The sequence below is a fragment of the Pseudomonas lutea genome (genome assembly GCF_000759445.1).
Taxonomy (GTDB): Bacteria; Pseudomonadota; Gammaproteobacteria; order Pseudomonadales; family Pseudomonadaceae; genus Aquipseudomonas; species Aquipseudomonas lutea.
Genome location: NZ_JRMB01000002.1, coordinates 1,718,932 through 1,776,190, shown reverse-complemented (window position 1 = coordinate 1,776,190; position 57,259 = coordinate 1,718,932). Strand labels below are relative to the sequence as shown.

General features: G+C 59.2%; 50 protein-coding genes and 1 pseudogene (2 of these 51 running past the window's edge). 28 read left to right on the top strand and 23 right to left on the bottom strand.

Annotation, left to right across the window (positions count from 1 at the left end; all coding sequences use genetic code 11):
- Positions 1 to 140: the 5' end (the start) of a DUF3301 domain-containing protein gene (locus LT42_RS20090; RefSeq protein WP_037016855.1), read on the bottom strand. Its footprint begins 253 nt before the window's first position; 140 of the gene's 393 nt are visible here — the first part of the coding sequence; it begins with the start codon at positions 138 to 140; its stop codon lies beyond the left edge, outside the window.
- Between the two features lie 134 nt (positions 141 to 274).
- On the opposite strand from LT42_RS20090, the gene pdxY reads away from it, so the two are divergent.
- Positions 275 to 1,141: a pyridoxal kinase PdxY gene (gene pdxY / locus LT42_RS20085; RefSeq protein WP_037016853.1), complete on the top strand. Its 867-nt coding sequence runs from the start codon at positions 275 to 277 to the stop codon at positions 1,139 to 1,141.
- 19 nt (positions 1,142 to 1,160) lie between these two features.
- Here the strand turns inward: pdxY and LT42_RS20080 are convergent, their stop codons facing one another.
- Positions 1,161 to 1,646: an acyl-CoA thioesterase gene (locus LT42_RS20080; RefSeq protein WP_037016851.1), complete on the bottom strand. Its 486-nt coding sequence runs from the start codon at positions 1,644 to 1,646 to the stop codon at positions 1,161 to 1,163.
- Positions 1,647 to 1,950: 304 nt separating this feature from the next.
- On the opposite strand from LT42_RS20080, the gene LT42_RS20075 reads away from it, so the two are divergent.
- Entirely contained in the window at positions 1,951 to 3,705 is a 1,755-nt protein-coding gene (locus LT42_RS20075) for a cation:proton antiporter (RefSeq protein ID WP_037016849.1), read from the top strand.
- A gap of 44 nt (positions 3,706 to 3,749) precedes the next feature.
- Here LT42_RS20075 and LT42_RS20070 read toward each other — a convergent pair whose 3' ends face one another.
- The 3 genes from LT42_RS20070 to uvrD form a co-directional block, all read right to left on the bottom strand.
- On the bottom strand, positions 3,750 to 4,157 hold the full coding sequence (locus LT42_RS20070; protein WP_037016846.1) for an SMI1/KNR4 family protein: 408 nt from the start codon (positions 4,155 to 4,157) through the stop codon (positions 3,750 to 3,752).
- Positions 4,158 to 4,284: 127 nt separating this feature from the next.
- Entirely contained in the window at positions 4,285 to 5,139 is an 855-nt protein-coding gene (locus LT42_RS20065; RefSeq protein WP_037016843.1) for a Tim44 domain-containing protein, read from the bottom strand.
- Positions 5,140 to 5,412: 273 nt separating this feature from the next.
- Positions 5,413 to 7,596, bottom strand: coding sequence for a DNA helicase II (uvrD, locus tag LT42_RS20060; protein WP_037016841.1), 2,184 nt, complete (start codon positions 7,594 to 7,596; stop codon positions 5,413 to 5,415).
- A 169-nt stretch (positions 7,597 to 7,765) separates the two neighbouring features.
- On the opposite strand from uvrD, the gene LT42_RS20055 reads away from it, so the two are divergent.
- The 3 genes from LT42_RS20055 to LT42_RS25425 all read left to right on the top strand — a co-directional run bounded on the left by LT42_RS20055 (position 7,766) and on the right by LT42_RS25425 (position 11,157).
- A complete protein-coding gene (locus LT42_RS20055) occupies positions 7,766 to 9,832 on the top strand; it encodes a putative bifunctional diguanylate cyclase/phosphodiesterase (RefSeq protein ID WP_052075338.1) in 2,067 nt (688 codons plus the stop codon).
- Positions 9,833 to 9,949: 117 nt separating this feature from the next.
- On the top strand, positions 9,950 to 10,816 hold the full coding sequence (hexR, locus tag LT42_RS20050; RefSeq protein WP_037016839.1) for a transcriptional regulator HexR: 867 nt from the start codon (positions 9,950 to 9,952) through the stop codon (positions 10,814 to 10,816).
- A 110-nt stretch (positions 10,817 to 10,926) separates the two neighbouring features.
- On the top strand, positions 10,927 to 11,157 hold the full coding sequence (locus LT42_RS25425) for a PA3496 family putative envelope integrity protein (protein ID WP_081955424.1): 231 nt from the start codon (positions 10,927 to 10,929) through the stop codon (positions 11,155 to 11,157).
- Here the strand turns inward: LT42_RS25425 and LT42_RS20040 are convergent.
- A complete protein-coding gene (locus tag LT42_RS20040) occupies positions 11,111 to 12,061 on the bottom strand; it encodes a LysR family transcriptional regulator (RefSeq protein WP_037016834.1) in 951 nt (316 codons plus the stop codon). The genes LT42_RS25425 and LT42_RS20040 overlap by 47 nt on opposite strands.
- Before the next feature lie 195 nt (positions 12,062 to 12,256).
- On the opposite strand from LT42_RS20040, the gene LT42_RS20035 reads away from it, so the two are divergent.
- Together LT42_RS20035 and oadA are read left to right on the top strand one after the other, a co-directional pair.
- On the top strand, positions 12,257 to 13,672 hold the full coding sequence (locus LT42_RS20035; protein WP_037016831.1) for an acetyl-CoA carboxylase biotin carboxylase subunit: 1,416 nt from the start codon (positions 12,257 to 12,259) through the stop codon (positions 13,670 to 13,672).
- 102 nt (positions 13,673 to 13,774) lie between these two features.
- Positions 13,775 to 15,583 (top strand): sodium-extruding oxaloacetate decarboxylase subunit alpha, encoded by a 1,809-nt coding sequence (gene oadA / locus LT42_RS20030; RefSeq protein ID WP_037016828.1) that lies wholly within the window; start codon positions 13,775 to 13,777, stop codon positions 15,581 to 15,583.
- Between the two features lie 120 nt (positions 15,584 to 15,703).
- Here oadA and LT42_RS20025 read toward each other — a convergent pair whose 3' ends face one another.
- From LT42_RS20025 to LT42_RS20010, 4 genes are all read right to left on the bottom strand, one after another.
- Positions 15,704 to 16,291 carry a hypothetical protein gene (locus LT42_RS20025; RefSeq protein WP_037016825.1) on the bottom strand — a complete coding sequence of 196 codons (588 nt, stop codon included), beginning with the start codon at positions 16,289 to 16,291 and terminating at the stop codon, positions 15,704 to 15,706.
- Between the two features lie 105 nt (positions 16,292 to 16,396).
- Positions 16,397 to 17,080 (bottom strand): GNAT family N-acetyltransferase, encoded by a 684-nt coding sequence (locus LT42_RS20020; RefSeq protein WP_037016822.1) that lies wholly within the window; start codon positions 17,078 to 17,080, stop codon positions 16,397 to 16,399.
- A 17-nt stretch (positions 17,081 to 17,097) separates the two neighbouring features.
- On the bottom strand, positions 17,098 to 17,544 hold the full coding sequence (locus tag LT42_RS20015) for a GNAT family N-acetyltransferase (RefSeq protein WP_037016819.1): 447 nt from the start codon (positions 17,542 to 17,544) through the stop codon (positions 17,098 to 17,100).
- Positions 17,537 to 18,178 (bottom strand): FMN-binding negative transcriptional regulator, encoded by a 642-nt coding sequence (locus tag LT42_RS20010; protein ID WP_037016816.1) that lies wholly within the window; start codon positions 18,176 to 18,178, stop codon positions 17,537 to 17,539. Before LT42_RS20010 ends, LT42_RS20015 begins: the two co-directional genes overlap by 8 nt.
- 88 nt (positions 18,179 to 18,266) lie before the next feature.
- On the opposite strand from LT42_RS20010, the gene pdxR reads away from it, so the two are divergent.
- Together pdxR and LT42_RS20000 are read left to right on the top strand one after the other, a co-directional pair.
- The gene (gene pdxR, locus LT42_RS20005; RefSeq protein WP_037016814.1) at positions 18,267 to 19,814 is read left to right on the top strand and encodes a MocR-like pyridoxine biosynthesis transcription factor PdxR; all 1,548 of its coding nucleotides are present in this window, start codon (positions 18,267 to 18,269) and stop codon (positions 19,812 to 19,814) included.
- Between the two features lie 92 nt (positions 19,815 to 19,906).
- Complete coding sequence (locus LT42_RS20000) at positions 19,907 to 21,118, top strand: YeeE/YedE family protein (RefSeq protein ID WP_037016812.1); 1,212 nt, start codon at positions 19,907 to 19,909, stop codon at positions 21,116 to 21,118.
- Between the two features lie 108 nt (positions 21,119 to 21,226).
- Here the strand turns inward: LT42_RS20000 and tkt are convergent, their stop codons facing one another.
- Entirely contained in the window at positions 21,227 to 23,338 is a 2,112-nt protein-coding gene (gene tkt, locus LT42_RS19995) for a transketolase (RefSeq protein ID WP_081955423.1), read from the bottom strand.
- Between the two features lie 235 nt (positions 23,339 to 23,573).
- Here tkt and LT42_RS19990 point away from each other — a divergent pair, with 235 nt between their 5' ends.
- Positions 23,574 to 24,473, top strand: coding sequence for a bestrophin family protein (locus LT42_RS19990; RefSeq protein WP_037016809.1), 900 nt, complete (start codon positions 23,574 to 23,576; stop codon positions 24,471 to 24,473).
- An 87-nt stretch (positions 24,474 to 24,560) separates the two neighbouring features.
- Here LT42_RS19990 and LT42_RS19985 read toward each other — a convergent pair whose 3' ends face one another.
- From LT42_RS19985 to LT42_RS19975, 3 genes are all read right to left on the bottom strand, one after another.
- Positions 24,561 to 25,565 (bottom strand): asparaginase, encoded by a 1,005-nt coding sequence (locus LT42_RS19985; RefSeq protein ID WP_037016807.1) that lies wholly within the window; start codon positions 25,563 to 25,565, stop codon positions 24,561 to 24,563.
- A 31-nt stretch (positions 25,566 to 25,596) separates the two neighbouring features.
- A complete protein-coding gene (locus LT42_RS19980) occupies positions 25,597 to 27,051 on the bottom strand; it encodes an alanine/glycine:cation symporter family protein (protein WP_037016805.1) in 1,455 nt (484 codons plus the stop codon).
- Between the two features lie 198 nt (positions 27,052 to 27,249).
- Positions 27,250 to 28,674: an aspartate ammonia-lyase gene (locus tag LT42_RS19975; protein WP_037016802.1), complete on the bottom strand. Its 1,425-nt coding sequence runs from the start codon at positions 28,672 to 28,674 to the stop codon at positions 27,250 to 27,252.
- A 210-nt stretch (positions 28,675 to 28,884) separates the two neighbouring features.
- On the opposite strand from LT42_RS19975, the gene LT42_RS19970 reads away from it, so the two are divergent.
- The 5 genes from LT42_RS19970 to LT42_RS19950 all read left to right on the top strand — a co-directional run bounded on the left by LT42_RS19970 (position 28,885) and on the right by LT42_RS19950 (position 32,614).
- Positions 28,885 to 29,796 (top strand): LysR substrate-binding domain-containing protein, encoded by a 912-nt coding sequence (locus LT42_RS19970; protein ID WP_037016799.1) that lies wholly within the window; start codon positions 28,885 to 28,887, stop codon positions 29,794 to 29,796.
- A 211-nt stretch (positions 29,797 to 30,007) separates the two neighbouring features.
- Positions 30,008 to 30,499, top strand: a complete 492-nt coding sequence (gene purE / locus LT42_RS19965) for a 5-(carboxyamino)imidazole ribonucleotide mutase (protein WP_037016796.1) — start codon at positions 30,008 to 30,010, stop codon at positions 30,497 to 30,499.
- Between the two features lie 7 nt (positions 30,500 to 30,506).
- A complete protein-coding gene (locus tag LT42_RS19960; RefSeq protein WP_037016793.1) occupies positions 30,507 to 31,589 on the top strand; it encodes a 5-(carboxyamino)imidazole ribonucleotide synthase in 1,083 nt (360 codons plus the stop codon).
- Positions 31,590 to 31,752: 163 nt separating this feature from the next.
- On the top strand, positions 31,753 to 31,998 hold the full coding sequence (locus LT42_RS19955) for a GlsB/YeaQ/YmgE family stress response membrane protein (RefSeq protein ID WP_037016790.1): 246 nt from the start codon (positions 31,753 to 31,755) through the stop codon (positions 31,996 to 31,998).
- A gap of 79 nt (positions 31,999 to 32,077) precedes the next feature.
- Positions 32,078 to 32,614, top strand: a complete 537-nt coding sequence (locus tag LT42_RS19950; RefSeq protein ID WP_037016787.1) for a DUF3299 domain-containing protein — start codon at positions 32,078 to 32,080, stop codon at positions 32,612 to 32,614.
- 130 nt (positions 32,615 to 32,744) lie between these two features.
- Here the strand turns inward: LT42_RS19950 and LT42_RS19945 are convergent, their stop codons facing one another.
- Positions 32,745 to 33,656, bottom strand: a complete 912-nt coding sequence (locus tag LT42_RS19945; RefSeq protein ID WP_037016784.1) for a D-hexose-6-phosphate mutarotase — start codon at positions 33,654 to 33,656, stop codon at positions 32,745 to 32,747.
- 110 nt (positions 33,657 to 33,766) lie between these two features.
- On the bottom strand, positions 33,767 to 34,168 hold the full coding sequence (locus LT42_RS19940; protein WP_037016781.1) for an acyl-CoA thioesterase: 402 nt from the start codon (positions 34,166 to 34,168) through the stop codon (positions 33,767 to 33,769).
- Positions 34,169 to 34,686: 518 nt separating this feature from the next.
- Here LT42_RS19940 and LT42_RS19935 point away from each other — a divergent pair.
- The 8 genes from LT42_RS19935 (at position 34,687) to LT42_RS19900 (ending at position 45,315) form a co-directional block, all read left to right on the top strand.
- The gene (locus LT42_RS19935; protein WP_037016778.1) at positions 34,687 to 35,985 is read left to right on the top strand and encodes an MFS transporter; all 1,299 of its coding nucleotides are present in this window, start codon (positions 34,687 to 34,689) and stop codon (positions 35,983 to 35,985) included.
- 148 nt (positions 35,986 to 36,133) lie between these two features.
- The gene (locus LT42_RS19930; protein WP_037016775.1) at positions 36,134 to 37,114 is read left to right on the top strand and encodes a phosphate ABC transporter substrate-binding protein PstS family protein; all 981 of its coding nucleotides are present in this window, start codon (positions 36,134 to 36,136) and stop codon (positions 37,112 to 37,114) included.
- A gap of 184 nt (positions 37,115 to 37,298) precedes the next feature.
- Entirely contained in the window at positions 37,299 to 39,584 is a 2,286-nt protein-coding gene (locus tag LT42_RS19925; RefSeq protein ID WP_037016772.1) for an ABC transporter permease subunit, read from the top strand.
- 15 nt (positions 39,585 to 39,599) lie between these two features.
- Positions 39,600 to 41,270 carry a phosphate ABC transporter permease PstA gene (gene pstA, locus LT42_RS19920; protein ID WP_037016769.1) on the top strand — a complete coding sequence of 557 codons (1,671 nt, stop codon included), beginning with the start codon at positions 39,600 to 39,602 and terminating at the stop codon, positions 41,268 to 41,270.
- Between the two features lie 104 nt (positions 41,271 to 41,374).
- Positions 41,375 to 42,208 carry a phosphate ABC transporter ATP-binding protein PstB gene (pstB, locus tag LT42_RS19915; protein ID WP_037016767.1) on the top strand — a complete coding sequence of 278 codons (834 nt, stop codon included), beginning with the start codon at positions 41,375 to 41,377 and terminating at the stop codon, positions 42,206 to 42,208.
- Positions 42,209 to 42,259: 51 nt separating this feature from the next.
- Positions 42,260 to 43,018: a phosphate signaling complex protein PhoU gene (phoU, locus tag LT42_RS19910; RefSeq protein ID WP_037016764.1), complete on the top strand. Its 759-nt coding sequence runs from the start codon at positions 42,260 to 42,262 to the stop codon at positions 43,016 to 43,018.
- Positions 43,019 to 43,187: 169 nt separating this feature from the next.
- A complete protein-coding gene (locus LT42_RS19905) occupies positions 43,188 to 44,093 on the top strand; it encodes a response regulator (RefSeq protein WP_037016761.1) in 906 nt (301 codons plus the stop codon).
- Positions 44,094 to 44,406: 313 nt separating this feature from the next.
- A complete protein-coding gene (locus LT42_RS19900) occupies positions 44,407 to 45,315 on the top strand; it encodes a peptidoglycan DD-metalloendopeptidase family protein (RefSeq protein ID WP_037016759.1) in 909 nt (302 codons plus the stop codon).
- A 745-nt stretch (positions 45,316 to 46,060) separates the two neighbouring features.
- Here the strand turns inward: LT42_RS19900 and LT42_RS19895 are convergent.
- The 3 genes from LT42_RS19895 to phoB form a co-directional block, all read right to left on the bottom strand.
- Positions 46,061 to 47,401, bottom strand: a complete 1,341-nt coding sequence (locus LT42_RS19895; protein ID WP_037016756.1) for a hemolysin family protein — start codon at positions 47,399 to 47,401, stop codon at positions 46,061 to 46,063.
- Positions 47,402 to 47,499: 98 nt separating this feature from the next.
- Positions 47,500 to 48,801: a phosphate regulon sensor histidine kinase PhoR gene (gene phoR, locus LT42_RS19890; RefSeq protein ID WP_037016753.1), complete on the bottom strand. Its 1,302-nt coding sequence runs from the start codon at positions 48,799 to 48,801 to the stop codon at positions 47,500 to 47,502.
- Between the two features lie 48 nt (positions 48,802 to 48,849).
- Positions 48,850 to 49,539 (bottom strand): phosphate regulon transcriptional regulator PhoB, encoded by a 690-nt coding sequence (gene phoB / locus LT42_RS19885; protein ID WP_037016751.1) that lies wholly within the window; start codon positions 49,537 to 49,539, stop codon positions 48,850 to 48,852.
- Positions 49,540 to 49,707: 168 nt separating this feature from the next.
- On the opposite strand from phoB, the gene LT42_RS19880 reads away from it, so the two are divergent.
- Positions 49,708 to 50,088, top strand: a complete 381-nt coding sequence (locus tag LT42_RS19880; RefSeq protein ID WP_037016748.1) for a COG4315 family predicted lipoprotein — start codon at positions 49,708 to 49,710, stop codon at positions 50,086 to 50,088.
- A gap of 31 nt (positions 50,089 to 50,119) precedes the next feature.
- Here the strand turns inward: LT42_RS19880 and ubiA are convergent, their stop codons facing one another.
- Together ubiA and LT42_RS19870 are read right to left on the bottom strand one after the other, a co-directional pair.
- On the bottom strand, positions 50,120 to 51,010 hold the full coding sequence (gene ubiA / locus LT42_RS19875; RefSeq protein ID WP_037016746.1) for a 4-hydroxybenzoate octaprenyltransferase: 891 nt from the start codon (positions 51,008 to 51,010) through the stop codon (positions 50,120 to 50,122).
- The gene (locus LT42_RS19870; protein ID WP_037016743.1) at positions 51,010 to 51,588 is read right to left on the bottom strand and encodes a chorismate--pyruvate lyase family protein; all 579 of its coding nucleotides are present in this window, start codon (positions 51,586 to 51,588) and stop codon (positions 51,010 to 51,012) included. The genes ubiA and LT42_RS19870 overlap by 1 nt, the downstream gene beginning before the upstream one ends.
- A gap of 380 nt (positions 51,589 to 51,968) precedes the next feature.
- Between LT42_RS19870 and LT42_RS19865 the strand changes: the two genes are divergently transcribed.
- From LT42_RS19865 to LT42_RS19850, 4 genes and pseudogenes are all read left to right on the top strand, one after another.
- Positions 51,969 to 52,136, top strand: a complete 168-nt coding sequence (locus LT42_RS19865) for a rubredoxin (RefSeq protein WP_002555879.1) — start codon at positions 51,969 to 51,971, stop codon at positions 52,134 to 52,136.
- Positions 52,137 to 52,171: 35 nt separating this feature from the next.
- Positions 52,172 to 53,320, top strand: a complete 1,149-nt coding sequence (locus LT42_RS19860) for an NAD(P)/FAD-dependent oxidoreductase (protein WP_037016740.1) — start codon at positions 52,172 to 52,174, stop codon at positions 53,318 to 53,320.
- A 188-nt stretch (positions 53,321 to 53,508) separates the two neighbouring features.
- Positions 53,509 to 53,778: pseudogene (locus tag LT42_RS19855) on the top strand (HU family DNA-binding protein); the annotation flags it as partial.
- Positions 53,779 to 54,092: 314 nt separating this feature from the next.
- Positions 54,093 to 54,467, top strand: coding sequence for a hypothetical protein (locus tag LT42_RS19850; protein ID WP_037016737.1), 375 nt, complete (start codon positions 54,093 to 54,095; stop codon positions 54,465 to 54,467).
- Positions 54,468 to 54,600: 133 nt separating this feature from the next.
- Here the strand turns inward: LT42_RS19850 and LT42_RS19845 are convergent, their stop codons facing one another.
- Positions 54,601 to 55,995: an HDOD domain-containing protein gene (locus tag LT42_RS19845; RefSeq protein ID WP_037016734.1), complete on the bottom strand. Its 1,395-nt coding sequence runs from the start codon at positions 55,993 to 55,995 to the stop codon at positions 54,601 to 54,603.
- Between the two features lie 87 nt (positions 55,996 to 56,082).
- On the bottom strand, positions 56,083 to 57,259 hold the 3' portion of the coding sequence (gene recG, locus LT42_RS19840) for an ATP-dependent DNA helicase RecG (protein ID WP_037016732.1). 899 nt of this gene lie beyond the right edge of the window; the window shows 1,177 of its 2,076 coding nt (coding positions 900–2,076); the start codon falls outside the window, past its right edge; it ends in the stop codon at positions 56,083 to 56,085.

Below are 57,259 nucleotides of genomic sequence, written 5' to 3'. Positions count from 1 at the left end.
TCGAGCAACTCGAGGTCAAGCTTGGCACAATGCTGCTTGACCCTTTCGAGCGCCCGCTCCCGCAGGCCGTGGGCGTGCCACAGCCAAGCGGCGCCGCTCGCCAACAGCATCAGCACGAAAATGTTGCCCAGTGTCAGCATGGAAAAAAGACTCCAACAGAATGCCTGCAGCTTAACTGCGTCGAGTGACAGACAGCCATAGCCCGAAAGTTTAATTTCGCTTCACTTCGACCGGCATCGCCACTACTGTGCTTTCCCGGTCTCAGGAACCTGTCATGAAACGTTCGCCCCATCTACTCGCCATCCAGTCGCATGTCGTATTTGGTCACGCGGGGAACAGCGCAGCCGTGTTCCCTATGCAGCGTATCGGCATTAATGTCTGGCCGTTGAATACCGTTCAGTTCTCCAACCACACGCAATATGGCCAGTGGGCGGGCGAAGTGCTGGCGCCGCAGCAAATCCCGGCGTTGGTCCAGGGCATCGCCGCGATAGGCGAGCTGGGCAATTGCGACGCGGTGCTGTCCGGGTACCTGGGGAGCGCCGCGCAGGGGCGAGCGATTTTAACCGCCGTTGCGCAAATCAAACGCGCCAACCCTCGCGCGCTGTACCTGTGTGACCCTGTCATGGGGCACCCGGAAAAGGGCTGCATCGTGCCGCAGGAGGTCAGCGATTTCCTGCTTGATGAAGCCGCGGCGGTTGCTGATTTCCTCTGCCCTAACCAGCTTGAGCTGGACAGCTTCTCGGGTCGTCAGCCCGACTCGCTGGCTGACTGCCTCGGCATGGCGCGTGCGCTGCTTGCCCGAGGCCCCAAGGCGGTTGTGGTCAAGCACCTGGCTTACCCGGGCAAGCCTGCGGACGGCTTCGAAATGCTGCTGGTCACTGCAGACGAAAGCTGGCACCTGCGCCGGCCGCTTCTGGCATTTCCGCGACAGCCGGTTGGGGTGGGCGATTTAACTTCGGGCTTGTTTCTTTCCAGAGTTCTGCTGGGTGACAACCTGCGCAGCGCGTTTGAATTTGCAGCCTCGGCGGTGCACGAGGTGTTGCTGGAGACCCAGGCCTGCGGCAGCTACGAGCTGGAGCTGGTGCGCGCGCAGGACCGAATCGCTCACCCGCGCGTCAGGTTCGAGGCGGTCCGGCTGTAAGCCGAAACCCGGCGCTGAGTCAAACCGGCTCATCCTTGATTTCACGATAACGCTTCTCCAGTTCCTGACGGATCTGGCGGCGTTGTTGTGCCTGCACGTAACGACGCTTGTCTTCGCTGTTGGTGGGCGACAATGGCGGTACGCTGGCCGGTTTGCGCTGGTCATCCACCGCCACCATGGTGAAAAAGCAGCTGTTGGTATGACGAACCGAGCGCTCGCGGATGTTTTCAGTCACCACCTTAATGCCCACTTCCATGGACGTGTTGCCGGTGTAGTTGACCGATGCCAGAAAGGTGACCAGCTCGCCGACATGAATAGGCTCACGGAAAATCACCTGGTCTACGGACAGCGTTACCACATAGCGGCCTGCATACCGGCTCGCACATGCGTAGGCAACTTCGTCGAGGTACTTCAGCAGCGTCCCGCCGTGAACGTTGCCAGAGAAATTGGCCATGTCCGGGGTCATCAATACAGTCATCGACAGCTGGGCGTTTCCGGGTTCCATAACGTGCTCACGGTTCAAAAGGTCAGAAGGCACCTTGCTCAGGTGCTCGAATGCAGATTGGCAGCAAATCCATCCATACCGGGACGCCGACGACTGCTCTGCCGTCACGCCCGTTCCCATCTGTTTCCATATATTGCACCGGCTTTATCCGATTTTGTGCGGTGTTAACCTGCGAAAGCCGCCGGATGGGCTAAATCCTGCGTACCAGTCAGATTTTTCGAGCCTTGTTGGCGATATTTCGTACGGCATTTGTATCGATTGACGGGTACGCGCATTGAATCGCTTGTCAGCAGGAGCCGCGCGTATGCATGCCATCAGCTTCATTCAGGATCTGGCTGTGATCATGCTCGTGGCCGGCGTTGTAACGGTAGTGTTTCATCGACTCAAGCAGCCCGTGGTTCTCGGCTACATCGTTGCTGGCTTCATCATCGGCCCGCATACCCCGCCATTCGGCCTCATTCACGATGAGCAAACCATCAAGACCCTCGCCGAACTGGGCGTGATTTTTTTGATGTTTTGCCTGGGCCTGGAATTCAGCCTTCGCAAGCTGTTCAAGGTGGGGGCAACGGCGTTCATCGCCGCGTTTCTCGAAATCACCCTGATGATCTGGATCGGCTACGAAATCGGGCAGTTCTTCGGTTGGAACACCATGGACTCGCTGTTCCTCGGCGCCATTCTGGCCATTTCGTCTACCACCATCATCGTTAAGGCCCTGAACGACCTGAAAATGAAAAACCAGCGTTTTGCTCAGTTGATCTTCGGGGTGCTGATTGTCGAAGACATTCTGGGGATCGGGATTATCGCGCTGCTGTCGGGCATCGCCGTGAGTGGCTCAGTCAGCTCCGGAGAGGTGTTTTCCACCGTCGGCAAACTGTCGCTATTCATGGTCGTCGCGCTGGTCGTCGGCATCCTTGTCGTCCCGCGCCTGCTGGCGTACGTCGCAAAATTTGAAAGTAACGAAATGCTATTGGTCACGGTACTGGGCCTGTGTTTCGGGTTTTGTCTGCTGGTGGTGAAGCTTGAGTACAGCATGGTGCTGGGCGCTTTTCTGATCGGGGCGATCATGGCTGAGTCCAGGCAGCTGGCGAAGATTGAGCATCTCGTCGAGCCCATCCGTGACATGTTCAGTGCGATCTTCTTTGTTGCGATTGGCTTGATGATCGATCCGAAAATTCTGCTGGATTACGCGTGGCCCATCGCGGTGATCACCGTCGCGGTGGTGATGGGTAAGATGATCTCCTGCGGCCTCGGTGCTTTCATTGCGGGAAACGACGGCAAAACATCGTTAAGAGTAGGCATGGGTCTGTCGCAGATCGGCGAATTCTCTTTCATCATCGCAGCGCTGGGGATGACGCTGCAGGTCACCAGCGACTTTCTCTACCCCGTTGCGGTGGCGGTGTCCGCGATCACGACTTTACTCACGCCTTACCTCATACGCGCCGCAGATCCTCTGTCGCACACGCTGGGCGCCGTCGTTCCCGAGAGGATGGCCCGGGGTTTCGGTATGTATGGAGAATGGTTGCGCAGTATTCAGCCTCGAGGGGAAGGCGCGCTGTTGGCAGCGATGGTCCGAAAGATCCTGCTGCAGGTCGGCATCAATCTGGCATTGGTTATCGCGATATTTTTTACCGGTGCGTTCTTCGCCGAGCGCATCGGCGTTTACTTCAGCGATTGGGTGAGTGATGTCGGTCAGCAAAAGGCCTGGATCTGGGGCGCGTCTTTGCTGCTGTCACTTCCGTTTCTGATCGCTGCCTATCGGAAGCTCAAAGCGCTTTCGATGCTCCTGGCAGAGCTGAATGTGAAGCCGGAAATGGCTGGCAGGCACACAGCACGTGTCCGCCGGGTGATCGCTGAAGTGATCCCCTTGCTTTCATTGATGGTGATTTTCCTGCTGATCGCACTGCTGTCCTCCAGCATGCTGCCAACGCGCGAGTGGCTAGTGCTGATCGTCGTCGTGGCGGCCATCGTGGCCGCCGTATTGTGGCGCTGGTTTATTCGGGTTCACACGCGAATGCAGGTCGCGTTACTGGAAACCCTGGGTAATCACCCGGAGCCTTGAGGCGCGAGCCCCAAGTCCGATATTCGGGACAGCAGGTCGGCGTTTCAGCTTTCCAGCCAGACGTCCCGCGCCCAGTGCCAGACAGATTCCCAACTGTCTTCGGTGACGATTTCTTCCTCGCCCGACCACAGCACCACGGTGCCGTCTTCTTCGACGCAGTAGTAATCGTCACCGTCCTGGCACAGCGGGATCAATTCACGGGGAACGCCGATGTCCCAAGCAGTTGCTGCCACTTCCGGGAGATAGGTGTGTGAGCCTGAATCGGTCACGGTGACCGGTTCAAGGCTGCCGTAGACCACATCGCTGACGGTCAGCAAGAACTCCTTGAAGACAAACGGGATGTTGATGAACAGCTGCTCTTCAATCTCGACCAGTTGGTCTTCATCAGGCAGCTCGAGCGGGACAGGAACCGGTTCATTGGCTTCACGGAGTTGTTCGATGACTTCTTCCACGACGTGGATCCTCTAACGATTTGCGCGGGTTATACAGCAGCTTAAAGACAACGCCAAATTAACTCGGCTTCTATAAAAACAGAACCCCGGAACAAGTCCGGGGTTCATTTGCAGCTGCTCAGTGGTATCAGCCGTTTTGGCGGATACCTGCAACCAGCCAAGGCTGGTTGTCGCCCTGGGCGCGTTCCATGTTCCAGCTCTCGCTGAACACTTCGCCCTGGTCGAAGCGCGATGTTTTCGACACACCGGCAAAGGTCAGCGTGGCGATGGTTTTGTCGGCGCGATCATCCAGACCGTCGAGCTGCACGGTAAGGTTGTCGATGTAGGTCGACTGGAAGCCTTCACCCAGATCTGCACGCTCTTTTTTCAGGAACTGCAGCATCTGTGGGGTCACGAACTCGGAGATCTTGTCCATCTCGTTCGCGTCCCAGTGCTGTTGCAACGACTGGAAGTGGCTGCGTGCCGCCTCAAGAAAGCGTTCTTCATTGAACCAGGCCGGCGCGTTGATTACCGGACGGGCTGTTGCTGCAGATGCAGAGCCGCCAAACATCGAGTTCTGTGCAGGTTGTGGTTGTTCAAAGGCTTCACGCTGGAACGGAGCGCCAGCAGGGGCCATTTGTGGTTGCTGTTTACGTCGACGCGCCGCGATGAAGCGGAAGATCACGAACGCGATGATCGCCATGATCAGGATGTCGAAGAACTGCATGCCCTCAAAGCCACCGCCCATGAACATGGAGGCCAGGAGGCCACCGGCGGCGAGACCGGCCAATGGGCCCAGCCATTTGGAAGCACCGCCCGCAGCAGGCGCAGGACGGCCAGCGGCGTTGGGTGCTGCGGCAGGAGCAGAAGGAGCTGTTTGGCGCGCCTGGTGACTTGGCGCCGAGCCCATGCTCTTGCCACCACCGAAGCGCGCAGCATTGACATCGAGGCTCATGGTGAGCCCGATAATCATTGCCAAAGCGATGCTAAGAAAACGTTGCATAAGGGAATTCCCGTTTGTGGATTGCACGCGCGCCATGTTGCACAGGACAAGTGGGTATGACCAGCAGCCATATGTTTCCGGCTTTTGCGTGGAGCTTCATCATGCCCGTCCGACTTGGGTCGTAGGCAGGTGGAGAAAGTTCTGTAGGAAAGATGGGGGGACGGTTGTGGGAATGCAAGAGCAGCACCGAGGCGACGTCCCGACGGACGCACCCGAATCGAGACAGCTGTGCCAGAGACTTCCCTGATCCCGGCACGCTGTATCAAAGGCCGATCAGACGGGCTCCAGCTTTGCGTACCCCAGCATTAACCACTTGCTGCCTTCAGAAAAGTTTACCTGCACCCGCGCCTGCGCCCCGGAACCTTCGAAGTTCAGGATAACGCCCTCACCGAACACAGCGTGCTGCACGTGCTGACCGAGCGAGAACTGGCTCTGCGGGATGTTTTCGCCGTCGAACAAGCGACTCGGAGCCATCGTCTTCGAGCCGCCGAACGGACGCGTCACGCTGTTGGACAGGCGCACTTCCTGAATAAGGTTGGGCGGCACCTCGCGCACGAAACGCGAAACCTTGTTGTAGGTTTCGCTTCCATACAGGCGTCGGGTCTCCGCGTAAGTCATTACCAGGTGCTGCATGGCCCGGGTAATGCCCACATACGCAAGACGGCGTTCCTCTTCAAGGCGACCGGGTTCTTCCAGGCTCATCTTGTGCGGAAACAGGCCTTCTTCCATGCCGACCAGGAACACATATGGAAACTCCAGGCCTTTGGCGCTGTGGAGCGTCATCAACTGGATGCTGTCTTCGTGTTCATCGGCCTGAGTGTCACCGGCCTCCAGTGAAGCGTGACCCAGGAAGGCTGCCAGGGGCGTCAGGTCTTCCTCTTCTTCACTGTTCTCGAATGCGCGCGCAGCGCTGACCAGTTCCTCAAGGTTTTCCACCCGGGCCTGGCCTTTCTCGCCTTTCTCTTCCTTGTGATAGGTGATCAGGCCGGACTGTTCGATGACCGTCTGGGTCATCAAGTGCAGTGGCATGTCAGCAGCTTTGGCGGCGAGATTTTCAATGAGCTCGATAAAGGCGCCCAGTGCGCCTGCTGCGCGACCGGCCAGGCCTTTATTGGCGACGAGCAAACGCATCGCCTCCCACATCGAAACGTGAGCGTGACGCGCATGCTCGCGAATCGCTTCGACGGTCTTTTCGCCGATTCCGCGGGGCGGCACGTTGATCACCCGCTCCAGCGCTGAATCATTACCGCGGCCGTCCAGCAGGCGCAGATATGCCATGGCGTTCTTGATCTCGGCGCGCTCGAAGAACCGCTGGCCGCCGTAAATACGGTACGGAATGCGCTCGCGCAGCAACGCCTCTTCGAGCACTCGCGACTGGGCGTTGGAGCGATAGAGAATGGCGATGTCGCTGCGCGCGAGGCCGGTCTTGATCGCGCTTTCAATGGTCTCGACGACGTAACGCGCTTCATCATGTTCGTTGAAAGCGGCATAAAGGCTGATCAGCTCACCGTCGCCGACGTCCGTCCACAACTCTTTGCCCAATCGGCCGCTGTTGTTGACGATCAGACCGTTGGCCGCCTTCAGGATGCTCGCAGTGGAGCGATAATTCTGCTCCAGGCGAATGGTCTCGGTGTCGGGAAAGTCATCGGAATACTGGTGAATATTCTCGATTTTTGCGCCGCGCCAACCGTAGATGGACTGATCGTCATCGCCGACGACCATCAGGCTGTCGCCGCCCTGAGCGAGCAAACGCAGCCAGGCGTACTGAACGGCGTTGGTGTCTTGGAATTCGTCCACCAGGACATGACGGAAACGCCGCTGATAATGCGCAAGCAGACCAGGGTTGTCGCGCCACAGGTCGAGCGCACGCAGCAGCAGCTCCGAGAAGTCGATTACGCCGGCCCGCTGACAGGCAGCCTCGTAAGCCTCGTACACCGACTTCATGGTGGCCAGGAACAGATCGCCGCCCGCCTGAATATGTTTGGGCCGCAGCCCTTCATCTTTCTGGCCGTTGATAAACCACTGTGCCTGCCGTGCCGGCCAGCGTTGCTCATCCAGATTCAGCTCGCGCATGACCCGCTTGACCAGACGCTGCTGGTCGTCGCTGTCGAGGATCTGGAAGCTCTGGCTCAGACCCGCTTCCTGCCAGTGAGCCCGCAGCAGGCGATGGGCCAGGCCGTGAAACGTGCCGACCCACATGCCGGCCGGGTTGATGCCCATCAGCTGTTCGATGCGATGGCGCATCTCGGCAGCGGCCTTGTTGGTGAACGTCACCGACAGAATCGAATGCGGCGAGGCGTTCTCGACCTGAATCAACCAGGCGATACGGTGCACCAACACACGGGTTTTGCCGGAACCAGCGCCGGCCAGGACCAACTGACGACCCACGGAGGCAGCTACAGCCTGGCGTTGGGCATCGTTGAGGGAGTTAAGCAGAAGAGAGAGATCATCGCGCATCGAGGCATTCTAGGGTGCTGTGAGGGCGTGGGCAAACCCTAACGCTGGCCGGTCATGCTGTTGAGCGTTGTATCGGCCCGTACGCCGATTTCAAGGATGACTGTTTGGTCCAGGCGCTCCCTTGTGTATCCTCCGCGAACGTTCAAGGCCACCAATTATAAGAATCGCCATGACCCCCAGCTCCGAAGCCCCGGCAGACTCCCTGGCGACACGACGTGTCATCAGCAGGCAGTTTGCAACCCAGCTTGCCGTCGAGCGCACCCGTCTTCTCTATCAAGGCTCATTGCTGCCGACGCTTTTCATGTTCATCAACGGTTTGCTCTGCGCGTGGTTGCTCTGGAGTCCGGAGCGATATGTGTTGGTTGCCGTGTGGCTGGGATGGCTGTCGGTCCTGGTGTCCTTGCGCGTGCTTCAGGTTGCGGCATTCAGGTCGGCGTCGCTTGAGCGACGCTCGCAGCCGCTCTGGAATCGAATGTTTCTGGCTGGCGCCTGTGTAAGTGGCTTCACGCTGTCCACTGCTGCGCTCGTGTTGGTGCCAGCGCCAAGCCTGGCTCAGCAAGCGTGGTTGTTCGGCCTGCTCGGCGCAGCCACGCTGTCGGCCAGCGTGGCCTACGCGGTGAGCATCCCCGCATTCCTGACCTTCACGTTGCCCTGCCTGCTGCCGCCCATTGTTTATCTGTTCCTGGCAGGCGACCCACACCTTCACGGATGGGGATGGCTGGGATTGATCCTGTTATTGGCGCTGATTGTCGTGGCCGGTCAGGTCAATCGATTGATCGAGCGCGGTTTGATCCGCCGATTCCAGAACGTCGCCCTGATTGAGCACCTTCAGCAGGCCCAAGCCAGAAGTGACGAGCTCAACCGTGAGCTGACGCGCCAATATGAAGAGCGCACGCGCTACCTGACTCATTACGACGAGCTGACAGGCCTGGCCAACCGGGCACTTTTTAACGAACGATTGCGTGAGGCCAATCAGCGGGCACGTCAGGGTGGGCGCACATTGGCCCTGCTGCATATCAATCTGGATCGGTTCAAGTTGCTCAACGCCAGCCTGGGTCACGATATCGCCGACCAATTGCTGCGCCTCGTCGCCCGTCGGCTGAATGCCCAAGTGGCAGGGGCCGATACGGTGGCGCGCTTGTCCGCAGACGAGTTCGCCGTGCTCTTCGACAGCCACGGCAACCTGACCGCCCTGGCGCGTATTACGACGCGTCTGCTCGCCAAGCTGCGCTCGCCGATATCGGTCTCGGGCCATGAACTGGTCGTCAGCGCCTCCATAGGGATCGCTTTGCTGCCGGGTTCCGCCCGGGACATATCCGCGCTGGTCAGCCAGGCAAACATGGCAATGCAGCACGCCAAGCATCTGGGTGGCGATAACTTTCAGTTTTTTAGCGACAGCCTTGAGGCCCACACCCCCGGTCGGCTGGAGCTGGAAATCCAACTGCGCCGAGCGATTGCAGAAGGGCAACTGGAGGTTTTTTACCAGCCCAAGCTGGAGCTCCACAGCGGACGCCTGAACTCAGCGGAAGCGCTGGTGCGGTGGCGTCACCCAGAGCGTGGTCTGATCTCTCCCGGGGAGTTCATCGGCTTGGCTGAAGAGACCGGGTTGATCGCCAATATTGGAGAGTTTGTGCTGCGAAAAGCCTGTCATCAGGCCTGCGAATGGCAGCGTAAAGGGTTCGCTGCCATCAGGGTGTCGGTCAACCTGTCGGTGCATCAGATGCGCCAGGGCAAGTTAGTCAGTCTGGTGCGGCAGGTGCTCGAAGAAACAGGGCTTGCGCCCGAATACCTCGAGCTTGAGTTGACCGAGAGTCAGCTGCTTGAAAGTGTCGAGCACATCATCACCACGTTTCAGCAGTTGCGTGCCCTCGGCGTGAAGTTGGCCATCGACGACTTCGGCACCGGTTATTCCTCGTTGAGTTATCTGAAACGTTTCCCGGTGCACTACGTGAAGATCGACCAGGCCTTTATCCGCGGTTTGAATGAGGGTGCCGAAGACGCAGCCATTACGAAGGCGATTATTGCGATGGCCCACAGTCTGGACCTCAAGGTGGTGGCCGAAGGTGTGGAGGACTGCGAGCAACTGGAATTCTTGCGGACCCACGGTTGCGATGAAGTACAAGGCTACTTGATCAGTCGGCCGGTGGAGGCGGACGTCATGGGTGAAATCCTGCGCAGTCGTCTGACTGAAGCCTGGAGTCCCGTACGAAAAGCCCTACACTATAAAGCGACCTGACCCTCGACCAAGATCGGTCAACCTCGGCGAGATCGTTTAGCTGTGCGGTTTGCAGGTCATGTAGTATAACTACAAGAAAGCTACAGCCCGGCCCATCCTTCACTTGAGTCCTGCCCTTTGAATCTGTTGCAGCACATCGCCCAGTCACGCCATCTCTTGCGCAAGTCGGAGTTGAAAGTAGCCGACCACGTGCTGCTCGATCCGGCGGCCGTGATGCACAGCTCCATGGCCGATCTGGCCCATGCAGTCGGCATCAGCGAGCCGACCATCGTGCGTTTTTGCCGTGCCATTGGCTGTACCGGTTTTCAGGACCTGAAGCTCAAGCTTGCGCAGAGCCTTGCCGCTGGTGCCAGCTTCGGCCAGTTCGCCATTCATGAAGACGACTCGGTCGCTGATTACAGCCTGAAGATTTTCGATACCACGCTGCACACACTGATGGAAGTACGCGAGAAGCTCGACCCTCATGCGCTGCAGGCGGCGGTGACAGTAATGGCAGCCGCGCACAGGGTCGAGTTCTACGGGTTCGGGGCATCTGGCGCGGTCGCCGCAGACGCTCAGCACAAGTTCTTTCGGTTACTCCTGACGGCAGCGTCCTACTCTGATCCGCACATGCAGGCAATGTCGGCGGTCACGCTCAAGCCCACAGACGTTGCTGTGTGCATCTCGCAATCCGGACGCTCGAAAGACCTGCTGATCACCGCCAATCTGGTGCGTGAAAGCGGCGCCAATCTGATCACTCTGTGCCCTAGCCAGACGCCCCTGGCCGAGTTGTCCACGGTCAACCTCGCGATTGACGTGCACGAAGACACCGAAATCTACACGCCTCTCACCTCGCGAATCGCGCATCTGGTGGTCATTGATGTCCTGGCGATGGGCGTGGCAATGGCGCGCGGGCCTAGCCTGGTCAATCACCTGAAAAGCGTGAAGCGCAGCTTGCGCAGCCTGCGGTTGTCGCCCAAGTCGATCAAGTCGTCCGAGGACTGAGTCAACGCCTGCCCAGCGTTGAAACATTCACCAAGCTGTAACGCTTCCGACGCCTGATCGTCACCGCTCGACGCCACTCTGTACTCCCGCACACGAATGGGAGACAGGATATGCCTCGGCACTACGATGACTCGCACCAGCACAGCACCTCCAGCAGCAAGACTCGCCGCCAGCAGGAAGACCAGCGCCGCATGGCGTTTCGGCGGGCAATCGAGAGCCACTCCGAAGAGCGCCGTTTGAACCAGGAACTCTCCGACTACCTGGATGGTGCGTCTGCTCATTTCTGGCAGGGCGTTAGCGCTTCGGAAGGTGGCCATCAAAGCGCGCGACCAGCTCGCTGATCTGCGTACGCTCCGTCCGGATGAAATCCAGGAACGCATGAGCGACCGGTGACAGACGTTTATCCCGGGCTTGCACGACGCACCAACTTCGATACAGCGGCAATTCGGCCACTGGCAGCTCGATCAGCATGCCGGTGGCCAATTCCAGGCTCAGCGCATGACGTGTCAGTAGCGCAACGCCCAGCCCCGCCACCACGCATTCACGCTGCGCCTCGGCCGACGACACCTCCAGGGTGTCCTCGAAATGAATGCGCTTTTCCTTGAAGTATTCCTCGCACGCTTTCCGTGTGCCCGAGCCCTGTTCGCGTACCACCAATGTTGCCGCCTCAAGGTCCTTCAGCGAGAGACCCGGCGACAAGGTGAGCGGATGATCAGGACGAGCCACGGCGACAATGGGGTTGTTCAGAAAGGGCAAGAATTCCAGTCCCATGTCTTGGGGGACCATCGACATCACCACTAGATCATCACGGTTGTCCGAGAGGCGCCGTATCACTTGAGCCCGGTTGACGACGGTAAGATTGAGCATCACCTCCGGGAATCTGCGCTTGAATGCTGCGAACAGGTGGGGAACGAAGTACTTGGCACTGGATTCGATCGCCAGCTTAAGTTGCCCCTGCAGCGAGCCCTGCATGTCCGACAGTTGCATGTCGAGATTTTCCAGCCGGCCGAAGATGTCCCGGCTGGCCAGTTGCAGTGCCTCTGCCGCTTGTGTGAGATAGAGCTTCTTCCCCACGTACTCAAATAGCGGCTGGCCCACGCATTCCTCAAGCTGGCGAATCTGCAGGCTCACAGCCGGCTGTGTCAGCGACATCTCTTCGGCGGCCCGGCTGTACGAGCGTAGGTCGCACACCTCGTTGAAAATGCGCAGCTGGCGCAATGTCATGCGCATCAATGACTTACGCATATTTTTCCCATTCTCGGCAGACTAATACTTGCAACTATAAGGTTTTACTTATGGTTCACCCAATTTTTACTCATTTTTGTTAATTGATGATCCGTCATAGGGTGGCTTCACCCGCATTGCAATACGCGGTAACGGAATGTCATGCGGCATGGGCCAGACCTCTGGTCCATCCGCTAATCGGTCGAGGAAATTCCAGTGATAAAAAAAATCCTGATCGCAAACCGGGGGGAAATCGCGGTCCGAATCGTGCGCGCCTGCGCCGAGATGGGCATCCGCTCAGTGGCGATCTACTCGGAAGCCGACCGGCATGCGCTCCACGTGAAGCGCGCGGACGAAGCCTATGGCATCGGCTCGGAGCCGCTTGAAGGCTATTTGAACCCGCGCAAGTTGGTGAACCTCGCGGTAGAAACCGGCTGCGATGCTTTGCACCCTGGCTATGGATTCTTATCGGAGAACGCAGAGCTGGCAGAAATCTGCGCAGAGCGAGGGATTAAATTCATCGGCCCGTCCGCTGAAGTCATTCGGCGCATGGGGGATAAAACCGAAGCCCGCCGCAGCATGATCAAGGCTGGCGTCCCGGTTACCCCGGGTACTGAAGGCAACGTCGCTGACATCGCTGAAGCGTTGATTGAGGGTGACCGCATCGGTTATCCGGTCATGCTCAAGGCCACCTCGGGTGGGGGCGGTCGTGGCATTCGTCGCTGCAACAGTCGGGAAGAACTCGAGCAGGCATTTCCGCGGGTTATTTCCGAGGCCACCAAGGCGTTTGGCAAGGCCGAAGTCTTTCTCGAAAAGTGCATCGTCAACCCCAAGCACATCGAGGCGCAGATTCTCGGCGACAGCTTTGGCAACGTCGTGCATCTGTTCGAGCGCGACTGCTCCATCCAACGCCGCAACCAGAAGCTCATCGAAATCGCCCCCAGCCCTCAACTGACACCCGAGCAACGTGCCTACATCGGCGATCTGTCCGTGCGTGCAGCCAAGGCGGTGGGCTACGAGAACGCCGGCACCGTGGAGTTTCTGCTCGCCGAGGGCGAGGTGTACTTCATGGAGATGAATACCCGGGTTCAGGTCGAGCACACGATCACCGAGGAAATCACCGGGATCGACATTGTGCGCGAGCAGATTCGGATCGCCTCCGGGCTGCCGCTGTCGGTCAAACAGGAAGACATCATCCATCGCGGTTTCGCGTTGCAGTTCCGGATCAACGCAGAGGACCCGAAAAACGGTTTTCTGCCGAGCTTCGGCAAAATCACCCGGTACTACGCGCCGGGCGGCCCTGGTGTGCGAACGGATACGGCTATCTATACCGGCTACACCATTCCACCGTATTACGACTCGATGTGCCTGAAGCTGATTGTCTGGGCGCTGACCTGGGAGGAAGCGATGGACCGTGGCCTGCGGGCGCTCGATGACATGCGTTTGCAGGGCGTTAAGACCACGGCCGCGTACTACCAGGAAATCCTGCGCAACCCGGAATTTCGCAGCGGGCAGTTCAACACCAGCTTTGTTGAAAGCCACCCCGAGCTGACTAATTACTCGATCAAGCGCAAGCCTGAAGAGCTCGCCCTGGCCATCGCCGCCGCCATTGCCGCCCATGCGGGCTTATGAACACGTTAGCTGCAAGCGACAAGTGGCAAGCTGCAAGAAAGAGCGCGATCGGCTTTTGCTTGAGGCTTGCAGCTTGGCGCTTGCAGCTCTGAGGAAATAAAAATGACCAAGAAGATCCATGTCACCGACACCATTCTGCGCGACGCCCATCAGTCCCTGCTGGCTACCCGTATGCGCACCGAGGACATGCTGCCGATCTGCGACAAGCTCGACAAGGTCGGCTATTGGTCGCTGGAAGTGTGGGGCGGTGCAACGTTCGATGCCTGCGTGCGCTTCCTGAAAGAAGATCCATGGGAGCGCCTGCGTCAGTTGCGCGCTGCGCTGCCCAATACGCGCCTGCAGATGCTGCTTCGCGGTCAGAACCTGTTGGGGTATCGCCATTATAGCGACGACGTCGTCAAGGCATTCGTCGCCAAGGCTGCAGAGAACGGTATCGACGTTTTTCGCATCTTCGACGCCATGAACGACGTGCGAAATCTGCGCGTTGCGGTTGAGGCAGTGAAGGCTTCCGGCAAACACGCGCAGGGCACCATTGCGTACACCACTAGCCCGGTGCACACCATCGGCGCGTTTGTGGCGCAGGCCAAGGAGATGGAGGCGATGGGCTGTGATTCTGTCGCGATCAAGGACATGGCGGGTCTGCTGACCCCGTATGCGACGGGTGAGCTGGTCAAGGCACTGAAGGCCGAGCAATCGCTGCCGGTGTTCATTCACTCTCACGACACCGCAGGCCTGGCCGCGATGTGCCAGCTCAAGGCAGTGGAAAACGGTGCGGATCATATTGATACCGCCATCTCCAGTTTTGCCTGGGGCACCAGTCACCCGGGCACCGAATCCATGGTGGCGGCGCTCAAAGGGAGCGAGTTCGACACCGGCCTGGATCTGGAACTGCTGCAGGAAATCGGCTTGTACTTCTACGCCGTGCGTAAGAAGTATCACCAGTTCGAGAGCGAATTCACTGCGGTCGACACCAGGGTGCAAGTCAACCAGGTGCCGGGAGGCATGATTTCCAACCTCGCCAACCAGCTCAAAGAGCAGGGCGCATTGAACCGCATGGCTGAAGTGCTGGCGGAAATTCCACGGGTGCGCAAAGACCTGGGTTACCCGCCCCTGGTGACCCCGACTTCGCAGATCGTCGGTACCCAGGCGTTTTTCAACGTGCTGGCAGGAGAGCGTTATAAAACCATCACCAATGAAGTGAAGCTTTATCTCACCGGAGGGTATGGCAAGGCGCCGGGGCAAGTGGACGAGACGCTGCGTCGGCAGGCCATCGGTAATGAAGAGCTGATCGATGTGCGCCCTGCCGATCTGCTCAAGCCGGAGATGACTAAGCTGCGCGGCGAGATCGGTGCATTGGCCGCCACCGAAGAAGACGTGCTGACGTATGCCATGTTCCCGGATATCGGGCGCAAGTTTCTCGAAGAACGCGCCGCAGGCACCCTGGCCCCAGAGCCGTTGCTGCCCATCCCCGAGCCGGGCGCGGTGACCAAGGCGGGCGGCGAGGGCGTACCGACTGAGTTCGTGATCGATGTCCACGGCGAAAGCTACCGCGTCGACATCACCGGTGTGGGCGTCAAAGCCGAGGGCAAGCGTCACTTTTATCTGTCGATCGACGGCATGCCGGAAGAAGTGGTGTTCGAGCCGCTCAACGAATTCGTCGGCACGGGCATCGGCAAGCGTGCTCAAGCCAGCAAACCGGGGCATGTGAGCACGACCATGCCAGGCAATATTGTTGACGTGCTGGTGAAAGAAGGCGACAGCGTGCGTGCGGGACAGGCTGTGCTGATTACCGAAGCGATGAAGATGGAAACCGAAGTGCAGGCAGCGGTTGCCGGCAAGGTTGTGGCGATTCATGTGGCCAAGGGTGATCGCGTGAACCCGGGCGAAATTTTGGTCGAGATTGAAGGCTGACTTTTCGTTGAAAGAACAACCTGCCGCGCACAGATGCGGCAGGCTGAACAGTTACCTCTGGGGGAGCTCTCGTGGCTCCTCTTTTTTTGCTTCATGTTCACGCTGGGTGAGCAGCAGCTGTCACTTTTTATAGTGTTTCTGGAAGACATGCAGGATGTCTTTGAACGTAGCCTTACCTCTGCCGATCAAGAACATTTTCTCTTCCTGAAGGTAGCTGAGCTTGACGTAAAGCAAAGTGCCCTTGGCCTTGTCTGCAGAGTTCAGGCCGTCAATGGCTTTCTTGAGCGTGGCGAGCTGATCAGGGGCGCCAAGAAGAGTTGACCAATCCGGTGCCGGGATCAATTTGCCCAAAAAGTCGGCGACGCTTGAAAGCAGCTCGTTGGCGGGAAATACCCCCGAGAATCGGGCTTTTGGTGTGTATGGGCTGATGCCCATGTAGAGGTGCGGGAGGCTTTTGATCGTCGATTCGACACCGCGCGTTTGATGGTTTAGCAGGAATTCAATGACCTGCACCGCCGTGCCGACAATCGCCAACGACTGGACGCCAACCGCAGTTTCGGTGAAAAGATAGTGACCGTTGGAACCGGCGACGGCTTTCTTGAGCAATCCTCGATCAGCGATCACGCTTCCGTACTTACCGCTGCTAAGGACGGGAGCCGGTACGCGCCATGGGTTTTCAGGGGTTTTCTGGGCATTAAGGGTTTGCATGTCGTCTTCCTTGAATGGTTAGGGTGTCCACTTCCTGTGAACACGCTTGACGATAGCCTGAGCTTTTTGTGCCTGTGAGAGTCACGCAGCGTTTTCGGACGTTTCCTACTCAGTCAGGGGCTGGCTACGCAGGTCTTCCAGCTTCCGCACCTGCTGGCCGTTGTCGAAGTTATCCACACCCAGCCATGCGCCGAATGCCCGCTCCACGTTTGGCCACTCGCTGTCGATGATCGAGTACCACGCGGTGTTTCGGTTCTGTCCCTTGGAGACCGCATGCTGGCGGAACGTCCCCTCGAACGTGAAGCCGAAGCGCTCTGCCGCGCGCTTGGAGCGGGCGTTGTCGGCGTTGCACTTCCACTCCAGCCGGCGATTACCCAGCGCGAAGGATTCCCTGGCCAGCAGATAAACCGCTTCCGTCGCTTTGGGCGTGCGCTGCATGGAAGCGCCGAAGGTTACGTGGCCAATCTCAATGCGGCCTGCGCTCGGCACAATGGACATCAGGGCAAGAAAGCCGTCGATGTTGCCCGTCTGTTGATCGACGACGGTGTAGAACCACGGGTCTACCGAGCCTTCCAGCCCTGCGAGATAGTCATCGAATGCGTTGCGCTCAGGAAACGGCCCCACGAACAAGTAATCCCACAGCCTGGGGTCAGCTGCCGGACCTTCCAGCGCTTCCCATAACCCATCGCCATGGCGGGCGGCGCTCAGTTTTTCCAGGCGAATAAAGCGCCCTTGCAGCGTGCGAGTGTCAGGCAGTTTGGCTGATTGCCAATGGTCGAGGTCCGACATGTCGAGAACTCCTGATGCTACAGCGGTTTGCGAAATTGGATGAAGCCCGGGCGCTCAGCGATACGCTCATAGAGCTGAATGGCGGTGGCGTTGGTTTCGTGGGTGAGCCAGTGAACCTTGTCGGCACCGTCCCGCTTGGCCGTTGCGTACACGTACTCGATCAGCCTGCGGCCGACGCCCGTGCCACGCTGGTCCGGCGCGACCAGCAGATCCTGCAGGTAGCACGCGTTGCTGATGCTCCAGTTTGAACGGTGATAGATGAAATGCACCATGCCCACCGCTTTGCCGTCCTGCCAGGCAAGAGCAGCATGGGTGGGTTCGTTGTCATCCAGAAAGCGCTGCCAGGTAGTCTGGCTGACCGTCTCCGGCAGCGTCGTTTTGTAGAAGCTCAGGTAGGTCGTCCACAAGGGCAGCCAGACGTCGTGATCATCGGCGGTTATAGGGCGGATATCGAGGTCAGACACGCGGCGTTCCTTGGCTCATCAATTGAGCAATGTGTTGATCGGAGGGGTTTGGGCTCTGCGCCAGCCCTTTGCTGACGCCGGCAATGTCTTCGGCGCTGCGGTTCTGGTTGAGCTTGCGCTTGCCTTCCAGCCGGGCAATGGGGAGTGCGAAGCCGACAATTCCGTTGAGCATCTTTTCGATGTAATCAGCGGGCGCGTCACTGACGGCCCATGGCTCGGCGCGGCTGGCTTCATGTTTTTCGGTGAGCCCGCTGACAATTTGCAACAACCGCTCGTGATCGGTGAACACTTCAGCCTGACCATAGGCGTGCACCGCCAGGTAGTTCCAGGTCGGCACCACTTTGCCGTGCTCGGCTTTGGCCGGGTAGAACGAAGGGCTGATATACGCATCGGCGCCGCTGAAGATCACCATAACCTCAGCGCCTTCCTGCACATCCCGCCACTGAGGGTTGGCCTTTGCGAAGTGCCCATACAACGTTCCGTTATCCCCCTCATCAGGACGCAGAAGCAAAGGCAAATGGCTGGCTTGCAACCCTTGCGACCCTGAAGTCACGACCATGGCCAGCCGCGAGCCTTCTATCTGGGCGTGCAGGACGGGCAATTCGTTTTCTTTGAAATGAGCAGGTAGGTACATGAGCTTTTCCTTGGCGGCTGGCTCAATACTAGGCACGCTATTGGTCAGATAAAAGGACCATTACCCGTCCATTAAGTAGGACCAATTCATGCAAGTTCCCGTTCTTTCCTTAGCGTTCGACTTCGCCGGTGTTCAACTCGACCCAAGGCAGGGCTTGAGCCGTCAGCTGTATCAGGCGCTTCGCCAGCGAGTGCTGGATGGCAGGCTGGAGAGCGGTATGCGCCTGCCTGCCAGTCGTGATCTGGCTTCGGCGTTGGGTATATCGCGCAATAGCGTCATGCGCGCCTACGATCAGTTACTCGCCGAGGGGTTCATTGAGGGACGAGTTGGTGACGGCACGTATGTGGCGCAACTTGACAAGGATACGAAGCATGAAAAGAAACTATCCACAAAGTTGTCCACAGGGTTAACCACAAGCTTACCCACAGGTTTATCCACATCCAGACCGTTTTTAGCGCCCGATCCGGATAACGCAGTTATCCCCAAGCCCGGAATTCAGCGGCTGAACCTCCACCATCTGAGCGCGGTGAAAACGGGCGCTCCGAGGGCGTTTCGTGTCGGATTGCCGGCCGTTGATCTATTCCCGTTTGCTGTGTGGGGCAAGCTGCAAGCGGCTTTTTGGCGCCGGCCTGATCTTCATCGATTAGGTTACGGAGACCCTGCAGGAGAGAGGTCTTTACGGGAGCTGATTGCGGTTTATCTCAAAACCTCTCGCGGGTTGCACTGCTCGGCTGAGCAAATAGTGATCACCAGCGGCGCGCAGCAGGCGATTACCCTTTGTGCACAGCTGCTGTTGACGCCGGGCGATGCGGTGGCAGTTGAAAATCCGGGGTATCGTGCTGCGGGCCATGCGTTTGGTATAGCGGGCGCCACGTTGCGCGGAGTCTGCGTCGATAATGAAGGCATGTGCTGCCGGGAGCTTGATGGCACCAATTGCACGCTTGCTTACGTCACGCCTTCGCACCAATACCCGACGGGGGTCACGATGAGCCTGAGCCGCCGTCTGGAATTACTGGCCTGGGCGGCGCGCACGGGTGGCTGGATCGTTGAAGATGACTACGACGGAGAATACCGTTACAGCGGCGCGCCACTCGCACCCTTGGCCGCTCTCGATAAGCATGGGCGTGTTCTTTATGTGGGCACCTTCGGCAAGGTCGCATTTCCTGCGTTACGTCTGGGCTACCTGGTGCTCCCGCGGGAGCTGGTCGAGCCTTTTAGCCGGCGCCGTGCGGTCGATATGCGGCATTCAGAGGTTGCCACACAGGCGGTCATGGCTGAGTTCATCGCGGCCGGACATTTTCAGCGGCATATTCGCCGCATGCGCCGCGCTTCGCTCAGCAGGCGCAATGCGCTGCTCGCCGCCTGGCCAGACGATATTCCCGGATGCGGCCCGATGCCAACGCCCGTTGCGGGGCTGCACGTCGCGGTTAAGGTGGACTGCATGGCGCGGGAGCGACAATTAATAACGCTCGCGGAAAGTGTGGGCGTCGAGATCAACCCACTCAGCGATTACTGGTTGCCCGACTCTGCTACCCCGATGGATCAAAGAGCGGGCCTGGTGCTTGGGTTTGCGGCGGTGCCGGAGCCAGATATCGCATCAGCGTTAATGCGACTGCGTGGGGTATGGCCAACGTGATCGCGATGAGGCACGGGAAGATAGATGGCACGTTATCAGGCTGGCACCGGCGTATAATCGCCCGCATTGCAATCCTTCTTCCGAGATACCTCATGAGCCTTCCTCTATCCCTGGCGCCGCAGCGCAAGCTGGGCGCGCCGTTGATCGCCTTCTTTTTGTTGGTGGTCGGTGCACTGTTTCTACAATCTGCCGTGGGTGGCAGGCAAGTGTTGTTGCTGATCGTAGGCGCAGCGCTGGGTCTGACGCTTTATCACGCTGCCTTTGGTTTCACGTCCGCATGGCGGGTGTTCATCAATGAGCGGCGCGGCGCCGGCCTGCGCGCGCAGATGGTGATGTTGGCGGTTGCGGTCGTGTTGTTCTTTCCCGCATTGGGTGCAGGCACCCTGTTTGGAACGCCGGTGACCGGTCTGGTCGCCCCGGCGGGAGTGTCTGTTGTCTTCGGCGCGTTCATCTTCGGCATCGGCATGCAAATGGGTGGCGGCTGCGCGTCCGGCACGCTGTTTACCGTCGGTGGGGGAAACGCGCGGATGCTCGTGACCTTGCTGTTCTTCATCATCGGTTCGCTGATCGCGACTCACCATGTCGACTGGTGGTTCTCGTTGCCATCGTTTCCGGCGACGTCCATCGTGAAAAGTTTTGGGGTGATCCCCGCATTGCTCATCAGCCTGGCGCTGTTTGCAACTATCGCCTGGGTCACCGTCAGGCTTGAAAAGCGTCGGCATGGCGATCTGGAAGCTGCTGTCTCGAGCGAACACGTTGGTGTGCGGCGCTTTTTGCGCGGTCCGTGGCCTCTGGTGTGGGGAGCGGTGGCACTCGCGCTGCTCAACTACGCCACGTTGGTATTGGCCGGTCGGCCGTGGGGTATTACCGCAGCGTTCGCACTCTGGGGTGCAAAGGTGGCCGGTGGTCTGGGTGTTGATGTGGCGAGCTGGCCGTTCTGGCAGATGCCGGCAAACGCCAAGGCATTGGCAGCGCCAGTCTGGGAAGACATCACCACCGTCATGGACATCGGCATCATGCTGGGTGCCGCATTGGCGGCAGGCCTTGCAGGACGATTCGCCCCAAGCTTGAAAATCCCGGCGCGCTCGCTGATGGCCGCTGTCATTGGTGGTTTGTTGCTGGGCTACGGTTCGCGGCTGGCGTACGGCTGCAACATCGGCGCCTACTTCAGCGGTATTGCTTCGGGTAGCGTGCATGGATGGTTGTGGCTGATCGCTGCCTTCGCCGGCAACGCGGTGGGTGTGCGCATCCGCCCGTTCTTCTTTGAAGGCGAGCGGCGCCCCACTGTTTTGACAGGGTGCTGATCGAGCCCGCACCCAAAAGGAGAAATCGCGCTAGCTTGCGACGCTGAGCGTCTGGTCATTTTCAGGCCAGACACTCCTTGCCCCCAAGCAAGCGCATCGGCGCTGCGTTTAACCGGCCAGTTGCTCTTTCGCCACTTTGGCGATGTTCTGCGCAGTAAAACCGTACTTCGCTTGCAGCTTGTCGATCGGAGCGGATGCCCCGAAGGTGTTCATCACGACTTTGGCGCCGGTCTGACCGACATAGCGATCCCAGCCCACCGGGCCCGCTTGCTCTACCACTACTCGTGCGGTGACAGAAGGTGGCAGCACGCTGTCACGATAGGCCTTGTCCTGATCTTCAAACAGCTCCCAGCTCGGCATGGACACGACCCGTGCGGCAATGCCCTGCGCCTTGAGCGTCTCGAATGCTTCGACGGTCATGCCGACTTCGCTGCCGGTAGCAATCAGGATAACGTCCACCTTCCCGGCGACCGCATCGGCAAGCACATAAGCGCCCTTGGTAAGGCCCTCGGCGCTGGCGTATTTCGAGCGATCGAGCGTTGGCAATGGCTGACGCGACAGCACCAGACAGGAAGGTCTGCTGGTCTGGGCCAGTGCGACTTTCCAGGCCTGCGCCGTTTCATTGGCATCACCCGGACGGATTGTCAGCACACCTGGAGTAGCCCGCAGCTGGGTCAACTGCTCAATGGGCTGGTGCGTCGGACCGTCTTCTCCCACGCCAATGGAGTCATGGGTGAAGACAAACACTACCGGCAATTCCATGATCGACGCCAAACGAATGGGCGGCTTCATGTAGTCGCTGAACACCAGAAACGTCGAGGTGTAGGGGCGGATATAGGACAGCGCCAAGCCGTTTGCGATGGAGCCCATGGCATGTTCGCGAATACCGAAATGCAGGTTACGCCCGCCGTAATTGCCCGCTTCGAAGCTGCCCGCTCCATCAAACGTCAGATTTGTCTTGGTCGAGGGCGAAAGGTCCGCCGAGCCGCCGATAAGCCACGGAATTTGTTCCGCGAAGGCATTCAGCACCTTCCCGCCAGACGCGCGGGAGGCGATGCCTTTTGGGTCCGCTTCAAAAGTCATTTGTTTGTTTTGCCAGCCTTCTGGCATTTCACCGGCACGCATGCGCTTGAGCTGATCGGCAAGCTCAGGCTGGTCCTTCTCGAATTGCTTGTAGGTCGCAAGCCAGGCGTCATACTCGCTGCCGCTACGTTCCAACAGCGCGTCGCGCAGGCAGTGGCGAGCGTCTTCCGGCACCAGGAAGCTGCTGTTTTCATCCCAGCCGTAAGCCTTTTTCGTCAGCTTGATTTCGTCATCGCCCAGGGGCTCGCCGTGTGCAGCTGCGGTGTTGTGTTTGTTGGGCGAGCCGAACCCAATGATGCTGTCGACCACAATCAGCGTTGGCGCGTCTTGGGTTTGCTGAAAGGTTTGAAGTGCATTCGCCAGGGCGGCGGCATCGTTGGCGTCTTTCACGTGGAGGATTTTCCAGCCGTACCCTTCGAAGCGTTTCTGCACGTCATCGCTGTAGGCGAGTTCAGTGTGGCCCTCGATGCTGATGGTGTTGTTGTCGTAGATCCAGCACAGATTCGACAGCTTGAGGTGCCCGGCAATCGATGCCGCCTCCGCCGTCACACCTTCCATCATGTCGCCATCGCCGCACAGGACGTAAACGTTGTAGTCGAACAGGGTCGCATCCGGCTTGTTGAAGTGCTCGCCCAGCCAGCGCTCGCCCATGGCCATGCCCACGCTGTTGGCGCAACCTTGCCCCAGCGGGCCGGTCGTGGTCTCCACTCCAGTGGTCATGCGGTATTCAGGGTGGCCCGGGGTCTTGGAGTCCATCTGGCGAAACTGCTTGATGTCCTCAACGCTCACGGCCGGCTTGCCCGACGGTTTCCCATGCTCATCGATTTCGATCACGCCGGCCAGGTGCAGCAGCGAATACAGCAGCATCGACGCGTGACCGACCGATAGCACGAAGCGGTCGCGGTTCGGCCAGTCGGGATGTTCAGGGTGATAACGGAGGAAGTCTTTCCACAGCGTGTAGCCGACCGGGGCCAACGCCATGGGCGTACCAGGGTGGCCAGAATTGGCTTTTTGCACCGCATCCATGGCCAAGGTACGAATCGTGTTGATGGTCAGTTGGTCGCGGTCGTTGTGCGGCGTGAAGGGACGCGCGGCGGCGGATCGTTCGGTGGAGTGAGAGTTGGCAGACGAGCTCATTAACGTTCTCCTCGTGACGGGTAGCTGAAACATCCAGATAGGTGTTGAGCCCCTGAAGGCTGTGATCGTTCCATGAACAATCTGTCAGGCGATCCGGTGGAGAAGCGATTCAGCTTCCGCCATTATCTGGTTACATATAGCCTGCTCCAGCAACGAACGAACTTGCCCAGACGCATTCGAAGCTTTGGGTCGAGCCTTTGCCGACTGATTCAACGTATTGCGATGGAGGTGGCTCTTGCAGGAAATGATCATCAAGAAGTACCGCGCCATGATCAGGACGTTTACCTACATTGGTTGGTCTCTGTTCTGGCTTTTGATTTGGGACGTGGTCGTCACTGTCGACTTCATGCTTTTTCTGGATCGCAAGATCACCTTGCCGTCCATGCCCCTGACCCTGCTGGGTTCGGCGCTGGTCGTGCTCACCAGCTTCCGTAACACCAGCGCTTACAACCGGTGGTGGGAGGCGCGCACGTTGTGGGGAGCGCTGGTCAACAACTCACGCAGCTTCGCACGACAAGTGCTGACATTCATTGATGACGGGGACGGGCTGAACCCGGTCAAGGCAGCACTTTTGCGCCGGCACGTCGCCTATGTTGAATGCCTGTCAGCTCATCTGAAGGGCAACGATTGTGGCGAACACGTCACCGCCATGATTTCCCGCGAAGAGTATGAGCGGCGTACACGCACCAATAACTTTCCCAACGCGATCCTTAATGAATCTGCGGCGATCATTGCGCAGGAGTACAAGGCGGGGCGTCTGGACAGCATCCGGCTGGAGCGACTGGAGGCGACCTTGGTGGAGCTGTCCAATAACCAGGGCGGGATGGAGCGTATCGCCAATACGCCGTTGCCCTATCCTTACGTGACGTTCCCGCGCCTGTTCATCACGCTGTTTTGCATCATCGTGCCTATCGGGCTGGTGGAAACGCTGGGATGGTTCACGCCGTTGGCATCGACCGTGGTCGGTTTCATGCTGCTGGCCATCGAGAAGATCGGCACCGACCTGCAAAGCCCTTTCAAGGCCTCCGAGCATGAGATCCAGATGAAAGCGCTGTGCGAAAACATCTCGGGCAATCTGAACTCGATGCTGCAGGACGCGATAGAAAAGCGGCCGGTGGAGGCTGTTTATCCGTAATAAGCGAGTAACCGTTGGCATGAGCCGCATCAAGGATTGATACGGCTCTGCGGGAGCGCCACTCTAGTCCACCCGAGAGCTGAGCCCTTAGCGCAACTCCCCACAGATATCGAGCTCGACCCAACGGCGCACTTCATCCCCATCCAGCCCGGTGCCGAGCAGCGCGTGCAGCTTGCCGAAAGCCGCCTCACGGGTCATGCCGCCACCTGACAGCACGCCGACACTGCGCAACCGGCTGCCAGCCTCATAAACATCCAGCTCTACGCCGCCTTCGTGGCACTGGGTGATAGCGACCACGACGACGCCTTGCTGCCGCGCCCGTTGCAGGCTGGCGAGAAAATCGGCGTTATCGCTGGGGCCTGTACCGTTGCCGAAGCACTCCAGCACCAGACCCTGTATGCCGCTGTCGATCAAACCGTCGAGCTGTGCCGCGCCAATGCCGGGGAACAGTGGCAGGACGGCAACATTCGCCAGATCCTTTGGCTGGCGATAATCGAGAGCAGCGGGCAGAGCCGGTGCCACCTTGCCGCCGCGAGCGCGGTTGAGCGCAGCAAATGGATTACGGCCAAAGCTTCGAATCTTGGCGCAACGCGTCGGCTCCAGCAGTTCGCCGTGGAAATACAGATGCACGCCCGCAGCGAGTCCACTCCCAAGCACCTGCAGAGCGCCGGTGACGTTTTCCCAGGCATCGCTGTCGGGTACGCCCGCGGGCAGCATGGACCCTGTGAAAACCACAGGCGCATGCAAGCCCGACAGCTGAAAGCTCATGGCCGCTGCGCTGTACGCCAGCGTGTCGGTGCCGTGCAGAACCAGCACCCCGTCGCACCCGGTGATGTCGACGGCATCGACCACCGCTTCGCGCAAACGCTGCCAATAGGCAGGGGTCATATTGGCGCTGTCGATCAAGGGAGACATTTCACGGAATGTCCACTGCGGTACGTGCACATTCGGCTGTGCAGTAAGTTGCGCAGCCATTCGGGCTTCAAAGCCGGAAGCAGGGGCAAGACCGTTTTCGCTGGCCTGCATCCCGATGGTTCCACCGGTATACAAGACCATCACATGGCTGGCGGATACGTGGTTTGCGCTGTTCATGCCTGTCTCCCCGAGATCGACGTTCAAATAATCAAGGCGCGTCTACGACGGGCTTGCCACTGATCGCTGTGGCGGTTGCCGCAGGCTGAGCGGTACCAGGCTTGGGCCAGGCCTGCAGGTCCAAATCCAGGTCAGGGAACTGGCTGGAGTCGAACACTGGCGTCTTGATGCCGGCTTTACGCTGAGCATCGTAGTCGTTCAATACCCGCAGCGCGATTTTGAACAGCATCGCCAACGCGATCAGGTTAACGAACGCCAGCAGGGTCATGGTGATGTCGGCAAACGCGAACACCGTCCCCAGATCTTCGACCGCACCCCATAGAATGAGCGCGAGCACCAGCACACGGTAGCCGAAAATCGCTTTGCGGTTTTCGCCCAGCAGGAAGCGCAGGCTGTTTTCACCCAGATAGTAGTTGTAGAGAATCGACGTGAACACGAACAGTGCCAGTGCCACGCTGATGAACAACTTGCCCCAGTCACCCACAACGGCGGCCAAAGAGTTCTGCGTCAGGGCAATGCCGTCGCCCTCGAAACCCGGGGTATAGAACCCGGACAGCAGGATCAGCAGGGCGGTGCAGGTGCAGATGACGAAGGTATCGAGGAACACGCTGAACGCCTGGACGACGCCCTGTGCAACGGGATGCTCAACGTGCGCAACGGCTGCCACGTTTGGCGCGCTGCCCAGACCGGCTTCGTTGGCGAAGACGCCGCGTTTTACGCCCATCACGATGGCGCTGCCGATCAGCCCGCCAAACACTTCATCCATACCGAACGCGCTTTTGACGATGGTCATCAGCATGTGCGGCACGTGTTCGAACTGGACGCCGATGACGTACAGCGTGACCGCGATGTAAACCAGCGTTTTGATTGGCACCAGCAGGTCGGCCACTGCAGCGATGCGTTTGATGCCACCGACGAATACCAGCCCCAGCAGAATTGCCAGGCCAACACCGGCATAGCCCGGCGAAACCTTGAACGCATCGTTGAGCGAGTGAGTCACGGCGTGGGATTGCAGGCCGTTGAAGGCGAAACCGAACGTCACCAGCAGCAACACCGCCATGATCATCCCCAGCCAGCGCTTGCCCAGGCCGTGCTGAATGTAATACGAGGGGCCACCGCGGTATTGGCCTTCCGCGTCGCAGCGTTTGTAGAGTTGGCCGAGGGAGCATTCAAAAAAGCTGCTGGCCATGCCGACCAGAGCGGTGACCCACATCCAGAACACGGCACCGGGCCCACCCAGTGTCACAGCAATACCGACGCCTGCGATATTACCGGCACCCACGCGCCCGGCGAGGCTCAGCATCAGGGCTTGAAATGAGCTCAGTTGCCCCGCGCTGCTGCGCAGGCTGTCGCGGAACACTGAAAACATGTGAAAGAAGTGGCGGAACTGAACGAAACGCGAGCGAATGGTGAAATATCCACCGAGCCCTACAATGAGCACGATCAGTACTTTTCCCGAGAGGAAGTCGTTGATGACTTCAAGCATTGGTGTTTCCTCGCTTTCTTAGAGGGTGCGCACTATACCGGTGCGCGTTATTGGAGTCTTTATCCGGTTTGTTGCAAGCCGACGTAACGCAGGCAAAAAAAAGGGCCTGGAAGCATGTGCTTCCGGCCCTCAAAAGGGTGAGGGGTGTCTAGACCCTCAGCCTGGTGATCCTGTTGCAATTGACGCAGGGGCCGGAGATCAAGCCTTCAAAGGCACGAGTCTCGGCGCGATCATGTTCTCGGGTCGCAGGATGTCCGCCAGCATGACGTCATCAAGCAAGCCCTCTTCACGCACCAGCTCCAGCACACCGCGGCCTGTTTCGAGGGCGACGCGGGCAATGCGGGTGGCGTTTTCGTAACCGATGTAAGGGTTCAGCGCAGTGACGAGGCCGATGGAGTGCTCGACCAGCTCGCGGCAGCGCACTTCGTTGGCCGTGATGCCGACGATGCAATGCTCGCGCAGCATGTCCATGGCCCGTTGCAGCAAGCGGATCGAGTCGAAGATCTTGTAAGCGATCAGTGGCTCCATCACGTTCAGCTGCAGCTGTCCGCCTTCGGCGGCAATGGTCAGTGCCAGGTCATTGCCCATGATTTCGAAGGCGCACATGTTTACCGCCTCCGGGATCACCGGATTGACCTTGCCCGGCATGATCGAGCTGCCCGGCTGACGCGCAGGAAGATTGATTTCGTTGATCCCGGTGCGCGGGCCGCTGGAGAGCAGGCGCAGGTCGTTGCAAATCTTCGACAACTTGACCGCAGTGCGCTTGAGCATCCCGGAGAACAGCACGAAAGCGCCCATGTCTGACGTCGCTTCGATCAGGTCGGCGGCCGGTACCAGCGGCTGGCCGCTGATGGTCGCAAGGCGTTGCACGGCGAGGTGCTGATAGCCCGGGTCGGCGTTGATGCCGGTACCGATCGCGGTACCTCCCAGGTTGACTTCGGTCAGCAGCTCGGGCGCCAGAGTGCGCAGGCGGTTGAGGTCTTCGGTCAACGTCGTGGCGAAGGCGCGGAACTCCTGACCCAAGGTCATCGGAACGGCGTCTTGCAGCTGGGTTCGGCCCATCTTAAGTACATGATTGAACTCGTGGCCTTTGGCTGCGAATGCCTGAATGAGGCTATCGAGGCTGGCGAGCAACGAGTCGTGGCCCAGGAGCAGGCCCAGGCGGATGGCCGTCGGGTAGGCGTCGTTGGTGGACTGGGCCATGTTCACGTCGTTGTTGGGGTGCAAATAGTTGTATTCACCCTTGGCGTGGCCCATCGACTCCAGGGCGATGTTGGCGATGACTTCGTTGGCGTTCATGTTGGTGGACGTACCGGCGCCACCCTGGATCATGTCCACGACGAACTGGTCATGAAAATCGCCACGGATCAGCCGTGCGCACGCTTCGCTGATGCCCGCGTGCTTGTCGGCGCTCAAGTGCCCGAGTTGATGGTTTGCGTCTGCTGCAGCCTGCTTGACCATCGCCAGCGCTACGACCAGCTTCGGGTAATGCGAAAGCGGGACGCCAGACAGGCGGAAGTTATGCACTGCGCGCAGGGTCTGGATGCCGTAATACGCTTCAGCGGGGACTTCGAGAATGCCAAGCAAGTCTTTTTCGATGCGAAATGATGCAGCGGAGGACATGATAGAGAACGTCTCAAGATGGGCACGGACTGAGCCGGAACGCCGCTGATACTAGGCTTGAGGCTTATTCTGGACCAATGCTGTTAAACGCTGCCCTATGCACAAACGGCATAATGTCGATGTGACGACAGGGCAGTGGCAAGCGTATGAACCTTTAGGGAGGCCGCGCTTGCGCATTGCGGTCACGCAACTTTTCGCGCTGGAGAAATGATGAACCTTGAAAGCAAATGGCTGGAAGATTTCAGCGCTCTGGCGGCGACCCGCAGTTTCTCTCAGGCAGCGGAGCGCAGGTTCGTCACGCAGCCTGCTTTCAGTCGGCGCATTCGCAGCCTTGAGGCGGCGCTGGGGCTGACGCTGGTCAATCGCTCCCGAACGCCGATCGAGTTGACGGCGGCGGGGCAGTTATTCCTGGTCACCGCCCGTACCGTTGTCGATCAGCTGGGTGAGGTCCTGCGCCATCTGCACCATCTGGAAAGCGGGCAGGGCGAAGTCATGCAGATCGCAGCGGCCCATTCGCTGGCGCTGAGCTTCTTCCCTCGCTGGATTGCGCAGTTGCGCAACGAGGGGCTGAACATCGCCACGCGTCTTGTCGCCACCAACGTCGGCGACGCGGTGCATGCGCTGCGTGAAGGCGGCTGTGACCTGATGCTCGCGTTTTACGACCCCGATGCTGCCCTGCAGATGGACGCCGAGATATTCCCGTCGCTGCACCTGGGCATGACCGAAATGCTGCCGGTTTGCTCAACGGACGAGCAAGGTCAGTCCTTGTTCGATCTGGAAGGGGAGCAGAGCGTGCCGCTGCTGGCGTACAGCGCGGGCGCGTTTTTGGGCCGCTCGGTGAACCTGCTGCTGCGTCAACGCAGCGTGCGCTTCACCACGATCTATGAAACGGCCATGGCCGACAGCCTCAAAGGCATGGCGCTCCAGGGCTTGGGCATCGCGTGGGTGCCTCGATTGAGCGTGACGGCAGAGCTTGAGCGCGGTGAGCTGGTGATCTGTGGCGGCCCCCAATGGCACGTTCCGCTGGAAATACGGCTTTACCGCTGCGCGCTGGTTCGCAAGGCCAATGTGCGCCTGCTGTGGCGCAAGCTTGAAAGCAGCGGCACACCGCCTGCCGCTTGACCTCGGAGTCAGCAAATATGGGCTTCCCTCGCCCTGTTTCGTTGGCTGACAGGAGGTCGCCGGCAGTCTGTCAAACGAGACTCTTTGCGGTATACTCCGCGGCCTTCGGCCGGTTCGACTGGTCATAATTTGTACGACAAGCCACGCCGGTCCTCCCGCGTGGCTTGTTGTTTTTAGCCGCGCCTGCGGGCGCCCGATGAGAGGCACGACGATGAGCGCACTGGTTGGCGTGATCATGGGCTCCAAGTCCGATTGGTCCACCCTTAGCCACACCGCCGACATGCTTGAAAAGCTCGGCATTCCGTACGAAGTCAAAGTGGTCTCGGCGCACCGCACGCCCGATCTGCTGTTCAAGTACGCCGAAGAAGCCGAAGGCCGTGGCATCGAAGTGATCATCGCTGGCGCCGGCGGTGCTGCACACCTGCCAGGCATGTGCGCTGCCAAGACTCATCTGCCCGTTCTGGGTGTCCCGGTTCAGTCTTCCATGCTGTCGGGCGTTGATTCATTGCTCTCCATCGTGCAGATGCCGGCCGGCGTTCCGGTCGCGACTCTGGCCATCGGCAAAGCAGGCGCAATCAACGCCGCGCTCTTGTCAGCCAGTATCCTGGGCGCCAAGCACCCACACTTCCACGCAGTGCTGAAGAAATTCCGCGCTGAGCAGACAGACAGCGTTCTGGACAATCCAGACCCACGCGAGGCCTGAGGTTTTCATGAAGATCGGCGTAATCGGTGGCGGCCAGTTGGGTCGCATGTTGGCACTGGCGGGCACACCGCTTGGAATGAACTTCGCCTTCCTGGATCCTGCCCCTGACGCTTGCGCCGCCGCGCTTGGCGAGCATTTGCGCGCAGATTACGGCGACCAGGATCACCTGCGCCAACTCGCCGATGAGGTCGATCTGGTCACCTTCGAATTCGAAAGCGTGCCCGCTGAAACTGTCGCTTTTTTGTCGCAGTTCGTCCCGGTCTATCCAAGTGCCGAGGCGCTGCGCATCGCCCGCGATCGCTGGTTCGAAAAAAGCATGTTCAAGGACCTTGGCATTCCAACGCCAGCGTTCGCTGATATCCAGTCCCAGGCAGACCTCGACGCCGCAGTCGCCACCATTGGTCTGCCTGCCGTGCTGAAGACCCGCACGCTGGGCTATGACGGCAAAGGGCAGAAAGTGCTGCGCACGCCCGAAGACGTGGTCAACACCTTCGCCGAGCTGGGCAGCGTGCCGTGCCTGCTGGAGGGGTTTGTACCGTTTACCGGTGAAGTGTCGCTGATCGCCGTGCGCGCTCGCGATGGCGAGACACGCTTCTATCCGCTGGTTCACAACACCCACGACAGCGGCATCCTGCGCCTGTCCATCGCCAGCACTGACCATCCGCTTCAGGCGCTGGCGGAAGATTACGCCGGGCGCGTGCTCAAGCAGCTGGATTACGTAGGCGTTCTGGCGTTTGAATTCTTCGAAGTCGACGGCGGGCTGAAAGCCAACGAGATTGCGCCGCGCGTGCACAACTCCGGCCACTGGACCACCGAAGGCGCCGAGTGCAGCCAGTTCGAGAACCATCTTCGGGCCGTTGCCGGATTGCCTCTGGGCTCGACCGCAAAAGTAGGCGAAAGCGCGATGATCAACTTCATCGGCGAAGTGCCTGCAGTTGCCGGGGTCATCTCCGTAGAAGACTGCCATCTGCATCATTATGGCAAAGCCTTCAAGGCCGGGCGCAAGGTTGGCCATGCCACGGTGCGCAGCAACGATCGCGCAACGCTGGATCGCCAGGTGAAGAAGGTCGAGGCGCTGATCAAAAACTGATCAGCGTGTTGCTCTGACGGGTGGGTGCCTGGCGCCGCAAAGCTGTATCCGGCCCCACTCTTCGCACATCCGTTGAACCATTCTTCGCGGGCACCCCTCTCATAGCGTGTTGCCAATTGCCAGCTAGGCTTTTGGCATATTCATTCAAACAGAGGGACATGGCATGGGAATCATCGGAACCATCTTCATCGGGCTGATCGTAGGTCTGCTGGCGCGCTTTCTGAAGCCTGGCGACGACAGCATGGGCTGGATCATGACCATCCTGCTCGGCATCTGTGGCTCGCTGGCCGCTACCTACGGTGGTCAGGCGCTGGGTATCTACCGCGCGGGCGAGGGTGCAGGTTTCCTCGGTGCGCTCGTCGGCGCGATCATCCTGCTGGTGATCTACGGCATGATTAAAAAGCGTTAAGCACGCCTGGCCCTCTGCGCTATTGCTGCGCGGAGGGCTAGAATGCCCGGCACTTATTTCCTCCCGCCGAGCATCTCCAATGCGTCATCTCCTCTTCGTTTCACTGCTGCTGGTCTGCGGACTGGTACGCGCCGCTGAATTGCCTGAAACCGACTGGCTCGAACTGATGCCGAAGTCGGATCAGAAAGCCCTCGAAGCCATGCCCGAAATCGATCACAACTCTCCGGAAGGTCAGGGGACGTTCGACAGCAAGGGCGGCTTGAAACAGAGCAAGGGCTTGCCCGCCGTCATGTACTCCACCAAAACCGTTGCGTCGATGAACGACAAGACGATTCGGCTGGGAGGGTATCCGGTTCCCCTGGAGACCGATGCCAAAGGCCACAGCACGTTGTTCTTCCTTGTGCCCTATCCGGGTGCCTGCATTCACGTGCCACCGCCGCCGCCTAACCAATTGGTCCTGGTGCGCTATCCGAAAGGCCTGAAAATCACCGACATCTATGCGCCGTTGTGGGTGATCGGGACGTTGAAGGTGGAGAAGGTGAGTAATGATCTGGCGGACGCCGCCTACGCTCTGGATGCGTCCAAAGTGCGTGTGGTGGTTGAAGCGGATTTGTAGGCGCAATTAGCTGTTGGCGCATTCCCTCTAGGAGCGCGCTTGCCCGCGATGCGGTTTGTCTGACACCTCAATGGTGTCTAACTCAAGGCAATCGCGGGCAAGCGCGCTCCTACAATTCCGGGCGAATGGCTCAGGCTTCTGTCAGCGGCTCGGCCCAGATGCTCACGCTCAGCGCGTGCATATCCCCCGGCTTGAGGGTCACCACATCAGTCATGACATTGGCCGTCTCAACGCAGACCATGCTGCGCCAGCCATCAGGCTGCATATCGTCGAAGGTCTTGGTTTTGTCGACCCAGGGGTTCCAGATAATCGCCGAGTGCGACCCGGTCGTTTGAATCTGAATCCGGCGTTTCCATTGCGGATCGACAACTGAAATCAGGTCCGGCGTGCCCTGATAAATACGGTCGGTCTCGCCGGTGAAAGTGATGTCTCCCACCTGGACGTTCTGCGTCTCCCAACTCTCAAGTGTGTTCAGGTATTGAACCCCGTCGAGACCTTCGACGCTGACCTGCGCAACATCGCTGACAGCAAAATAGCTGTGCAGCGCCTGGCTCAACGTGACGTCTTCAGTGCCAGCATTGAAGCTGACCAGACTGACATTCAGCGCAGCATCAAGCCGGATCTGCAGCTTCAGCCCTACAGTGTGCGGCCAGCCGGGCAGGTGGCCCTCGGCTTGCGGCTGACTGAATTCGACGATCAGTGCATCGCCGTCCTCACCCATCCCCATCAGCTCCCAGTCAATGGCCCGCACTTCACCGTGGGCTTTCGCAGCCTCATCACTCTGGCGCATGGCCTGGACACTTTGCGGATTGCGCTGGAAATTGCCAAACCAGGGCCAGCAGATCGGCATACCGCCACGAATGGGCTTGCCGGTTTTGAACAGCGCGCCAGGGTTTGACCAGATCAGAGGCTCATCGCCGTCGACCTGATAACTGATGATGTGCGCGCCTTGCTGGGCAACGACCAGTTCGGCCGCACCATGGCGGATGCGCCAGCAATTCAGTTCACCGAGCTGGATGGATTCAACGTTTGGCGTAGGCATGGGGGTTCTCACTCGAAGGACAGTGACTTAATCGGACTGCGCCAAGCTTGATGAGTTTATTGCGCAAAGCCAAGGGCAAGCGCACTGGCGCGCCTGCCCTGGTTTGATGATCAGCGCCGGGCGGGTACTGAACGGGTCCGGCCACTGCCGTCAATGGCCACGAAGACGAACACCGCCTCAGTCACTTTGCGCCATTCGCTGGACAGTGGATCGTCGCTCCACACCTCGACCATCATCTGAATCGAACTGCGGCCGATTTCCAGGGTTTGGGTATAGAACGACAATTGCGCCCCCACCGCGACGGGCACCAGGAATGCCATCCGGTCGATGGCAACAGTGGCCACGCGCCCACCGGCCACTTTGCTCGCCATGGCAGTGCCAGCGAGGTCCATCTGGGAAACCAGCCAGCCGCCGAAAATATCGCCAAAACCGTTGGTTTCACGGGGTAGAGCGGTAATTTGCAAGGCAAGATCGCCTTGCGGGATTGGATCTTCTTGTTCGAGCTCAATCATTACTGGGTTCCTCTGACCCTGCAGACCCTGTGAAAACTACTGGGCTCGACAATACTGCGTTAAAAGCAGGCGGAAAATGCTCATTTAGGAGCCTCTAGACTCCGCTTTCCGCCTGCTTTTGCCTTGTCTTGCCTTCGCTCGTGACGTTTTCACAGCGTCTGCTGACTCTAGGTAGTCTTCATTCGTTTAAAGGGAAACTCTGCGAAAACAACTTTGCTAAATGGTTTCGCACAATTTCCCTGAAGAGACCGGTTGAGTCGCGGTCGGCAAGTATATCGGTCGCATCGTCACGCGACGACCGCCGGGTGTGCAGAATGCCTTCGCCTCATTGCAATCCATGTGCATTTGCACGCAATTTGCTATCGTGCCGGACCGACCTGGCGCACTACGCCATTTTTGGCACGCAATTTTGATGCCCGATTAACTTTCGAGTCGAGAAATCGCGTGTGAAGCCGTTACCCACGGCGGTGTCACCGTTGATTTCCACCCAAAGAGAGCCTCAAAGAGAAGCCATTTTTATGTCCTCCGTGCCTTCAAGCGCCACGCAGCCTTCGCGCCCGCTGACCCGAAACGATTACAAGACTCTTTCCCTCTCCGCCTTGGGCGGAGCACTGGAATTCTACGATTTCATCATCTTCGTGTTTTTTGCGGCGGTGGTGGGCAAGTTGTTTTTCCCCGTAGACATGCCCGAATGGCTGCGTTTGATGCAAACGTTTGGCATTTTTGCCGCCGGTTATCTGGCTCGTCCGCTGGGCGGCATCGTCATGGCGCATTTTGGCGATCTGCTGGGTCGCAAAAAAATGTTCACCCTGAGCATCTTCCTGATGGCCGTGCCGACGCTGATCATGGGCCTGTTGCCAACCTACGCCCAGATCGGGATCTGGGCGCCGTTGTTGTTGTTGCTGATGCGCGTCATTCAAGGCGCTGCAATCGGTGGCGAAGTGCCTGGTGCGTGGGTATTCGTTTCCGAACACGTTCCCGCCCGTAACGTCGGTTACGCCTGCGGTACCCTCACGTCCGGTTTGACTGCCGGCATTCTGCTCGGCTCGCTGGTCGCCACGTGGATCAACAGCGTCTACACGCCGATTGAAGTTTCGGACTACGCATGGCGTATTCCCTTCCTGCTGGGCGGCGTGTTTGGTCTGATGTCGGTTTACCTGCGTCGCTGGCTGCACGAAACCCCTGTTTTCGCCGAGCTGCAGTTGCGCAAGCAACTGGCTGAGGAAGTTCCGCTCAAGGCGGTGCTGCGTGATCATCGCGGTGCCGTAGTGCTGTCGATGCTGCTGACCTGGCTGCTTTCCGCCGGCGTGGTGGTCGTCATTCTGATGACCCCGACCTTGTTGCAGAAGGCCTACGGTTTCGCGCCCGCCGAGACCCTGAAAGCCAACAGCCTCGCTATTGTTTTGCTGAGCCTGGGATGTATCGGGGCGGGCGCGCTGGCGGATCGAGTCGGCGCGGGGCTGGTGTTTCTGTTCGGCTCGCTCGGTCTGTTGGTCAGTTCCTGGACCTTCTATCACATGATCGGTACGCACCCGGATCTGCTTTATCCGCTGTACGCGATTACCGGTTTGTTCGTCGGTACCATCGGCGCGGTGCCCTTCGTGATGGTCAAGGCCTTCCCGCCAGTGGTTCGCTTCTCCGGGCTGTCGTTTTCGTACAACCTGGCGTACGCCATCTTTGGCGGGTTAACGCCAATGGTCGTCAGCATGATGTTTGCTGCCAACCCGATGGGACCGTCCTGGTATGTGGCCATTCTCTGCGCCATGGGCATGGCGATCGGTGTGTTCCTGATGAGAAGAAAACCGGTCGCGTCCTGATCGGCCACAGAACAGACTCTCCTGCTTCAACCAAAGGCCGCCAGTTGTAATGACTGCTGGCCTTTCATTTGTTTGTCATATTCCGGTCATACAGTGGTCACATGGCCATCATCGATGGCGGCCCCCTTTATCTCGTCAGGAGCGCGGAATGACTTTCAAATGGTGGATGACGGCACTGACGTTTGTCGCGGCGGGGCTCGCAGGGGGCACGGTATCTGCCGCCGTTGACCCGGCGATCAAGCCCTACGTCAAAACCAGTGGTGTTTCGGGAAACCTGTCCAGCGTGGGTTCCGACACGCTCGCCAACCTGATGACGATGTGGGCCGAAGCCTACAAGCGGGAATACCCGAGCGTTAACATCCAGATTCAGGCGGCCGGTTCATCAACAGCACCGCCTGCATTGACGGAAGGCACGGCGACGATGGGCCCGATGAGCCGCAGGATGAAAGACGGTGAATTGTCGGCATTCGAGCAGAAGCACGGCTACAAACCGACAGCGATTCCCGTGGCCGTCGATGCGCTGGCAGTGTTCGTTCACAAGGACAACCCGATCAAGGGCCTCACGCTGCAGCAGGTTGACGCAATGTTCTCGGCGACCCGTTTGTGCGGCGCCCGCAGTGACGCAAAGACCTGGGGCGACCTGGGGGTAACGGGAGATCTGGCCGGCAAGGCCATTCAACTGTTCGGACGTAACTCGGTTTCCGGCACGTATGGCTACTTCAAGGAAGAGGCGTTGTGCAAAGGCGACTTCAAGCCCAACGTTAACGAGCAGCCCGGCTCGGCTTCAGTGGTCAGCTCCATCAGCAGTTCGCTTAACGGCATAGGCTACTCGGGTATTGGTTATAAAACGTCCAGCGTGCGCTCCGTGCCTTTGGCGAGGAAAGAGGGCGGTGCTTTTGTCGAAGACAACGAAGCCAACGCGCTGAATGGTACCTACCCGCTGGCGCGCTTCCTGTACGTGTACGTCAACAAGGCGCCGAACAAGCCGTTGAATCCGCTCGAGGCGGAGTTCGTCAGATTGATCCTGTCAAAACAAGGTCAGGAAGTTGTCATGAAAGACGGGTACATTCCGTTACCAGCCAAGGTCGTCAGCAAAGCCTTGGCTGATCTGGGGCTACAAGAACGGTAGCGAGCACGCTGCCCAGACAACCCTGACGCGGGGTGACAGGTTCGTCCCGCAAGACACAAAAAGGCCTTATGGAACGAGGCTCGCAGAACACTGAACAGTCCGTTGCCCCGATTCAGGAGCGGCGGGCTTTTTTGCGTCACCTCGCTGTAATGTATTTGTCATACACAGCGACTACGGTGTGCGCATGAATGATTTGGCCAATTCATCAATGACCGAAAACCCCCGCCCCGGGCGCATAGATTTCAATACGCCCGAGTTGCAGCGCAAGCGCAGGATCCGTGCGCTCAAAGACCGCCTGACACGTTGGTACGTGTTAGTGGGCGGTCTTGCTGTGTTGGCTGCCATCACGTTGATCTTCTTCTACTTGGCCTATGTAGTCGCCCCACTGTTCCAGGGTGCGAAGCTGACGCGCACCGATTCGCAGACACCTGCCTGGCTACAGGATGCCGGCAAGCCCATGGTGCTGGCTATCGAAGAGCAGAATCAGGTCGCCATGCGCGTATCCGACAAGGGTGAGGCACTGTTTTTCAGCCTCAAGGACGGCGTCGAGATTTCCCGCGTGGTCTTGCCCATACCTGCCGGGGCGAAGGTGACGTCGGTGGCGCAGGATCAGCCCGGCAAGCCCTTGATAGCGGTTGGCCTGTCCAACGGCCAAGTGCTGGTGTTCAAGCACGCTTACCCGATCAGCTATCCCGACAGCAAAAAAACCATCACTCCCACGATTACCTATCCCTACGGCGAAACGCCGCTGGTGTTGGACGAAGCAGGGCGGGCGCTCGAGCACGTCAATCTGAATGCCAACGACACGACTCTGATTCTCGCCGGTGCAACCGGTACCCAGCTGCACGTGTTGTCCCTGAGCCAGTCCGAAAATCTGATGACGGGCGAAACCAGCCGCGAGCAAAGCCGCATCGACCTGCCGCAGCTGTCGGCGGAGGTCAAAGCCATCTATGTCGATCCGCGCCAGCAGTGGCTTTACGTGATCAACGGGCGCGCGCTGGTGGATGTGTTCGATCTGCGCGATCGCACGTTGAACGGCCGCTACAAGCTGCTGGAAGACGCCAACGCCGAAACCACCGCCAGCACGCAGCTGGTGGGTGGCGTCTCTTTGGTGATCGGCAGCTCGAGAGGCAATATCGCGCAGTGGTTTATGGCGCGGGACGTCGATGGCGAGATGCGCCTGCAGCACATTCGTGACTTCAAAATGAGCGGTGCGCCGATTTCCCAAATCACCAGCGAGCAACGCCGTAAAGGCTTCATCGCCATGGACACCTCCGGCAAGCTGGGCGTGTTCCACAGCACCGCCCACCGCACGCTGTTGATCGACCCGATTGCCAGCGGCCCGGCCGTAATGGGTTTGTCGCCGCGGGCTGATCACATCATCGTGGAGGACAACGGCAAGCTGCTGCCCTTGAAGCTTGATAACCCGCACCCGGAGATTTCCTGGAGTGCGCTGTGGGACAAGGTCTGGTACGAGAACTACGACGAGCCCAAATACGTCTGGCAATCCACCGCGTCCAACAGTGATTTCGAGCCCAAGCTAAGCCTTGCGCCGCTCACTTACGGCACCCTCAAAGCTGCGTTCTACGCCATGCTGCTGGCCGCACCCATCGCCGTCGCCGCAGCGATCTACACCGCGTACTTCATGGCGCCGCGCATGCGCCGCAAGGTCAAGCCGATCATCGAGCTGATGGAAGCGATGCCGACAGTAATTCTGGGTTTCTTCGCCGGGCTGTTTCTGGCGCCTTATCTGGAAGGGCACCTTCCCGGCATCTTCAGCCTGTTGATCTTTACCCCCGTTGGCATATTGCTGGCGGGGTTTGGCTGGACGCGCTTGCCCGAATCGATCCGCCTGCGCGTACCCGAAGGATGGGAAAGCGCCATTCTGATTCCGGTCATTCTGCTGATCGGCTGGGTCTCATTGAGCATGAGCCCCCATCTGGAGAGCTGGTGGTTTGGCGGCGACATGCGCTCTTGGATCACCAACGATCTGGGTATTACCTACGATCAGCGCAACGCATTGGTCGTGGGCCTGGCGATGGGGTTCGCGGTGATTCCCAACATCTACTCCATCGCCGAGGACGCCGTGTTCAGCGTGCCCCGCGGTCTGACACTCGGCTCCCTGGCCTTGGGTGCGACGGCGTGGCAGACGCTGATTCGCGTGGTCATCCTCACGGCCAGTCCGGGGATTTTTTCCGCACTGATGATTGGTATGGGCCGCGCCGTCGGCGAAACCATGATCGTGCTTATGGCCACCGGCAACACGCCGATCATGGACATGAACCTGTTCGAAGGCATGCGCACCCTGGCCGCCAACGTGGCAGTGGAAATGCCGGAGTCGGAGGTCGGCGGCAGTCATTATCGCGTGTTGTTTCTCGCCGCCCTGGTGCTGCTCATGTTCACATTCGTCATGAATACCTTGGCAGAGCTGATTCGTCAGCGCCTGCGCAAGAAGTATTCATCTCTCTAGGGCAGGTTGAAACCGATGAAGCAGACTGCCCTAAAGCGTTGGTTCAACAGCGGTGGCCCCGGCGTATGGCTAAGTGCGGGCGCAGTGTCGATCGCAGTCATCATGACCATCGGCTTGCTGGCAGTGATTGCCGTTCGCGGGCTTGGCCACTTCTGGCCTTCCGATGTCATTGCCGCTCAGTACGACGTGCCTGGGCAAGAAAGCCATGTATTGGTGGGTGAACTGGTGCAGTCCGAGCAAGTGCCCCGGGCGCGCCTCAAGGGGGCCGGGTTGCCTGTGCCGGACCAGGGCCCGGAGTTCATGACCCGTGATCTGTTCAAAATCGGGAACCGCGACATCAGCCCCGGCGATTTCAGTTGGGTCATCGGCGAATGGCTCAAGGATCAGCGCAAGCCTGCGCAGCTGATGACGCTGGAGCGCCGCGAGTGGGGCAACTTTTACGGCTACCTGGTCAATGTGAAGGAAGACGGCAACGTCATCGCGCAAGGGGAGGCGGCATGGCCGCAACTGCAGGCTCGGATCGAACGCGTGCAAGGCATTTCCGACCAGCTGGACCACTTGGAAAAAGGCGAAATCGGCGCCATCAATCACGGGATCGAACGTCTGCGTTTACGGGCGCGCAAGCTGGAGCTGGACGGCACGCTTGATGCGGCGGCGCAGGCTGATATGGCCTCAGAGCGCGCTGAATTCGACGCCCGCTACAAGGCGGTTGAATCGCAGTTGGCTGCCCTGCACGCCGATTTCAATCGCGACAGCCTGACGGCCCGTGACGGCAATGGCAAAGAGATCGAGATCGGTATCGGCAAAGTGGTGCATGCGTATCAACCCAACGCCATGGGCACGATGACCAAGCTGGGATTCTATTTCCAGAAGCTTTGGGAGTTTCTCAGCGACGACCCGCGCGAGGCGAATACGGAGGGAGGGATTTTCCCGGCGATCTTCGGCACGGTGATGATGACGCTGATCATGGCCGTGATCGTGACGCCCTTTGGCGTGCTCGCTGCTGTCTATTTGCGAGAGTACGCGCGTCAGGGCGTGATGACGCGCCTGATCAGAATCGCCGTGAATAACCTTGCAGGCGTTCCCGCCATCGTTTACGGCGTGTTTGGTCTGGGCTTCTTCGTTTATGTGCTGGGCGGCTCTCTCGACCGGCTGTTCTTTCCCGAAGCCCTTCCGGCGCCTACGTTCGGGACGCCGGGGCTGCTGTGGGCGTCGCTGACACTGGCGCTGCTCGCCGTGCCGGTGGTGATTGTGGCCACGGAAGAGGGCTTGGCGCGCATCCCGCTGACCCTGCGCGAGGGCTCCCTTGCACTGGGGGCGACCAAGGCCGAGACGCTCTGGAAAATCGTTCTGCCGATGGCCAGCCCGGCGATGATGACCGGCCTGATTCTGGCCGTGGCGCGAGCGGCGGGTGAAGTGGCACCGCTGATGCTGGTGGGTGTGGTCAAGATGGCGCCGTCGCTGCCGCTGGACGGCAATTACCCGTATCTGCACCTCGACCAGAAAATCATGCACCTGGGCTTCCATATTTACGACGTCGGTTTTCAAAGCCCCAACGTCGAGGCCGCGCGCCCACTGGTGTACGCCACGGCCCTGTTGCTGGTGTTGGTGATCGCGCTGCTGAACCTGTCGGCGGTGACGATTCGCAACCGCCTGCGCGACAAGTACAAGGCGTTTGAAGACTGAGTCAGCGACAAGCTACAAGCGGCAAGCTGAAAAGCCGCATACCGTATCAGCACCACACTTGCAGCTTGCGGCTCCAGGCTTGCAGCTACGATCGGAGTGAGACCATGCAACACGAACCCCACGCCCACGGCATCAACATGTCGGCCCTGGGTCGAAAGCGACAGGTGTTGGACCTGGCGAGTGAAGCCGTTGCGCTGGAGGTGCCGGGGCTGGATCTCTTCTATGGCGACAAGCAGGCGCTGTTCGACATCCGCATGAACATCCCGAAACAGCGCGTCACTTCATTCATCGGGCCGTCCGGGTGCGGTAAATCCACGTTGTTGCGTACCTTCAACCGTATGAATGATCTGGTGGATGGCTGTCGCGTCCAGGGGCAGATCAAGCTCTACGGCCACGACATTTACACCAAGGGTGAAGACGTCGCCGAGTTGCGTCGTCGGGTCGGGATGGTCTTTCAGAAGCCCAACCCGTTCCCCAAGACAATTTACGAGAACGTGGTTTACGGACTGCGTATTCAGGGTGTCAACAAGAAACGCGTGCTTGACGAAGCCGTCGAGTGGGCCTTGCGCGGCGCCGCGTTGTGGGACGAGGTCAAGGACCGCCTCCACGAGTCGGCGCTCGGACTTTCCGGCGGTCAGCAGCAGCGTCTGGTGATTGCCCGCACTATCGCCGTCGAACCTGAGGTGTTGCTGCTTGATGAGCCATGCTCCGCGCTCGACCCGATTTCGACGCTAAAAGTCGAAGAACTGATCTACGAACTGAAATCCAAATACACCATTGTGATCGTTACCCACAACATGCAGCAGGCGGCGCGCGTGTCGGATTACACCGCGTTTCTGTACATGGGCAAGGTGGTCGAATACGGGGACACGGATACGTTGTTCACCAATCCGACCAAGAAACAGACTGAAGACTACATAACCGGTCGTTACGGCTAGCACGTGTTTCGTCAGCCCTGAACCACCGCGCAATCAATCGGACGGACACTCATGATCAAAGACAGCCATACACATCACATCTCCCAGCAGTTCAACGCTGAACTGGAAGAAGTTCGCAGCCACCTGCTGGAAATGGGTGGTCTGGTCGAGAAGCAGGTCAACGACGCGGTCACTGCGTTGATTGAAGCCGATTCCGGCCTGGCCCAGCGGGTGCGAGAAGTGGACGACCGCATCAACCAGATGGAGCGCAACATCGATGAAGAATGCCTTCGCATTCTGGCCCGTCGACAGCCGGCAGCGTCCGATCTGCGATTGATCATCAGCATCTCCAAATCGGTCATCGACCTTGAACGCATCGGCGATGAGTCCACCAAGATCGCTCGTCGTGCGATCCAGCTCTGCGAAGAGGGCGAGTCCCCGCGTGGTTATGTCGAGGTGCGCCACATCAGCGACCAAGTCAGCAAGATGGTGCGCGATGCGCTGGACTCGTTCGCCCGTTTCGATGCCGATCTGGCATTGTCGGTTGCCCAATACGACAAGAACATTGATCGTGAGTACAAAACCGCGCTCCGCGAGCTGGTCACCTACATGATGGAAGACCCGCGTTCGATCTCTCGCGTGCTGAACGTGATTTGGGTGCTGCGCTCTCTGGAACGTATTGGCGACCACGCGCGCAACATCTCCGAGCTGGTGATCTATCTGGTGCGTGGCACCGACGTTCGTCACTTGGGGCTCAAGCGCATGCAGGAAGAAGTCAAAGGCCTGACCGCCGAAAGGATTAATGTTCTGGACGCCCCTGACGATAAATAAGATTGCCTGAGATAAAACGCCTGGCAACCGCCGGGCGTTTTTGTTTTTCCGGTCCGTCTTTTTTAAGTCACCCGCGAATAAAAGTCCCGGTGTCGTCAAACAGTTTGGCAGCTGGCTACCCGCCAGCGAATGCTCGCCACTTACGGTGAACACGCCATCAGGAGCGTCGATGAGTAAAGTCAGTGTATTGGTGGTGGATGACGCGCCGTTCATCCGCGATCTGGTCAAGAAAGGATTGCGCAACGCCTTCCCGGGAATTGCCCTGGAAGACGCAGTCAACGGACGCAAGGCGCAAGTCCTGCTGAGCCGTGAAGTGTTCGATCTGGTGTTGTGTGACTGGGAAATGCCCGAGATGTCCGGGCTCGAGTTGCTGACCTGGTGCCGTCAGCAGGAAAGCCTGAAGACCATGCCGTTCATCATGGTCACCAGCCGTGGCGATAAGGAGAACGTGATTCAGGCGATCCAGGCCGGCGTGTCGGACTTCATCGGCAAGCCTTTCACCAACGAGCAATTGCTGACCAAGGTCAAAAAAGCGTTGCACAAGGTCGGCAAACTGGACGCCCTGATGTCCAGCGGACCCGCACGGGTAAACGCGGCGTTCGCCAACGACTCGCTCAGTGCCTTGACGGGCAACCGCCCCGAAGTGGTCAGCCAGGCCCCGGGTCTATCGGCAGCACCACAGGCCGCCAAGCCTCTGATTCAGCCTGTGGCCAAAGCTGCCCCTTCTGCTGCGCCAACGGGTCGTGGCCAAGGGCAATTGCGCCTTCCCACTGGCAATCAGCCCTGCGTAATTAAAGCGCTGACGCTCAAGGAAGCTTCGCTGCTGGTCCGTCGTGGCGAGGTATTGCCGCAGATTCTGGACAGCGCCGTGCTCGACCTGGAGCAGGGCGACAACGCAGAAGTAGCGCGCCTCAACGGGTATCTGCACGCTATCGCTGCGTTTGAACAGAAGCCAGACAGCGAGTGGCTGCAGTTGACCTTCCGCTTCGTCGACCAGGACACGCAGAAGCTGGATTACCTCTCGCGACTGATCGCCCGTGGCACCGCGCAGAAGCACTTCGTCCCTGGCGCTTGAGGCAAGCAATGGCTTTGCTCGCGAAGACTTCGGAACAGCCGTCCAAACGTTCCTCGTCCGTCTTCGCGCGCAGCGCACTTGCAACGGTAGCGTCTTTGCTGCGCTACCGAGCAATAGCGCCATCTTTACGTCCGTCAGAACTGCCTGACGAACCGCACTCGCACTCAGCATAGAAATTGCACCTCACATCGCGCCCCGTGCTGACGCGATTTCCTTGACGCTTCGTCTATTACCGATTGATTCGGATGAGTCCTCTTGCGTCGTCATCGCTGTTAGGCTGGGCGCCATCCTTTCACTTACCAGGCCTGTCCAGATGTTAGAGCGCGTGCTGGTTGTCTGTGCCTTACTGCTGGCCACGCAGACCGCCGGGGCAGTGACTATCTATCGGTTTACCGACGCCAATGGAGTGGTCTCTTTCACCGATCAGCCCGTGCGCGGTGCCGAGGTCATGAAGCTGCGCGAACGCATGGTCGAGCGCATCGACAGCCAAGTGCGCCTCAGCGTCAAAAAAGCCAACGGCAGCGACAGCTTGTACGTACGAAACGATCTTTACGCGCCGGTGGAAGTCGAGCTGCGTCTGGCCGGTGTAAAGAACGTGGTTGGCGTTTCGGACCAAGTCATTCGCCGCACCATTGCAGCGCGCAGCAACGAACGTCTTATCGCTCTCAGCCCGCAAGTCGCCAGTAAGGCCATGGCTTATAAGCCCAGCTTGCGATCAATCGTGGGCGACCCTCAGCGCGGCGTTTCCGCAAGCGGCTTCGCGTATCGCTATCCGCTGCCTTGGGTAGGCGGCCCGTTTCGCATCAGTCAGGGCGCCAATGGCTCCTACAGCCATGTTGGCGCCAAAAGCCGATACGCTATAGACATCGCTATGCCTGAGGGCACGCAGATCATCGCCGCGCGTGGCGGTACGGTGATCAAGACCGAAAACGCCCAGTCCGGCCGAGGTGCTAACCCGTCAGGCAATTTTGTGCGCATCCTGCATGACGACGGCACCATGGGCGTTTATCTGCACCTGCAGCAGGGTTCGGTGAGCGTCAAGGAAGGTCAGCGTGTGGTCGTTGGTACGCCACTCGGGCGCTCTGGCAACACCGGCAACAGCACCGGCCCCCACCTGCACTTCGTGGTGCAACGCAATGTGGGGCTGGCGCTGGAGTCGATTCCGTACGAGTTCTCGCAACCGGTCCAGAGCTTGCCGAATTTCGCCATCGGCGGGAATTAAACCGCTGCCGGAGAAGCGCGACCTGTGTAGGAGCGCGCTTGCCTGCGAATGCGATCTACCTGCGCAATGAGTCTTGGCTGACCTACCGCGTTCGCCAGCAAGCCGGCTCCTACAGATTCGGGTTCGCCCGCAAACTAGCCGGTTCTGCTGGTTTAGCGGTTACAACAGCGGTCGTCGTCGGTTCGCCCGTAAACTAGCCGATACCGTTGGTTCGGCGTTTACGGCAGCAGTCGTAGTCATAAGGTGATTGCGTGGCAATCCACTCGTAGGAGCCGGCTTGCTGGCGAATGCATGTGTTCAGACGCTGCAAGGGTGAATGCCTGATCGGGTTCGCCAGCAAGCCGGCTCCTACAGAATCGGGTTCGCCCGCAAACTAGCCGGTGCCGCTGGTTTGGCGTTTACGACAGCGGTCGTCGCCGGGTTCGCCCGCAAGCTAACCGGTACCGTTGGATTGGTGGTTACGACAGCCGGCACTGCCGTAAGGTGATTGCGTGGCAATCCACTCGTAGGAGCCGGCTTGCTGGCGAATGCATGTGGTCAGACGCTGCAAGGGTGAATGCCTGATCGGGTTCGCCAGCAATCCGGCTCCTACGGAATCTGTACCAGCTTGACGCATCGCACCCCCGCGAATCGTGAAGTCCCAAGCCCAAGCCCAAGCCCAAGTCCCAAGCCCGAGCGTGGCTTGCCCGTGCTCTGGTGCACTGAGGCCGTTAAACGAGGAGCCGAAACCTGGCGTGCGGCCAGATCAATCCAGCTTCAACACCTTCGCCAGCACAATCTTGGGGCCCTTCATCTTTTTGATGATGATGCGCAGGCCTTCGACTTCCATGACTTCCTCTTCCTCGGGCACGCGCTTGAGGCTGTCGTAGATCAGGCCTGCGAGGGTTTCGGCTTCCACGTGGTCCAGGTCGATGCCCAGCAGGCGCTCGACCTTGAACAGCGGCGTGTCGCCGCGTACCAGCAGTTTGCCAGGCTGATACGCCAGAATCCCGCGCTCCGCCTTGCGGTGTTCGTCCTGAATATCGCCGACCAGCACCTCCAGCACGTCTTCCATCGTCAGATAGCCGATGATCTTGCCGTCAGCTTCTTCGACCAACGCAAAGTGCGCGCCGCCCTGACGAAACTGCTCCAGCAGGCGCGAAAGCGGCATGTGCTTGGACACGCGCTCCAGCGGCCGTGTGAGCTCGGCCAGGTTGAACGATTCGGGAATGTGATCCAGCGCAGCCAGCTCCAGCAGCAAATCCTTGATGTGCAGCAAACCCACAAACTCATTGCGGTCCGAGTCATACACCGGGTACCGGCTGAACTTGTGGCGGCGGAACATCGCCAGGATTTCCTTGAGCGGCGCGTTGAATTCCAGCGAGACCATGTCTTCACGGGAGTTGGCCCAATCCACCACTTCCAGCTCGCCCATTTCCACAGCGGAAGCCAGCACGCGCATGCCTTGATCGCTAGGGTCCTGACCGCGGCTTGAATGCAGGATCAGCTTGAGCTCTTCACGGCTGTAATGGTGCTCGTGATGCGGACCGGGCTCGCCCTGGCCTGCAATGCGCAGAATGCCGTTGGCACTGGCGTTGAGCAGGTAGATAGCCGGGTACATGGCCCAGTAGAAGAGATAGAGCGGCACTGCGGTCCACAGCGACAGCAACTCAGGCTTGCGAATGGCCCAGGATTTGGGCGCAAGCTCACCGACGACGATGTGCAGATAAGAAATCATGAAAAAGGCACTGAAAAACGATACGCCTTTGACGACCTCGGGCGATTCCACGCCTACGGTTTCAAGCAGGGGCGCGAGCAAATGCGCGAACGCCGGCTCGCCGACCCAGCCCAGTCCCAGCGACGCCAGGGTAATACCCAGCTGGCAGGCAGAGAGATAAGCGTCCAGCTGACTGTGAACCGTGCGCAATATGCGTCCGCGCCAACCGTTGTTGTCGGCGATCGACTCAACCCGGGTTGAGCGCAGTTTGACCATGGCGAACTCAGCCGCAACGAAGAATCCGTTGAGCAGAACCAACACCATTGCGAAAAGAATCATGCCGAAGTCGGCGAAGAGTGAAGCCAGGCTGATACCAGGGGAAGGGTCCATGATGGGGTTTTGCAGGTTCCGTTTTGAAGGGGGAATGAAACAAGCCCTCACAATTAGAGGGCGTAAGGGGGCAATTTAGCGGCTATCCACAGGCTTGCCTAGGGCTTGGTCATCTGGTTGGGGGCAAAGTTGCAGATAAACACGCTGCCCTTGCCAGGCACGCTGTTGATCTCCAGCGCTGCCCGATGGCGCAACAGCACGTGTTTGACGATGGCCAGGCCCAGACCGGTGCCACCGGTGTTGGATGCGCGGCTGGAGTCGACGCGGTAGAAACGTTCGGTCAGGCGCGGAATGTGTTTACTGTCGATGCCAATGCCCGAGTCCTGCACGCTCAGGTGCGCACCGCGCCCATCGCTCCACCAGCGGATGCGGATCTTGCCCTCGGCCGGCGTGTATTTGACGGCATTGAAGATCAGGTTCGAGAACGCGCTGCGCAGTTCCGCCTCACTGCCCTTGAGGCTGACATCGCTTTCCAGTTCCAGGGTGATGTGCTGATTCTTGCTCCCCGACAGGGCCTGCGCATCGTTGGTGATGCTTTGCAGCAAGGCGGAAACCGCCACGGGCTGGTTGTCGGACGGGTAGTCGGTGGCTTCCAGTTTGGCCAGCAACAGCAGGTCGTTGAGCAGCGTCTGCATGCGTCCGCCCTGTTGATGCATTTGCTGCAGCGCGCGTACCCAGCGCGGATTCACCTCTTCGACGTTGTCCAGCAGCGTCTCCAGGTAACCGCAGATCACCGTCAGCGGCGTGCGCAGCTCGTGTGACACGTTGGCGACGAAGTCTTTGCGCATCTGCTCCAGCTGGTGCATACGCGTCACGTCACGGACCAGCATCAGGTGCTCATTGTTGCCGTAGCGCGTGATCAGCATCTGAATACGCAGACGGTCATTAACCGGCGACGGGATTTCCAGCGGTTCGGCGTAGTTGGCGTGCTCGAAGTATTCTTTGAAGCGCGGATGGCGCACCAGATTGGTCACAGGTTGGCCGCTGTCTTGCGGGGTCTTCAAGCCCAGCAGTGTTTCAGCCGCACGGTTCCACCACTCCAGATTGCCGTCGCTGTCGAGCATGATCACGGCGTCTTTCAGCGCGGCTGTGGACTCCTGGACACGGTCGATTACCGCCTGCAGCCGACCGCGGACGCGCTGGTCGCGACGTTGCAGATGGTAGATGCTGTCAAAGACCTCACCCCATAAACCGTAACCGTCTGGCGGTGGCTCGTCGGGTTTGTGATGGCGAAGCCATTCGTGCAGGCGCAGCAGCTGTTTGAGGGTCCAGGCCAGATACAGCCCCAGACCGATTGCCAGGCACCCGCCGTAATGGCCGCTGATCAAACCGGCCAGCAGCGAGACTGTGACCAACATCAGCAAGTGGCGGATCAGGGTGCCATGCCAGTTGTGATTCAATTAACGCGTCCTTGTCTTCAGCGGTCTGAATCGCTGCCGAAAGCTTTCTCAGCTTTTGGTGGAGAAACGGTAGCCAGTACCGCGGACGGTTTGTACCAGATTTTCGTAAGCCTCGCCGAGGGCTTTGCGCAGACGCCGGATGTGGACATCCACGGTGCGCTCTTCGACGTAAACGTTTCCGCCCCAGACCTGATCGAGCAACTGCCCGCGGGTGTAGGCGCGTTCCTGGTGGGTCATGAAGAATTGCAGCAGGCGGTATTCGGTCGGGCCCATCTCGGCAGGAGTGCCGTCGATAGTCACGCGGTGGCTGATCGGGTCCAGCAGCAAGCCGCCCACTTCGATTGGCGATTCGCCGTCATTCGGCGCAGCCCGACGCAGCACGGCCTTGAGCCGGGCGACCAGCTCGCGGGGGGAGAAGGGTTTGGTGATGTAATCGTCGGCGCCGACTTCAAGGCCCTGGATCTTGTTGTCTTCTTCGCCTTTGGCGGTGAGCATGATGATCGGAATATCGCCGGTGAGCTCGTCGCGCTTCAGACGGCGAGCCAGCTCGATGCCGGATGTCCCGGGCAGCATCCAGTCAAGCAGGATGAGGTCCGGCTTGCGGTCGACGATAACGGCGTGAGCCTGTTGCGAGTTTTCGGCCTCGATGCAGTCATAGCCAGCCATCTCCAGTGCGACGGCAATCATTTCGCGAATGGGCGCTTCGTCGTCGACGATCAGAATGCTCCTGCCAACCATGCCTCGAACCTCATGTCATTTATCTGTCTTGGGCCGCATTAGATAACGGAATTATTGCAGTCGTGTGACAGGTTAGTTCGGACTAGGCTTATCGGGCGGTCTAGCGCTAAGCTGACGGCTTGTCCTACAAGAATGTCCACACAACGACAGACAATAGAGGATTCATCCATGACCCGAATTTCTTCCGCACTGGTACGTCTTTTGTCCGCGGCTGCGCTGGCATCCTCCGGCATGGCATTCGCAGCGGCGCCTGCAATGACTAGCGATGGAGCGCTGACCGATCACAAAGGCATGACCCTCTACACCTACGACAAGGACACCTCTGCGGGCAAATCGGTGTGCAACGATCAATGCGCAACCAACTGGCCGCCGCTGACTGCCAGCTCAAGCGACAAGGCTGAGGGCGACTGGACCATCATCAAGCGCGACGACGGCGCCTCGCAGTGGGTCTATAAAGGCAAGCCGCTGTATACCTTCAAAAATGACAAAGCCGCTGGCGACAAAACCGGTGACGGCAAAGGCGACGTCTGGCACATCGCAAAGCCCTGATCTGAGCTTGCTGCTGCGTTGGCCGGCTGGGTCAACGCAGCGCATAGTCCAGGACGATGCCCACAAAAATCGCCAGCCCTGCCCAGTGGTTGTGCAGGAAAGCCTTGAAGCAGGCCTGCGGATCCTTGTCCCGCGTTGACCAGAATTCCCATACAAAACAACCCGCCGCTGTCAGCAGGCCGATGAAGAAGTACAGGCCCAGCTCGAAGCGTGAACCCGCGAGCATCAGGCAAAGCAACGCCAGACATTGCAGCGTCAGGATGATCACTCTGTCAGCGTCGCCGAACAGTACGGCGGTCGACTTCACGCCTATCTTCAAATCGTCTTCGCGGTCCGTCATCGCGTAGTACGTGTCGTATCCTACCGTCCATAGCAGATTGGCGATGTACAGCAGCCAGGCAGCGGCGGGCAGTTCACCGGTTTCAGCGGTAAACGCCATGGGCATGCCCCAGGAAAACGCGGCGCCCAATACCACCTGAGGGTAGTAGGTGTAGCGCTTCATGAACGGGTAACAGGCCGCAAGGGCCAGCCCGCCGACAGACAGCCAGATGGTGGTCGCATTGGTGAACAAGACCAGTATGAAGCTCAGCGCCACCAGCACAGCAAAGAGCGTCAAGGCTTCTTTAGGCTTTACCTTGCCACTGACCAGCGGCCGCTGCTCGGTACGTTTGACGTGGCCGTCCACCTTGCGGTCGGCATAGTCGTTGATCACGCAGCCCGCCGCGCGCATCAGAAACACGCCGACGACGAAGATGAACAGCGTACTCAGGGATGGCGAGCCTTTGCCTGCGATCCACACGGCCCAAAGTGTGGGCCAGAGCAACAGGTAAACGCCGATGGGCTTGTCGATGCGCGTGAGCTGGATGAAGTCCCAGACGCGTGGATGCAGACGGTTCAGAGACTTGAGCAATGACACGTACATCAACGATTCTCCTGAGCGTGCAGCGGGTGGGTGGCGTTGATAGCGCGCCAGGCAGTGGGCAGGAACACTTCCGCCACCAGAATGCTCAACGCTGCTCGGCTGAAGCAGGAACGGCGACCCCATAGATCCGGCTGCGAGTCAGCCTCCGGCAACCACTGCGCCGGGTAACGGCACACCTGCAAAGGGCCGCGCTCAAAGGCTTTATCGCTGAACAACAATTCCCCCAGGGAACGGGTACCGAGTGCGTCCATGTGCAGACCGTCGCGTTCCAGCGCGGTGCGGCCAGCAACGCTGCGGGCAAATACCCATCGTTCATCGTTGCCGAGCAAATAGACCTCACGCACCCAACCTTCGCTGCCCGCGGGCAGTTGCAGCAAACTGCATTCATCGTCGCGCAGCCGTTGCCATCCTTCGTACAGCGGCTTCACGCTGAATCGGTTATCAGAAAGGCGGGTCAGGCGTCGAGTGAGGGAGTCTTCGTGAAACAGCCACTCAAGAACAAGGGGCGAAGGTGCTTCGGGAATTTGATCGCGAAGTAGCCACACGGGCGCTGGAAAGGCAGGGGTTTGCTGGGTCACGGGGAACGAATATTGGCGGCCATCGATGCGGCGAGCTTAGCATGATTGCGATTGCTGACCGACGACCGAAGCGCTGCCCTTTTTTGCGCTGAGTCAACTGACGCCTTCCCGGCTAAAGCCAGCCCCACTGGGTATGCGGCGTTAGTGGGACCGGCTTCAGCCGGGAAGGGGCCGTTGTGGGCACCCTATGTTTCGCGGTGTCGCCGCTGACGCGCTCCAGGCTAGTCACATTCGACCAGTTCCTAAAAGTCTGTGACCGCTGTATCGATGAAACTTGCGTCATCGCGCGGTGATCAGTACAAGGCCTGACCCATTCGATAAACTTCGCGAAGACAGCGGAGCGTGTGGGACGTCTAGCCTGAAACCAAGAGAACCGAGCGATGAAAAAGTGGCAATGCATAGTCTGTGGCCTGATCTATAACGAAGCCGATGGCTGGCCGGATGACGGTATCGCGCCTGGCACCCTTTGGCAGGACGTACCCGAAGATTGGCTGTGTCCCGACTGCGGCGTTGGCAAAATGGATTTTGAAATGATCGAAATCGGCTAATCCGCCGACGATCCCAACCCCCTTTGGAGAACTCAATGAACGCACCTGTCGTGATCATCGGCACCGGCCTCGCGGGCTACAACCTCGCTCGAGAATTTCGCAAGCTGGATGGCGAGACGCCGCTGCTGCTGATCACGGCCGACGACGGCCGCTCGTACTCCAAGCCGATGCTCTCTACCGGCTTCGGCAAGAACAAGGAAGCGGACGGTCTGAGCATGGCTGAGCCAGGGACAATGGCAGAGCAGCTTAAGGCCGAGGTCCGCACGCATACGCGCGTCAGCGGTATTGACCCTGGACACAAGCGTCTGTGGGTGGGCGAGGAGGCCGTGTACTACCGTGACCTAATTTTGGCCTGGGGGGCGGAAACGGTGCGCGTGCCGGTGGCGGGTGACGCCGGTGATGCCGTATTTCCGATCAATGATCTCGAAGACTATGCGCGCTTTCGCGCCGCTGCCGCCGGAAAGCGACGGGTGCTGATCCTGGGCGCGGGACTGATCGGCTGCGAATTCGCCAATGATCTTATTCTGGGCGGCTACGAGGTCGATGTCGTGGCCCCATGCGAGCAGGTAATGCCCACGCTGCTGCCCTCACAGGCGGCCGCGGCTGTTCAGGCCGGGCTGGAGAGCCTGGGCGCGCGTTTCCATCTCGGGCCGCTGTTGACGCGTCTTGAGCGCGCCGCAGACGGACTTGAGGCGCATTTGTCCGATGGCGAAGTGCTGCATTGCGACCTAGTGGTGTCTGCGATCGGCTTGCGCCCTCGAACGGATCTGGCGGCCGCAGCCGGCCTCGAGATCGGACGCGGCGTCGTGGTTGACCGGCAGCTGCAAACCTCGCACGCCAACATTTATGCGCTGGGTGACTGCGCAGAAGTCGATGGGCTGAATCTGCTTTACGTCATGCCACTGATGAGCTGCGCGCGTGCCTTGGCGCAGACCCTGAACGGTACGCCTGCAGCCGTTAAATATGGCCCCATGCCGGTCACCGTCAAAACACCGGTCTGTCCGTTGGTGGTATCGCCGCCGCCCAAGGGCTCTGAGGGCACATGGGCCGTCGAAGGCGAGGGCGCTGACATCAAAGCGCTGTGCCGCGACCCGGAAGGTAACTTGCTGGGTTATGCGCTGACAGGCACTGCCGTGATGGAGAAGCTTGCGCTGAACAAAGCGTTGCCTTCGCTGCTGGCATAAATACCTGTCGTTCTGTCGGATAAGCCTTCTTTTAGTTGAAACAAACGCAGCCCCTGTACTGGCGCGGGGGTCGGCGGCGTGCCATTCTCATTCCGGTCTGCCGCAACGTAGAGCAGTTGCGGCACCTGCTCGCTGTCCGCAAGGGCTGCACGGGACATAAAAACAAAAAACCGTAAAAGAGGCTACATATGCGCAAACCAGAACTTGCAGCGGCTATCGCCGAGAAAGCAGATCTCACCAAAGAACAAGCCAATCGCGTCCTGAACGCCGTCCTCGACGAAATCACCAACGCACTGCACAAGAAAGACAGCGTTACGCTGGTTGGCTTCGGCACGTTCTTGCAGCGCCATCGTGGTGCCCGCACAGGTAAAAATCCTCAAACCGGTGAGCCAGTCAAGATCAAGGCCAGCAACACTGTGGCGTTCAAGCCAGGCAAGTTCCTCAAAGACAGCGTCAACCCTGACTCGATCAAGCCAGCCAAACCGGCTGCAGCAGCCAAAGAAGCCAAGCCGGCCAAAGCCGCAGCAACCAAAGCGCCCGCTGCCAAGAAAAAGTAATTGGCTGAATGCCCTAAACAGGCGAGCAGCAAAAAAATGGGCATGCCGGTCAACCGGCATGCCCATTTTTTATGGCAATACGAAAAATCGCCGCGTCGTTTGCAGGGGTATGGCGCGCCACTTTGCGACCCGCCGGTTCTGCTCATTCATCGACCGCTCAAGCTCGCTACACTGCGCACATTCGCCGACGCAGTCGCTCCCTTGAGGCCTCACGCATGAAGTTTCGTTTTTTACTCTGGATGTTGGGCCTGTTGATGGCCAGAGCCAGCCGCAACAACCCTGCATTTCAGCAGCAACTTGCGGGCAAGGACTTGGCGTTTCAACTGCAGACCGCTGATGGAAAAATCGCCAGGCACTTCGTTGTGCGTGATCAGCGCGTCAAGAGCCGCGCAGGTACCTTCGCTGCGCCCGCCTTTGTCATCTCCTTCAAAGACGCCGAATACGGCTTCGCCACGATGCAGGCCCGGAACAAGCAACTGGCGTTCATGCAGGGCATTCAGGACAAAAATATCCAGGTCATCGGCAATACAGGGCTGGTGATGTGGTTTCAGGGGCTGACAAAGTATCTGAAGCCGCGCAAGAAGAAATAAGCGCCACGAATCTGTAGGAGCCGGCTCGCTGGCGAACGTACGGTGTCATTCGGCATCTCTGACATTGACACACCGCATCCGCCAGCAAGCCGGCCCCGCAATTGCACTCAAGGCCGTCGACGATGCTCGGAAATCAGCTGAACTGGGCAGCCAGTTCGCGCAACAGCACCTCGGCCTCCAGCACTTTCTTCACGACGTCCTGAGCCTTCTCGCGAGAGAGCTTCAAGCGCTCAAGCAGTTCGTCCGGGATGGCCTCCATCGGGCCTGAACCGATGCCTTCCTTGCGCAGCAATCTCACCGCGAGACACACCAGGTTCGCGTATTTGTGATGCTCGCCTGCGTAGTGAGGATCGTGCTGGAAGCGCAGAGCAATGACCAATTCTTCCGGCATGTCCCAATTGCGCATCAGCCACGAACCGATCTGTTCGCGCGTGATGCCCAGCAAGTGCTGCTCGACGAAGCTGTGATGCAAGTGTGGGTTCACTTCGATCTGACGGCAGATCAGCGAGAAGTGTGGCGGAAATACGTGTGCAAGCAGCAAGTAGCCAAAGTTGTGAAGCAAACCGGCAAGGTACGTAAGCCCGTTTTCCGGGCGCTCGGCGCGCGGCATGGCGCGTGTGAGGCCCTCGATGATCGCGGCGGTATAGATTGACTGCTGCCAGTAAGGGGTCGCCTGCTGCGGGTGATCCTTGGGCAACGCCAGGGTTTTGCCCAGCGCAAGGCCAAGTGCCAGATTGATGACCAGATCAAAGCCCAGTACCCGAACGATCGCGTCTTCTACCGAACGGATTTTGCCGGCCGAGCCGTAGTACGGTGACGCCGCCCAGCTGACAACCTGTGCAGCCAGTGCCGGATCGGTCTCGACCACGCCGGTGATGTCGTCAATGGTGGCGTCGGGGTCGACACGCAGTTTGATGATCTTCTGCGCGGTGTCGGCCAGCGGCGGGATTTCGACCGTAGATTCCAGGCGCTGCTGAATGCGCCGGGCGGTGAAGTTCTGTACAGCCTTGGTGATCTCCTCGCGGTCGTCATCGGGACGTGTGAGGTTAGGAATGACAGACGTCACCGGTTCGCCAAAGCGGGCGGCGCTTGCCTTGGCCAATAACGTTTTGAAGTCTTCGCTGCTGATTTCCAGCAGCAGGCCCGGCTCGCCCGAGTCGATCAGAACGGTAGAACCCGACAGAATGCGTTCTTCATACAGACAAGGCGAGCTGGTCAAGGATGGCAGGCCGGGCAGCGTGCCCAACTTATGCTTGATCAGCATGAGGTCGAGCGACTCTTTGGGCACGGCTTTCAACTTGCGACCGGTCAACTCGGTGATGCGATTGAGATCGAGCAGCTGGTTTTGCGGAAACAGGATGAACAGCGCGCCAACCGAGTCATCAACCAGGATGGCCTGCACCTTCTGATCAAGAGGCAAAGCCTCGTTGTCAGTCACTTCCTGGAAGTTGATGGCGGCTTTGCCGAGCAACTGCCGAATGACAGCAGGGCAGTGTGGGGTCGCGTCGATGTGGGCAGCTTCTGTCATGGCCTGTATCCAGATTCCTACAATTGCTGAAGTATAACCAGCTTGGTTGTTATAGAGGTGTGACACGCTGATGGAGCGAAGACTGCATCACACTTGCCCGTACTGCTGACCGTGGCGCAGCCAGCGCTCCAGCAGCGGGCTGACATGCTGTGGCCAGCGTTCGAGCAGCGCCTGTGCGGCGTCTCGCACCGCAGGGAGCAAATCAGCATCGCGCATCAAATCGGCGACTTTGAACTGTAGCAGTCCCGTCTGGCGCGTACCGAGCATCTCACCAGGACCGCGCAGTTCCAGATCCTTCTCGGCGATAACGAAGCCATCGTTGGTTTCACGCATGATGCCCAGTCGCTGACGACCAATCTGCGAAAGCGGCGGATGGTAGAGCAGCACGCAGTGGCTGGCCGCACTGCCGCGACCGACCCGCCCGCGCAGTTGGTGAAGCTGAGCCAGCCCCAGACGTTCCGGATTTTCGATAATCATCAGGCTCGCGTTGGGGACGTCGACACCCACTTCGATGACTGTCGTCGCAATCAGCAGCTGCAAGTTGCCCTGCTTGAATTCGGCCATGACAGCGGCTTTCTCGGCCGCCTTCATGCGCCCGTGAATCAAGCCGACCTTGAGCTCGCCCAACGCGCTCGTCAACTCCTCGAATGTCGTCTCGGCCGCCTGGCATGTCAGCTCTTCCGACTCCTCGATCAGTGTGCACACCCAGTACGCTTGCCGACCCTCGGCGCACGCATTGCGCACCCGCTCGACGACTTCAATACGCCGGCTGTCGACCACCAGAACGGTGTTCACCGGGGTACGACCCGGTGGCAGTTCGTCAAGTATCGAGGTGTCCAGGTCGGCGTAGGCGCTCATCGCCAGCGTGCGCGGGATAGGGGTGGCAGTCATGATCAACTGATGTGGGCACATTGAGCCGCCCACACCTTTTTTGCGCAAAGCCAGACGCTGCTGAACCCCGAAACGGTGCTGTTCATCGATGATGACCAACGCCAGGTTCTTGAATTGCACCTCGTCCTGAAACAAGGCGTGGGTCCCGACCACCATGGGCGTGCCACCGGCAATCTGCGCCAGGGATGCCGCGCGTGCCTTGCCTTTCAGCTTCCCGGCCAGCCAGGCGGTTTCTATGCCAAGCGGCTCCAGCCAGCGGGTGAAGTTGATGAAGTGCTGTTCCGCGAGGATTTCGGTCGGTGCCATCAGCGCAACTTGATAGCCCGCTTCGAGAGCTTGCAAAGCCGCAAGTGCAGCGACAACCGTCTTGCCA

Coding starts and splice junctions, on each gene's coding strand:
- pdxY (WP_037016853.1), top strand. CDS start 275: ATGAAACGTTCGCCCCATCTACTCGCCATCCAGTCGCATGTCGTATTT.
- LT42_RS20080 (WP_037016851.1), bottom strand. CDS start 1,646: ATGGAACCCGGAAACGCCCAGCTGTCGATGACTGTATTGATGACCCCG.
- LT42_RS20075 (WP_037016849.1), top strand. CDS start 1,951: ATGCATGCCATCAGCTTCATTCAGGATCTGGCTGTGATCATGCTCGTG.
- LT42_RS20065 (WP_037016843.1), bottom strand. CDS start 5,139: ATGCAACGTTTTCTTAGCATCGCTTTGGCAATGATTATCGGGCTCACC.
- uvrD (WP_037016841.1), bottom strand. CDS start 7,596: ATGCGCGATGATCTCTCTCTTCTGCTTAACTCCCTCAACGATGCCCAA.
- LT42_RS20055 (WP_052075338.1), top strand. CDS start 7,766: ATGACCCCCAGCTCCGAAGCCCCGGCAGACTCCCTGGCGACACGACGT.
- LT42_RS25425 (WP_081955424.1), top strand. CDS start 10,927: ATGCCTCGGCACTACGATGACTCGCACCAGCACAGCACCTCCAGCAGC.
- LT42_RS20040 (WP_037016834.1), bottom strand. CDS start 12,061: ATGCGTAAGTCATTGATGCGCATGACATTGCGCCAGCTGCGCATTTTC.
- oadA (WP_037016828.1), top strand. CDS start 13,775: ATGACCAAGAAGATCCATGTCACCGACACCATTCTGCGCGACGCCCAT.
- LT42_RS20025 (WP_037016825.1), bottom strand. CDS start 16,291: ATGCAAACCCTTAATGCCCAGAAAACCCCTGAAAACCCATGGCGCGTA.
- LT42_RS20020 (WP_037016822.1), bottom strand. CDS start 17,080: ATGTCGGACCTCGACCATTGGCAATCAGCCAAACTGCCTGACACTCGC.
- LT42_RS20010 (WP_037016816.1), bottom strand. CDS start 18,178: ATGTACCTACCTGCTCATTTCAAAGAAAACGAATTGCCCGTCCTGCAC.
- pdxR (WP_037016814.1), top strand. CDS start 18,267: ATGCAAGTTCCCGTTCTTTCCTTAGCGTTCGACTTCGCCGGTGTTCAA.
- LT42_RS20000 (WP_037016812.1), top strand. CDS start 19,907: ATGAGCCTTCCTCTATCCCTGGCGCCGCAGCGCAAGCTGGGCGCGCCG.
- tkt (WP_081955423.1), bottom strand. CDS start 23,338: ATGAGCTCGTCTGCCAACTCTCACTCCACCGAACGATCCGCCGCCGCG.
- LT42_RS19985 (WP_037016807.1), bottom strand. CDS start 25,565: ATGAACAGCGCAAACCACGTATCCGCCAGCCATGTGATGGTCTTGTAT.
- LT42_RS19980 (WP_037016805.1), bottom strand. CDS start 27,051: ATGCTTGAAGTCATCAACGACTTCCTCTCGGGAAAAGTACTGATCGTG.
- LT42_RS19975 (WP_037016802.1), bottom strand. CDS start 28,674: ATGTCCTCCGCTGCATCATTTCGCATCGAAAAAGACTTGCTTGGCATT.
- LT42_RS19970 (WP_037016799.1), top strand. CDS start 28,885: ATGAACCTTGAAAGCAAATGGCTGGAAGATTTCAGCGCTCTGGCGGCG.
- purE (WP_037016796.1), top strand. CDS start 30,008: ATGAGCGCACTGGTTGGCGTGATCATGGGCTCCAAGTCCGATTGGTCC.
- LT42_RS19960 (WP_037016793.1), top strand. CDS start 30,507: ATGAAGATCGGCGTAATCGGTGGCGGCCAGTTGGGTCGCATGTTGGCA.
- LT42_RS19955 (WP_037016790.1), top strand. CDS start 31,753: ATGGGAATCATCGGAACCATCTTCATCGGGCTGATCGTAGGTCTGCTG.
- LT42_RS19950 (WP_037016787.1), top strand. CDS start 32,078: ATGCGTCATCTCCTCTTCGTTTCACTGCTGCTGGTCTGCGGACTGGTA.
- LT42_RS19945 (WP_037016784.1), bottom strand. CDS start 33,656: ATGCCTACGCCAAACGTTGAATCCATCCAGCTCGGTGAACTGAATTGC.
- LT42_RS19940 (WP_037016781.1), bottom strand. CDS start 34,168: ATGATTGAGCTCGAACAAGAAGATCCAATCCCGCAAGGCGATCTTGCC.
- LT42_RS19935 (WP_037016778.1), top strand. CDS start 34,687: ATGTCCTCCGTGCCTTCAAGCGCCACGCAGCCTTCGCGCCCGCTGACC.
- LT42_RS19930 (WP_037016775.1), top strand. CDS start 36,134: ATGACTTTCAAATGGTGGATGACGGCACTGACGTTTGTCGCGGCGGGG.
- LT42_RS19925 (WP_037016772.1), top strand. CDS start 37,299: ATGAATGATTTGGCCAATTCATCAATGACCGAAAACCCCCGCCCCGGG.
- pstA (WP_037016769.1), top strand. CDS start 39,600: ATGAAGCAGACTGCCCTAAAGCGTTGGTTCAACAGCGGTGGCCCCGGC.
- pstB (WP_037016767.1), top strand. CDS start 41,375: ATGCAACACGAACCCCACGCCCACGGCATCAACATGTCGGCCCTGGGT.
- phoU (WP_037016764.1), top strand. CDS start 42,260: ATGATCAAAGACAGCCATACACATCACATCTCCCAGCAGTTCAACGCT.
- LT42_RS19905 (WP_037016761.1), top strand. CDS start 43,188: ATGAGTAAAGTCAGTGTATTGGTGGTGGATGACGCGCCGTTCATCCGC.
- LT42_RS19900 (WP_037016759.1), top strand. CDS start 44,407: ATGTTAGAGCGCGTGCTGGTTGTCTGTGCCTTACTGCTGGCCACGCAG.
- LT42_RS19895 (WP_037016756.1), bottom strand. CDS start 47,401: ATGGACCCTTCCCCTGGTATCAGCCTGGCTTCACTCTTCGCCGACTTC.
- phoB (WP_037016751.1), bottom strand. CDS start 49,539: ATGGTTGGCAGGAGCATTCTGATCGTCGACGACGAAGCGCCCATTCGC.
- LT42_RS19880 (WP_037016748.1), top strand. CDS start 49,708: ATGACCCGAATTTCTTCCGCACTGGTACGTCTTTTGTCCGCGGCTGCG.
- ubiA (WP_037016746.1), bottom strand. CDS start 51,010: ATGTACGTGTCATTGCTCAAGTCTCTGAACCGTCTGCATCCACGCGTC.
- LT42_RS19865 (WP_002555879.1), top strand. CDS start 51,969: ATGAAAAAGTGGCAATGCATAGTCTGTGGCCTGATCTATAACGAAGCC.
- LT42_RS19860 (WP_037016740.1), top strand. CDS start 52,172: ATGAACGCACCTGTCGTGATCATCGGCACCGGCCTCGCGGGCTACAAC.
- LT42_RS19850 (WP_037016737.1), top strand. CDS start 54,093: ATGAAGTTTCGTTTTTTACTCTGGATGTTGGGCCTGTTGATGGCCAGA.
- LT42_RS19845 (WP_037016734.1), bottom strand. CDS start 55,995: ATGACAGAAGCTGCCCACATCGACGCGACCCCACACTGCCCTGCTGTC.